Here is a 52,458-nt window from a genome sequence, read left to right as displayed (position 1 = left end):
CAATCATCGGACAATTGCGCAACGAGGCACGCGAGAAACTGACACGCGTGCGGCCCACCAGCCTGGCCCAAGCCAGCCGAATTAGTGGAATTACACCAGCCGATCTGGCGCTGGTGATGGTCCACCTGGAAGGGCGTCGTTAGCCGACCGCGCGGCGTGGCGCCGCATATCCAACGACAATCCTCGTCGCAAACGACCGGCCCTTTTGCTGGTGACTAGAAAGGTGTGACACGCGCGTGCTCGATGCTTCCGCGTCTCTGGATCGCAGGGCTATTTACCAACAGCGCGTCAGGCAGTTCGAGGCGGAAATACGCGATTGGCAAGGGCGTTCCGATCGGCTCTCGAACCTGCGCGTCGTAGCGGGTGTATTCGTTGCGGCGATGCTCCTCGGCGGTTGGTGGTGGCGCGGCGCCGGGCCGTCTTGGCCTTGGCCGCTGGCGGCCTTTGGCGGCGTTTGTGTTTTTGTCGCACTGGTGGTCCGACATCGCTGGGTACGACGCCAGCAAGCGCATGCGGGCGGCATGGTCATGTTGAACCGGCACGGATTGGCTCGCTTGGATCGTCGCTGGGATCGATTGCCGGCGGCGGAATTGCCGGCGGGCGTGGTGCTGACGGCCACGGCCCGGGATCTTGATTTGTTCGGCCCGGCCTCTTTGTTCCGTCTTTGTTGTGTGGCTACCACAAGCGCGGGACGCACTTGCCTGGCTCGTTGGCTGCTGACACCTGCCGATGCGGGGGACGTGCTGTCACGCCAGCAGAGCGTGGCGGAGTTAGCCGCGCAATTGGACCTGCGGCAGGAACTCACTTGGCGCGGTCAATCGTTGCCTGGCGGTAAGGAGTTGGCGGACGCCGAACCGCTGGTACGCTGGGCCGAAGGGCCCTCCTGGCTGGCGCAGCGACCGTGGCTCTCGTGGTACGCCCGCCTGTCCCCTTTGCTGCTCGTAGTTCTGGCCGTTTTGAATTTGTCGGGCTTTGCGGGGGGACTGTGGTGGCAAGCGCTTGTGTGCGCGCAAATGGCTATCAGTTATCTCCTGGTGGGGCGCCTTCATGAAATTTTTCGGCAGATCGACTCGGGCGAGCAGCAGCTACATCGCTTTGCTGAAATGCTGGCGCTTGTCGAATCGTGGCCCGTAACGACGCCGGCGCTGGTCAAGTTGCAGCAACAACTGTCTGTCGGCGGTCATCGGGCGCACGAGCAATTGACGCGACTGCGGCGGAGATTGGATCTGGCCGACCTGCGCTACTCGCAATTGGTCTATGGAATCGTTCAGGCCACGACGCTGTGGGACTTTCACGTCTTGGCGTCTTTGGAACGGTGGCAGCGCCATGTGGGTCCGCACCTGCGTGATTGGCTGGACGCATTGGCGCAGTTCGAGGCGCTCTGCTCGCTAGCCACTCTGGCATACGACCATCCGGCCTGGACATATCCGGTGGTTGATCCACGGGGATCGCGCTTGGTTACTGCCCGCGACCTGGCGCATCCCTTGATCTCCACGGCGAAGCGTGTGGGTAACGACGTCGAGTTGGGGCCCGACGGCACGTTCTTGCTGGTGACGGGATCCAATATGTCGGGCAAGAGCACGTTGTTGCGCGCCACGGGCGTGAATCTGGTGCTAGCGCAGGCCGGGGCGCCTGTATGCGCTGGCCGCTTGTCGTTGCCGTCTGTCGTGGTGGAAACCAGCATGCGTATCGACGACTCGCTGGCTGACGGCGTGTCGTTATTCCTGGCAGAATTGCAGCGGTTGAAATCGATCGTCGAGCGTGCCCGGCAATGCGATGCGCCAGGGTCGCCCGTGCTCGTATTCCTGTTGGACGAAATCTTGCACGGCACGAATTCGCGCGATCGCCAGATTGCAGTTCGCCGGGTGGTCGATCGATTGCTGGCGCACCATGCACTGGGGGCGGTATCGACTCACGATCTGGAGCTGGCCGCAGAGCCCCCCTTGTCGTCGGCTTGCCGGGCGGTGCATTTCCGCGAGCAATTCGCGGGCGAGGGTGCGCAGCGAAAAATGACTTTCGACTATCACTTGCGGCCCGGAATTGCCAGTACCACCAACGCTTTGGCGTTGTTGGACATGGTGGGCCTGGCCGGCGAGCCGCCGCCGGCCGGCGGCGCGCCGTCGGCCTGACGATCGCTCGTTGCCTGCGAGGGCGTCCGAGCAGGTCTTGCTGGGTCGTTTAACCCAGCCAGAAGCCACGCGACTTGCCCCAGTTGTCGAAGCCCCGCAGGACCCCTTGAGAGTGGTCTGGAATGGAGCTGGGAAGGGCTCGCAAGCCGCCTCTACACAGTTTGAGGTGAGCGACGTAAGTTGCTTTTCAGAAGAAGGTTGCGGCGACGAGATCAATATTGACTCGTTTCGGAAGATAGCTATAATCGCTGTAGATGGCAAATTCGGCAATCTCGGCAGGGCTGGATGAGGTTGTCGAATGCAAAAGGTCTGGGACGTAAAGGATTTACGAATACCGCGTGCTAAGGGCTAGCTGTCGACTAGCGTCACACGGAGGACTAGGTACTCTCGCCCCTCATAAAGCAGGTGGCTGAGAGTCCCGCTGAGACTAGCCTTACCATCGGCTAGGGAGAGGGATGGTTAGCATTTATGAAGACTGTCTTTACGACGGGTGAAGCCGCGAAGATCTGTAAGGTTAGCCAACAGACGATCATTCGCTGCTTTGATTCTGGACAGCTTAAGGGGTTTCGGGTCCCCGGTAGTCGCTTTCGCCGTATTCCGCGTAACGAGCTTTTCTCGTTCATGCGCGACAACGGCATCCCGACAGACGCTTTGGAAAGCGGCAAACGCAAGGTGTTGATCGTTGACGACGACGAAGAACTCGTCGAGTTGATCACCGACGTCTTGAACCGCGATGGACGTTTCGAGGTCCGCAGCGTGAACAACGGGTTCGATGCGGGCATGATGGTCAAGGAATATCGCCCTGACCTGATCGTGCTGGACGTCATGTTGCCGGATATCAACGGCAAGGAAGTCTGCCAGCGCGTGCGCGGCGACAGCACCATGGACGATGTGCGGATCATCTGCATCTCGGGCATGGTGGAAGAGGACAAGATCGAAGATCTCCGCGCTGCGGGGGCCAACGATTTCCTCCACAAGCCGTTCGAGGTCGATACGCTGATCGAGCACATGTGCCACCTGTTGGACATCGAGACGCTGTCGGCCGGTTGAGTCGTGTCCGTCCGCTGGGCGCAATGAATCTGTCGGCTTAGAAAACGCCGTCGGCCGGGTCAAGCTCGGTCGGCGGTTGTGGTGTGATCGGCCGAATCGTCGAGCGACGAGCGGCTTGGACCGCGTTCGGCGGGTATGGCTGCGCCTGTGCTGGTGCGCAAGTGTGTTGCCAGGCCAGTTCCTGTGCCACGCGAGTGGTGCCAGTGCCCTGCCATTGCGCGGCCCCATCTCACCAATACGCCGTCGTACGAAATGGTGGGCCCGTGATCGAGCGACTACCGCCGCTATCGATTGGCGATTGTAGTTGCCGACTACCGCTGGCCGAGCCAACGGCGGCAGCGTTGTTGCAGGTGTTGATCGAGCCGACGGACCAACACGCACACCAGCAACTGGCCGAGGCCCTGGCGCTTGATCCGGCCCTCGCTCTGTGGACCGTCTGCCAACCGTCGCGGCTTCGCGAGGGCTCGTCGCAAGCGACCACCATTAACGAACTGGCCAGCTGGCTGGCTGCGAATCTCGCCTCGCTCGTGGCGCATTGGCCCGCGGAAAATGGGCAGCCGCGCCGGGCTAAGTCTGGTGAGCCACTTGTCGCGGCGAAGCTGGCGTCACTGGCGGCTGCCGACGTCATCGCGGCCGAACAAGCCGCGGCTCGCGGGCGAGTTTACTCTGGACACAGCTATCTCGTTGCGCTGCTGCACGGCGCACCGAAGTGGCTCAGGGCGATCGGGTGCACGGCCGACTGCGTGGCGGCACTGCCAGAATGGCTCAAGCAGCAGCCTGACCCAAACGCTCGGGCGAAGTCCAAGGCTCCCTCGCGGAAAAAACCGTCGGCAAAGACAACGGCCGCTCATGCGGCCAAGATTGGTAGTCGCGCCGAAGCAGCCCGGCAGCGTTGGCTTGTGTCGCCTGGATTTGCTGCGCAGAACTTCGCCCACACGGCATCCAAGTTCGCGCGGCTGGTGGAGTTGGAAACGCAGTTCGATCGCCGGCTCGAAGAAGAGAAGCTGGAATCGTTGGCTGAGTTTGCCGCAGGCGCCGGTCATGAAATCAACAATCCGCTGGCCGTGATCTCGGGCCGGGCGCAGTTGTTTTTGCGGCACGAACAAGATCCGGAACGACGGCGCGAACTGGCGGTGATCAACACCCAGGCTCGTCGTGTGCATGAAATGATCGCCGACCTGATGCTATTTGCCCGGCCTCCGCAACCGCGGCTGGAACCATGTAACGTCGCACAAACCATCGAAACCGTCGTCGCCGAGCTTGCCACGCGGGCCGAAGCCCAGAGCGTTACGCTCGCTTTCGATTGCCCGCGCGATCTTCCCGCGCTGCACGCCGACGTCACGCAATTGCAGGTCGCACTACGGGCCATGTGCGAAAACGCATTTGATGCCCTCTCGCCCGGCGGCCGTATCGAGATCGTTTGCAGTGTGCAGCAATTCCAAGAAACCATCGCCGCACGGCACGGCTCAGAACCCTCGCCCCTCGTGGGAGAGGGCAGGGTGAGGGGCAAGCCCGCACGCGACAGACGAGGCGCCGAAGAGCACCCTGCGTCGTGCAATATGCCGCCATCACGGCACATTGCAATCAGCGTCCATGACAACGGCCCTGGCATACCATCCGATGTACGCCGCCACGCCTTCGATCCGTTCTATTCCGGCCGCGGCGCCGGCCGTGGATTGGGGAACGGGCTGTCAAAATGCTGGCGCATCGTCACCGCGCATGGCGGGCGGGTGGAGATTGACAGCACGCCCCAGGGAACGTGCGTCATGATGCTGCTGCCGGTATCGAACTCAAGCACGAACGACGAGCAAGCTTTGATATAGGTACGTCCATGCGCCGGAGCCCGTTTATTATCCAATACCTGACCGCTGCAACCTTCTTGCTCGTGGCGCCGCACACCAATTCAAATGCTGTGGACGTACAGAGCAACGTCGGGCACGAATGGCCCGAAGCCGCCTTCGCCGCCTACAAAAAGGCTATCAACGACGCCGATCGCCGAGCGCTGTTTGCTCTCTTCACCGACGAGCGCCACGAGCGCGAAGTATTGCACGTCGCGCTGCAAGCGGGCACTTCAAAAGACCAAGCGCTGCGGGCGATTGTTAAAAAGTATGACGTCCATTGGGAGGAATTCGATCGAAATTGGACCGACGACGAGAATAAGCGACTGATCAAGGAGATGCCAACGATTGCAGCGCGCGTCGCTAAAAGCGCGACGAACAAGCTTGAACTCTACGTGGCCGCCCACAACTATATCGCCAAAGCGAACAATCCGTCGGTGATCATTGTTCGCGACCTGACAAGTATCGCGAGGGAAGGGGCAACGGCGAGCGCGAAATGCACCGGCACCACTCAAGTCGTTGAAACCCAGTCCGATCCTGTTACCGGTGCAACGCGACAGATCACACGAGAGGGGTCGTTTTCAGAAGTAGTCAGTTTTCGACAAGTTCACGGCAAGTGGTACGTGGACTAGTAGATCGGACACCTCGTGCCGTCCCTCAATTGCCCCTTACTTCGGCAGTAGCGCAGCCAGCTCGGCGTGCGGTCGAGGTATAACGTCGGCCATGATCAGTTTTCCGCCCAAGCGTTCGATCGTGTCTTTGCCCACGGCAATGGCGGCTTGCACGGCCGCGACGTCGCCGCGGATGACGATCGTCACGTAGGCTGCGCCAATCTTTTCCTTGCCCACCAGTTGCACGCTGGCGGATTTCAGCATGTCGTCGGTGGCGTGTAACGCGGCCACGAGCCCTTGCGTCTCGATCAGGCCGATGGCGTCGGAACTGCTCATGTGATTCTCCAAAGGATTGCGTGAGTCGTAGGCGTCCAGCAGCGGACTGTAGGCGGGTGGTTGTTCGGCCAGCGCGCGGGTTGCCGCCAGGGGCGCCAGCATGGTCGTCCAAATGCAGGTCGAGCCCATCTGCCGGGCGAGCTCGGCCCCTTGTTCGGCCGCTTCGCGGACGTCGGCGGCGCGGCCGACCAGTTTGATGCACTGCACCGGGCTGTCGGTGCTTTCGATTCCCAGGATATGCACACCGGCCGACTTGGCGCAGCGATCCGCCACGACCAGGGCCGGGGTCAGATTGCCAACCTCGACAAGTGCGATACTCAGGCCGTCGTGGGGCGGCAACGACTTTTGTTCCAGCTTGGAAGCTGGTTCAGGGACGATTGGCTTTGCAGCAGCCGCCACCCGGCGTACGCGCGGCGGCCGGCTAGCGGCAGGCTTCTGCCCGCGCGCGGCATTGCGCGCTCGACCCGCCGCAGCAGAAGGTTTTGCTTTTTTCCGAGCCATGAAATACTGCGCGTCAATCCGAAATACCGAAGACAGATTTCACCACTGAGTACTCAGAGGATAGTGAGGAAGAAGCGGTCGCAACGAGTAAGTGGCATTCACCATTGACCGCGTGCCGCCAGTTTCCATCTCGAACTTCTACCTCTGTGACTTCGGCGTCCTCTGTGGCAAATATTTCTCAGTTCCCTGCAATTCAATTCTCTCGATCGATGGCCAAATTCGTCGAAACCACGAATGACACGAATGGGAACACGCTGGCCTTCTTCATTCGTCCAATTCGAGCGATTCGTGGTTGTTCTCTTCTCCGCTACCGATAGCCTCAATTCGCCAGGCCGCGGCGATTGAGTTCGGCCAGCACTCCCTGCACGATCTGGCTCACGGCTTTTGGATCAACGCGGCCAGTCGCCGGACAGCCGCCAATCGGCTCATTCGTAAAGCCCTCTTCAGCCAGCAGGCATTGCAACGTGTCGCGCACCGTCGATAACTCGATCTGCTGTCCTTCAGACATGGGCTGCCGTCCCACGCCTGGCTCGAAGCCGCGCAGCGACAGAGCGGCGCGAAAGCCTTCGGGGAAATCGGCCGTATACATCATGGCGTCGAACAGCCGCACAACCTTGTATTGCAGCTCGCGGGCTTCGTCCAGTCGGCCGCTGGTGGTCAGGTCGTACAACTTGCGTGTGATTTCGGGCACGACGCCGCTAGTGGCGTTGGTGCCGCCGTCGCAGCCGATTAGCAGCATCGGCATCAGCGCCGCGTCCCAGCCAGTGAGGAAGCTGAAGTCGGGCCGATTGGGACGCACCGCCGCGATCATGCGGATCATGTGCGGCAAATCGCCCGAGGAATCCTTGATCGCCACGATCTTCTCGAATTCTTCGCTCAGACGCTGCACGGTCGGCACGTCGATCGGCGAAGCGAACATCGGAATGTTGTAGAGCGTCACGTCGACCGGCGTGTGCCGGCCGATCTCGCGAAAGTAGGCATACACGGCCGGCGGGCTGAGCTTGTAGTAATAGGGCGAAACAATCGCCACCGCTCGCACGCCCAGCTCGTGATAATATTCGCAGGCGGCAATCGTCTCGCGGACGTTGGCCTCGGCGGCGCCAGCCAGGATTGGCACCCGGCCGCGCGCTTGATCCACCATGATCGCGATGATGCGACGCCGCTCTTCGACGGTGAAGCGGTTGAACTCGCCGGTCGACCCATTGGGATACAGGCCATGTACGCCGTGCTCGATCAACCAATCGGTGTAGCGGCGCAGCTCGGGCTCGTTGATGTCGCCGCGCGCATCGAGCGGCACGATATTAGGTGTAAAGATGCCACGAAGGCGATTGTCGCCGGCCATCTGTGTGGGCCTCGTCGGAAGGAACGGGAGCGGGAGGCGTTCGACGCGGGGCATCCCGAACCTCAGGGCCGCCGATAGGCTTCGTGCCAGAAAGGAGGCGACCCAACAGGACGCAACATAAAAGCTTAGCCCACCGCAGAGGATTGGGAAGGGGGCGATACAGGGGTAAATGCCGGACTTTTGCCGGCAATATCGGTGAATTGCCTGCCGTCCATTACTGGCAAGCGTGAGCTACGGGAACGTTGTCCCGGCCCCGCGGCTGTCTCCAGTCGGCGCGCCGATAACAATGGCCCGACCCATAGGCATGGCGCGCCGTGTTGCCATCGCGCGACGTCAACTGAGCTTGGGACTGGAGTCTCCGAGCGGGTCGAATTTGTATTCGCTATCGACCGGTCCTAGCTTTCGGTCGGTGTCGCTCAGTGTCATGGCGTGGAGTCGCGCACGCGTCATATAGAACTTCAGACGAATCTCCTTTCCCAAGAGCTTGCTCAAATCTGCGTTGTCGTTCCAACGGACCGGGTGGTCGAGTGCGTCTCCTTGGATGGGCCGCGCCTGGGGTTCGGCAAAGCCTGGAATCGGCTGCCAATCGCGCGTTAACGCTTCGACCTTGATCGATCCCTTCATCCAGGTGGCGGCGTTCAAGAACAACTTCGCCTGCCGCACGGTGAATGGTTTGGTCACAACGCGACACGGTCCCGAGTCCTTGTCGCTTGTTTCGAGCGAGGCAAATCGGTCGCGCTTGAACGTCGCCAGGGCCGCGCCCACTTGCAGTGTCTCGGGATCGGATCGTGCCACATCGACGCTGTGCGGAAAGTTGGCCGCGGCGTAGTAAATGTACACGGTGTCGTCGACAACGATCGGCTCGGGCTGCGAGCAGGCCATTGCCATGTAGTCGTAATACCCCAAAGCGCCCGAGGGGATGAACGGCTGGCCTCGGCAGACGCGGGTGAAGTTCAGCCCGTCGCGGCTTGTGGCGAGATGGATATCCAGCGATTGCTCGCGACGCACATAGTACACGCTCATGTAGCCGACATAAGTCTGGCCGAACTTATGGCAACCGAATTGGTAGAGTTCGGTGTCGGCCGGGTCGTCGGCGTCCATGCTGAGTATGAACCGGTGATTCTTCCAATCGCGCAGGTCATCGCTATCCGCGTAAGCATACGAGCGATAGTAGCGGTCGACGGCCGGCCGATCGCGGTCGCTTTCGTCTGCGATCATTCGCTCGGTAAACTGCGGAATCACGCGGCGATAAATTGTCCATTTCTGCTTTGCCTGGTCGTACATCAAGTGCATCAGGCAATCGTCTCCTTTACCAGAGACGTCATTCGGCGTTTGCCAGAACGGGGCGCTCGCGCACGTCCAGTGAATGCCGTCGGGCGATGTGACGATGTGCGCACCCCGCCGATGATCTTGCACGATCGCTAGCGCCACGAATTTCTCGCTCGGGCTGCGGGGGTTGGGATGCTTGTTCACTCCCCAAAAGAACGCCTTCTTACCCTGGGGCCGCATTGGCTGACTCGGTTCGACAAACGGCTTGGTCGCTTGAGCGCCGGCGGCGTCCGTCGCGGTAACCGAGTCACTGGTAAAGACGATGTTATGGTCGCGGCGGCCGGCGATCTCCATCACGCCCAGGTCGGGCTTGTTCCAGTGGACGCCGTCGGTCGAAGTGAAATAGAGCATGTAGGCCGCGTTGCCGTCGATAAAGCGTGACTCCCAATCGCTACCCGTCCGGGCCCACATCTTAAATAGCTTGTCCTCCGGGTCGTACATCGTGGTATAGGGCTGAATGACGTTGCCGTCGCACCAGCGATCGCAGCGCACCACAGGGTTCAGCACATGCTTCTTGGGCGGATGCAGCCGGCGTGACACGCCGGGTGTGACTTCGAGCATGTGGTTATCCAGAAACAGCTCTGTCGTGAAGGGTGCCGCCTGCGCGCCATTCGCGATCTTTGGGCCGCCAGCCACGGGTAAAGCTTCCTCATTACCGGAAGCCCGCCCCGCGGCAATGAGTCCGGCCCCGGCGGCGCCTGCGAGCTTGATGAAGTTCCGACGATTTGTGTCCATCTAGTTGCCTTTCTTCGACTGCCGGCAGCGCGCGAGGGCTCAGGGTGCCTTCCGCCCGCGCCCCCACACGGCGCGGCCTGGCTTGGCGCCGGTGTGTTCGCCGTCGGCGAGCACTTGCGTACCGTTGACAAAAACGTGCATCATGCCGGTCGCGTACTGGTGCGATTCGGCGTAGGTGGCGTGGTCCTGAATTTTGGCCGGATCGAAAACCGCGACGTCGGCCACATAGCCCGGCCGCAACTGCCCGCGATCGCGCAGACCCAGGTTCTCTGCCGGTAGCGCGGCGAGCTTGCGGATGGCTTCGGCGAGCGAAATCACTTTCTCGTCGCGTACGTATTTGCCCAACAGCCGCGCCACGTTGCCGTAGGTGCGCGGATGCGTGTTGGCCAGCGTGAAGGCCCCCTCGGGCGCTTCCGACGGCGCGTCCGAACCAAAGCTCACCCATGGAAGCGCGATGTTGCGCTTCACGTCTTCCTCGTTCATCATGAAATAGACCGTATCGACGCGGCTGTCGTCCTCGATCACCAGGTCCATGGCCGTTTCTTCGGGAGAGGTTTTACGGCGGTGGGCCACCTCGGCCAGGGTCTTGCCAGTGAGATTCTTCAGCGCCAGATTCTTGAAGCCGACCAACAGCACACGATCGGGCGAGCCTGCGGCCAACAACAGATTTTCCCATTTGTCGGTCGGTGTGCGCATCTCGGCGGCCACGCGGGCGCGGATTTGCGGATCGCGCATCCGCGCGATCCACTGCTGCAGACCTCCCTCTTGCACCCAGGGTGGCATGGCACCGTTCAGGCCCGTTGAGCCGGCTGTGTAGACGTACATGTCGGCCGTTATCCGCGTTCCGCCGGCGCGGGCCGCTTCGACCATCTCGACGACACGGCCGAGCTTGGGCCAATTATCGCGCCCCGCGGCCTTGAGATGATAGATCTCGGCGGGCAGGCCCGCCTCACGCGCGATGCGTATCGTTTCGTCGACCGCTTCCAATAGTTTATTGCCCTCGCTGCGCATGTGCGTGATGTACATGCCCTGGTACTTGGCGGCGACTTTGCACAGCTCGATCAACTCTTGCGTGTCGGCGTAGAAGGCGGGCGCGTAAATCAACGAAGAGCCGACGCCGAGCGCGCCTCCCTCCATCGCCTGGCGCACGAGTTGTCGCATCTGGTCGAGTTCATCGGCGGTGGGGCGGCGATCCTCGTAGCCGAGCACGTGAATGCGAACCGTGGTCGCACCCACGAACGAGGCCACGTTGCAGGAGATGCCGCGACTTACCAGGTAATCCATATATTCGGCCAGCGTAGACCAGGCCACATCGTACTTAATGTCCCCCTGACCGTCGGCCATGTCCTTGCGCATCCGCGCGTTCAGCGGGCCCATCGACCACCCCTCGCCGAAGACTTCGAGCGTCACGCCCTGGCGGATATCGCTCTGCGATCGTCCATCGTGCAACAGCGACACCGTGGCCCAAGAGAGCATGTTGATAAAGCCTGGCGCGACGGCCAGCCCGCGGACATCGACTTCGCGTGCGGCGCGCGCTCCGGCAAGATTGCCGACCGCCGCGATGCGATCGCCGCGCAGGCCGACATCGCCGACGCCGGGCGGACCTCCGCTGCCGTCGTAAATCGTGCCGCCGCGCAGAATTACGTCGTAGACGGGCGTTTGCTGGTTGACTGTGTTCTGGGCTACCTGCGATGCGCCGCGTGGCGTCTGCGCCTCGGCCACCAGCGACGGCACGCCGAAGAGCGCGACAGCGAGCCAATACAGGCCGATACGACGCATGCGAAAGTTCTCCGACAGCAGCTGAGCTCGACAACCCTACCTGGCCGCGCCACTATAACACGCCCAGAAATGGCCCGCGAACGGACCTTTCGTCCCGCCACGATTCGACACCCCCTCGGCGGCCAATTACATTCGGTGGGCTGATCCGGTCCGTATCGCACGTTTCTACACCTTGATTCGCGGAGAATGGCAATGCATCGCATGCGGCTGTTGGTGCGCTTCGCACTGGGCGTCGGTATTACCACATTGGTCCTGGCGCAAGCCGCGGCCGACGAGTTCGATGCCTTGCGCGCTAAGATTCCACAGGAACTGGCCAAGCACAGCGTTCCTTCCGTGGCTGTGGCGGTGGCGCGCGATGGACAGATCATTTGGGAGCAGGGCTTCGGTTGGGCCGATCGCGAGAATCGCGTTCCCGCCAACGAACATACGATGTATTCCTTGGCCTCGATCTCGAAGCCGATTACCGCCACTGGGCTGGCCCTTCTCGTCCAGCGCGGCAAGATCGATCTCGACAAGCCGATCAATGATTACCTTGGCGAGGCAAAGATCGTGGCGCGCGTCGGCGACGCCGCGAACGCGACGGTAAGGCGCGTCGGCAATCACTCGGCCGGTTTGCCGCTGCACTATCAATTCTTTTATGCCGACCAGCCGTTTCATCGCCCGCCCATGGACGACACGATCCGTCGCTACGCCAACCTGGTGAGCGCGCCGGGTGAACGATTTCAGTATTCGAACTTGGGTTACGGCGTGATCGATTACGTGATTGCGCGCACCTCGGGAAAGACTTATGCCGACTTCATGCGCGAGGAGGTCTTTTTGCCGCTGGGCCTACCGCACATGTCGGTCGACATTGGCCCTGGGCTGGAAAAGTACGAGGCCGTGCGCTATGGGCCCGACGGATTGCGAATTCCGTTTTACGATTTCGACCATCCTGGCGGTTCGGCCGTGTACGCCAGCGCCCATGATTTGCTACGATTCGGTCTGTTTCATAGCGGGGATCGGCAAGCGGACCAGAAAGAGATTCTTTCAGACGAATCGCGCCGCAAAATGCAGGAACCCACTTTCGAGACGGCCAAGAACCGCGGCTACGGCCTGGGTTGGTTTGTCGAAACGAGCGCCGCGGGCGAATCCACGGTCTCGCATTCCGGTGGCATGGGGGGCGTTAACACGCTGCTAACGCTCGTTCCTGCCAAACGATTGGTCGTCGTGGCTTTGGCCAATTCGAATACCGCGCTGCCGTCGCTCTTATCGAAAGAGATCATCGACATTGTCAGTCTCCCGGCTGACGCGGCGGCAAAGAAAGACGAAGGTGGATTGCTCTTTCAGGCTCCGCCCGCCGACGCTGATAGAGACCTGCAGACGCTAGCCGGCAAATGGGAAGGTCTTGTTCATACCTACGAAAGGGACCTGCCGATCACGCTGGAAGTCCAGCAAGACGGCGATGTACACGTGCAGTTTGAAGGTCAACTAGCCACGTTGTTGAATGGCGTTCGCTATCGCGATGGTTGGCTGCGTGGCCGGACGGGGGGAGATCTGCGCACGGCCGACACCGCACGAACGCCTTACGACTTGCACCTGGAAGTGCGGTTGCGCGAGGACGTGCTGGGAGGATCGCTGACCGCGATATCGCGTCCCGCATCACGTGGCGGCAACGCGCTGACGCACTGGATCGAGTTGCGCAAGAAAAAGGAGTAGCGCGGCCGAGCATTTAAAAGCCGCGCTACCCCCGGGCACTCCCCAGTGAGTTAAGCACTGGGTTGAATCACACACTTGTGAGATTTCACGTTGATCGTCTGGCAGCACCACCAGTCAGGATCCCACTAGATTCAGCCGGCGAGAGTTTTCGCATTGCGCCGGTTGCGTCGATAGACGAATGCCAGGCCGAAGGCGGCCACGGCTGCCATTGCCAATGATGTTGGCTCCGGCGTTTGCGTGATCCGGCCGTACAGTCCATGCGACTCGCCTTGCGGTCCGGATGTGAAGAAAAGGCCGTTCGTCGGCTGGCCGTTCAATCCGTTACCAAATTGCAGGCCCCACAGGCCGTCGAAAACGAGCGGATTGCCGCTGTTGTCGCTCATCGTGCCCAGCGGTGCTCCGGTCGTGGGGTCGTAGGCGTGGATCAATCCGTCGCCGAAGTTGCCGACCAGCAGGTCGTTGCTGTAGACGCCGAAGTTGGCTGGCGCCAACGTCAACCCCCACGGCGAATTGAGCGACCCCTGCGAGATCAGGTGATGCAGCATGTTGCCATTCAGGTCGTAGACATCCACGAATCCGTTGCCTGGGCCGGCCACGTCGTCGTGCGCGACTGCGTCCTGTTTTGCATAGGTCACATACAGCTGGTTGTTAATGGTTTGAATTCCAAACGGCGCAAAGCCGGCGGGAATGTTCGGATCTGTGAATGATCCTGTGGGAGTCACCTGCGCAAAAGAGCCGTTAAAAACGTCGATGCGATTGTTATGGAAATCGGTGGCATAAATGAACGGGCTACCGCCGTTGGTAGCGATGGCCAGTCCTTTGAACACCGCACCAGAGGCCGCTTGGTCTACTTCCACATGCGCCACGGTGGCGGGAGCAGGAGGAGGAACGCCAGGAGACCAGCCCGAAATCGTGCCGTCTTCGCTGGCGAAGATAAAGGCACTTGCGCCGGAGTGGCCGTTACCGTCGCTGACGACAAAGCTGCTCGAGCTGTTGAAGACGATGCCAGTGGGATCCGCGGGTCCGTCATCGCCGGGAACAGATACGACCAACGATTGAGGTGTGCCCAGGCCATCGTAGAGCGTGGCTAGCCCGGTGCCATTGTCGTTGACCCAAACGAATCCGTTGGGGTTGAAGGCGATTCCCCAGGCGTTGACCAGATTCGGATCGGTATGTAGCGCTGCAACCGAGCCGTCGGAAACCAGATTCACTGCCTGGTATCCAGGCCCGGCGGCGGAAGCCGTCAGTGCAGAGCCAAGTACAATCGCCCAAACAGCCAATCTTAAACTTGCGGGTTTCATGTGGATTCTCCCGAACATAATCAAAGGTGTTGAATGCCGAAGGTCAGTGGAAACATCGCGCGATGTGCCGCCACGGATGGTTTGGCCGGCCACGCAACCGCGGCCTACGACCGACGCCAGCCGACGACGACCCGTTCCAGGCAGTCGCGCGGAGATTGCTTGTGACAGAGACACGACTAGCCAACCGGTCGGCCAGTTGCGATCGAACGAGTCACAATCGAGATGCCCCGCGAACGATGAGCGAGCATGATACGCTGCGCGCTTCTCGGTGGGGCGATGAGGCAGTAGCTGTTCCTGAGCGTGGTAACAGAAGCCGGCGCAGTGGACCACCGCGCGGCGAGGTCTCGCTTCTTGATTTCAGCGAGACTAACGGCGTGCAGCGAGACAAAGTGCGCACGAAGCAGGGCATTACGACTGCGCACCTCGCTCGCCCGCACGCCGGAGCCACTGGTGGCAAGTGCTCGCTTGCGGGGGAAGCGAGCATTCCGACCAGAAGTACGCCGCGGGCTTGGCTCTGGATTGCCGCGACGTGGAAATTTTCCCTCGTCTGTTGGCGCCGGGAATAAGCATGCGATTGGCCATTGAGGAACCACTCTGACCGCGCGTGGAACACAAACTGTCTAGCGCGATTCCAAGCCAGCATCCTTGCTAGCGATCGAGTGGCATCTTGGCTGCAACGAGTGTGGTTTCTAACACAGCCAGGTCGTGTTCGAAGGAAAAGTCAGGCTCTTTTTCGCCGCGAATGATGCGCGCCAAATCGGCCAGGTCGGCTACATAGCGCGGGTAATCGCCAAAGCGGATTTCCTGATACCCTTGGCGATATTGGCCGCGCGCCTTGGAAAGGGTCAGCCTGACATTCGGCTCGTCGAGCGGTTGCACCTGGCAGGTCCCCTCGGTGCCACACACCACGATGTGCCGCCGGTCGCCTCCTTCGACCTCCAGCGTGCTAGACTTCACGGTGACCAAGGTTTTCGGATAGGTGAGCACCGCCAGCGTGCTATCGGCCAATCGATCGTCGATTGGTGCGACATGCTGCAAGAACGATGTGACCGCTTGCGGCCGTCCCAACAGCCCCACGACCAGGTCGATCAAATGGCTGCCGAATTCGAACATTGCGCCGCCCGCGAACTCAGCCAGCGGCCGGCGAGCGGCGGCATTGACCACTTTGCTCATCACGGCATTAACTTCAAACGGCGTGCCGAGCCAGCCGTCTGTTAGCGCTTTGCGCAATAATACGATGCCCGGGTTGTATCGATACATATAGCCCATCTGCACAACGAGATGCTTGCGGGCCGCGGTATCCAGAACGCGGCGGAAGCTCGGCAGGGATGCACCCCCCGGTTTTTCGAGATGAATGTGCTTACCGGCTTCGACAGCGCGCTGGGCCGCTGCAGTAAGATCAGGAACTGGCGTCTCGATGGTGACCGCGGCGAGCCCCGGGAAATTCAAGAGCTGCTCTTCGGTCAGAAAGGGGACGCCCTGGTACGCCGTGAGGTGACGTGCGGCCTGGGCCAGTTCGGTGTCGGGCTCGACAACGCCCACGACCTCGTAGTCGGCAGAGTCGCGTAGGACCTGCATCTTTCCCTGGGCGTGGGAATGTCCGGTGCCGATTTGTCCGATCTTGATGCGCGCCATGGTGGCAAACTCTCTCACAACGGCGTGTGCATTGCAACTTCCAGGTTGTTGGCGATCGCGATTGCCAAGATGCCTAGACCTCGATGGGTGCGGCCGGTTGTAGTCAACAAGGCATTACGGAAATGTCACGGGCGGCAAAATCCGCATCACCCGACTGCGGATTCTCCGTGCGACGGGCAACATTTTCGCTGGCCGCCAGCGCAGAATCGGGATAGGCTGAAGCTAGCGGAGCTAGAACAGCGTGCCGCGCGCGTTGGCTCGACAGGAGGGCGAAGCAACCGTGCCGAATTGGCTTCAGGGAAGCACCATGTCGGGAACGCTGATTGCCGGGGCCATCGTCCTGGGAGTCGTCATCATGGTCGTGATGGCGGTCGCGGTCGCAGTGCGGCCCGAGGACCACAGCCGCCGCAAAAACGGCGATCTGCCGCAATAGTGTCGTCGATCGGGCAGCGGCGGTGACCTATCGTTTACCGGAGGTCACCGCGAGTGCAAGAAGATCAAATCAAGTTGCTGTCGAACGCGGCCAGCGTGGCGCCAGAGGAAAATGAACTGGCCCAAAAGCTGGAACCGCTTTTGACGCAACTACGAATCACCATCAAGGTGTTCGCATTTTCTTTGTTAGTGCTTCTGAGCGTCGCCCTGTGCGCACGCTCTCCGAAAATCGCCCCACCGACGACAGAACTGACGAGCACGGTGCGTTGGGTGGCAATCTTTTCCGCGCCGCTGGCGTTTGCGCTGAGCAGAGCGTTGGCCCGCTCAGTCGTGCGGCGAGGTCGCAGCCAGCTTGTCGCGGGGGAGTTGAGCATCCCCGCCAATGCGTACGATATTTCGGCGTTGGGAGATGCCGGCAAGATGTACGACGTTTACCAAAGGCAGGCAATCCGGTCCGCGACCGTTGTTTTTGGTGCCGCCTTATTCTGCGTGGCTGCGGTTTATCTCGTCGGCAGCGTAGCCTCGTTAGGATTGAGCATCGTGCTGATGTTCTGGTTGCACGGCATGTACCCCCATGCAACGCGCGTAGCCGAGTGGATCGACAATGAATTACGGCTCGTCGACGACGAGCGAGTGATTGCGGCCCGCCGCTGGTAAGCGAATTCGTCAACGATACTAGGCGAATGTCGCGTCCTATTTGGTCAACCTCGCGCGATCCGCTCCCAATCCAGCGGCGCGTCCTTGTCGATCTCAGGCAGTTGCACCGCCATGGCCTCGGGATATTTCTGCGCGGCGCCGGTGTTGAAGATCACCACCCGTTCTTCGCTATCGATCCATTTCTCGGCGGCCAATTGTTCGACGGCGCCGATACAGGCGGCAGTTTCGGGGCAGACTGAAATTCCCTCGGTCGAGGTGCCGAGTGCCATCCAGAAGCGCAGCCGCGACTCGTCGACGGCCACGGCCCGGCCGCCGCTGGCGCGAATCGCATCAAGAATCATGAAGTCGCCCACGGCGGCCGGCACTCGAATGCCGCTGGCGATCGTTTTGGCATTTTCGAAGGGCTTGGCAAACCGCTCACCCGCCTCGAATGCCTGCACGATTGGCGCGCAGCCCGTCGACTGCACTGCCACCATGCGGGGGCGATATTCCCCTTCGATCCAGCCGAGTTCGGCCAGCTCTTCGAATGCCTTCCACATGCCGATCAGCCCGGTACCGCCCCCTGTGGGATATACGATCACATCGGGCAGTTCCCAGCCAAATTGCTCGGCGAGTTCCAGCCCCATCGTTTTTTTGCCTTCGATGCGATACGGCTCTTTGAGGGTCGACATATCGAACCAGTCGAGATGTTCTTTTCCCTCGCGCACGATGCGGCCGCAATCGTTGATTAGTCCGTTGACAAGAAACGTGCGGGCACCCGCCAGGCGACATTCGAGCTGATTGACGATGGGTGTATCGCGGGGCATGAAGACGAAGGCCTCCATGCCCGAGCGCGCGGCATAGGCGGCCATGGCCCCGCCGGCATTGCCAGCCGTGGGAATCGCCACGCGGCGGACGCCGAATTGTCCCGCCATCGTGATCGCCATCGCCAGGCCGCGGCTTTTGAAACTGCCGGTGGGGAGGCGCGATTCGTCCTTGATCCACAGGTTATCCAGCCCATAACGATGCCCCAGCCGGCGGCAGCGGAGAATCGGAGTCATTTGCTCGCCGAGCGAGACGATCGAACGATCGTCGGCCGGCGGCAGCAACTCGCGATAGCGCCACATCATAGGAGGTCGCTCGATCAGGTCGTCGCGGCTGACCGTGGCCCGCACCGCGTCGAGATCGTAGCGGACCCACAAGGGCCGGTCCTTGTGCAATGTTTGCAACTCGTTGGCAGGCAATTGCGTGCCATCGATGGCACTTTCCAGATGCGTGACGAAGCAGGGCATGAGTTTCTCGGGCAGTCGAACTAGTTTGTTGACTCTGGGGGCAGTGGTAGATAACGCCAGCTGACCCTTCGGGTTGTATCGTACGAGATTGTCCTTGCCAATCGGCACGGCCGAAACGACGTCCCGAACGTTTTAACAGTCGAGAATCTTCCGCGTGGCACCTGCCGATGGCGTCCGACTTCTGTAATTTGCGGTCACAGACCACAAGGAACCTGCCGCCGAAGTTCGATCTGCCTCGTGCCGGGAGAACGGAAACCAAGGATGCATCGGCGTGTGCCAATGGATATAATGCCCGCAGCCTGCCGGTGTGCGCAATCCCTCCCCCCGCGAGCGCAACTATGTCTGCCGCCCCGAAAATGTCTCTCGACGCCGCCGTCGCCAAGCACAATGGCGAGCATGCCCGCTCGACCTCGCTCAATCCGATGATGCCGTCGCGCGGTGATACGATCCGCGCCGGCTCGCGCCGCTGGTTCCTGCAAACCGGCACGGCGGGGTTGGCCGGGTTGTCGCTGGTGGATCTGTTTCGCCTGCGCACTGCCGCCGGGACGAGCGGTATTTCCGGCGGCAGCACCAATAGTAAAAAGTCGGTATTGTTATTCTGGCTTTCGGGCGGCCCCAGCCATATTGATATGTGGGATCCTAAGCCCACCGCGCCTCAGGAAATCCGCGGTCCGTATCAATCGATCAACACGGGCGTGCCAGGCATCGCCGTGTGCGAGCATCTGCCGCTAACCGCGCAGATCATGCCGAAGCTGTCGATCATTCGCTCGGTCGATTGTTCGGCCAGCAATCACACGCCCGTCACCATGCAGTCGGGCAACGCCCTCGCGCGCCGCACCGACGACGGCAACGACGGGCAGGGCTATCCTTCGATGGGGTCGGTCGTCGCGCGGTTGCGCGGACCCAACGCGGCGAACTTGCCGGCCTTCGTCGGATTGGCCGATACTTGGAAATCCGACGTGTGGGGCGCTGGCCACTTGGGAAACCGCTACGAGCCGGTCAATGGCAAGGAGTTGCCTGGGCGCCTGGCCATGCCCAAGGGAATCGAAGTGCCACGGGTGCGCGATCGCGATGCCTTGCGTCAGGAGTTCGATCGCTTTCGCCGTGACCTGGATCTGACGCGTGGCATGGAAGGCGCCGATCGCTTTTCACAAATGGCTGTCGATATGGTCACGAGCGAACACGTACGGCGCGCTTTCGACGTATCGCAGGAAACCGCAATGACGCGCGACGCATACGGCGCCGGTAGCCTTGGCGAAAAAGCGCTGCTCGCGCGTCGACTGGTCGAAGCCGGCGTCACATTTGTTTTGGTCAGCGGCGCTTGGGGCTACTTCGATCATCATGGCGACGAAGTCCACTGGGGCGGCATCCAAAAAGGCCTGACCCCTATCCTGCCCTCGCTGGATCGTGCGCTGTTTGCCCTGATGAAGGATTTGGAAGCGCGGGGACTGCTGGATTCGACGCTGGTCCTGGTCATGGGAGAATTTGGCCGCACACCGGTAATGACACCGACGGCCGGCCGCGGACATTGGACCAATTGCATGTCGATGATCGTGGCTGGTGGCGGGTTGCCGTGCGGCCAGGTGATTGGCAGCACGGACCGCCGGGGCTATGACATTGCCGAAACGCCGGTTCGACCGGCCGACCTGGCAGCGACGGTGTTTCATCACCTCGACATCGATCTCGCGTCGCAATGGGTCAATCCGCAAGGGCGGCCGATCCCCATCGTCACCGAAGGGGGACGATTGATTCCGGGGCTGTGCTAGACGGGCACATACCGCGGCGATCAGGCAAGCAGTTTTTCCATCCTTGCCAGTTACTGTAGTATTCGCACGCTCGCGAGATTGTTATGCCGTCCATTCATGCACGCCGCGCTCGAAGAGTTGGCGGATTGTTGTTTGTCGTAGTCGCAGTCGTGGCGATCGTGGGCGTCCGCCAAAAAGTTCTTACGGATCGCGCGGCTGAGAACGGTAACTCACACGCGAGCTCCGGCACGCGCGCCGGCGATCGGCCGACGGTCACGCCCAAGCAATCATTAGCCGCGCTCCTCGACAACAAGATGCCGGTACGCCTGCTGCGGCTGGTCGCTTACGATCCGGTCACCGAGGCACAACTTTCCATCTCGCACCTGAAATCGCTAGGCCGGCCCGGGCAGAAGTTTACATTCGTCGGCGATTATGACGAGCTGCGCGGTGCCACCGTCGTTGACACGATTTCCAGGCTCGGCGGCTCGATCAAGCCGGGTCAGCATGTGTCGGCGATTATTTTTTCCGCCGGCGAGCGTCCCCTCTACCCGGCCAACGCCCGCGGGCTGTTGCAAGTGATCCAAGTAGTTGAACAGTCGCTGGCTGCGGGGGACGGCGCGAACAACATCCTCAGTGCGGACCTGGCGAAGCGGCTCTCGCCCGAGGCACTTGCCGCGCTCGACAACCACGATGTTGCGGCGGGACATTGGGCGAATTATCGGCCGTTTTATCACGCCTATGAGCAGGCAGTCGCGCAATTGCGCGAGGACGACCCCATGGCCTTGAAGTACATCGGCAATATCGACCACGATTGGCACCCGCTTGGTTATGCGCAGGCCATAGGGAGGTTGAGCGGCACGGCGCCGGATCTGTCGGTCGAGCTTGATGGCAAGATGCTACCGGTTCTCCATTTCGGAGCCCGCGTGTTCCTGGTCGCCAACGCAGAACTCGCCGATCTGACGGGGCAATGCCTGATCGATTTCGACGATCCCACAAAGCAACGCATTCCCGAGTTGGATATGATCGCGGCGGAGGGATCGCCGTAGGGGCGCTTCAGCGTTGCATTCGTGGTTTCACTGAAGTGCTCCCTTCGTCTGGGCGGTCTACGGACATCGAATCTTTGGTTGATGCGTCGTGAAACTATTTCCCGGAGCACTAATCGTGGTTGATCCCTCACGTGCCCGTGCCAGGGTGCTACCTCTCGATGCATGATGGGGCGTCAATCTGGAGCTCTTCGAGCGCCATTTGGTTTGTGTGAGCATCGATTTTCACAGGCCGCGACCCTTGCCGAAACGGCAGGTCGGTGTTTAAGCTAGATTCTGCTGCTAGCTGGTGCGTCGACCCACGGTATGCGACCGCCACTGGCCACGATTGCTGCGCACAGGTGATTCGTGAAAATCTGGCCGTTTGGCGAGTTTGAACTTCCCTCCTTTCGGCCCCACCCATTATTGCGCAACGGGCATCTGCAGACGCTGGCCGGCGTGTTTCTTCCCGGTCCCCTGCCTGACTATAGTGCCGCCCAGCACCGGGTGACGCTGGACGACGGCGATCAGATTATTCTGCACGACGACTGTCCGGCAGATTGGCCGGCTGGCGGCCAAACGGCCCTCTTGATGCATGGCTTGGGGGGCTGCCACCAGAGCGTTTATATGCGGCGGATCGCCGACAAGTTGCGGGCCCGCAAGGTACGCGCTTTTCGCATGGATCTGCGCGGCTGCGGAGCGGGCGTCGAACTGGCGCGGCTTCCTTACCACAGCGGTCGCTCGGCGGACGCTGTGGCAGCGCTGCGTTATATCGCGAACCTTTGTCCCGGGTCGCCGGTGGCGATGATCGGGTTCTCTCTCAGCGGAAATATCGCGCTCAAGCTGGCGGGCGAGTTATCCAGCGCCACACCGGCCAATTTGCAAAGTGTGATGGCCGTCTGCCCACCGATCGACCTCTCGGCCTGCTCGCAATGGATCAGCCGCTGGCGGAATCGTGTTTACGATCGATACTTTGCCAAGCTATTGCACCGGCAACTGGACGAACGCCGGGTGCGGGCGCCGCATGCCGCGGTAGTCGATTTTATCCGCCGGCCAAAACAACTGCGCGAGATCGATGATTGGTTCACGGCGCCCGTCTGTGGGTTTGGCACGGCCGAGAACTACTATCGCGAATGTAGTTCGGCGCCGCTGCTGCCCGAGATTCGGCTGCCGACCTTGATCCTGGCCGCGGCTGACGACCCGCTGGTTCCGCTGCATTCGCTTGCGAACTTACCGCGATCACGGTCGACGACACTGCGCGTCGCCCGGCATGGCGGCCATCTGGGGTTCATCGGTGCCCGAAGTGGCGATCCCGATCGTCGCTGGCTCGATTGGCGCGTCGTCGAGTGGGTGCTGGCTCTTGCGGGCACGCACAGCACGTCGTCTGCTCGTATTGGTACGGCAGCGGCCGCGCTAAGCACCTAGCTGTAATCGGCCGGCGGTGCCCGTAATTCGGCGATTTCATTTGCTGGGCCTCTTGTGCCAGCTGCGTTGTACGAAATTCTTGCCTGCTCGCAACGCTGCCCCCATAATGGCTGCCACTTGTGGTGGACGTATCGGCGATTTTCAGGGGGCATCTGATGCTGCGGATATTTTCGGCGAGCGTGATTCTTGCGCTATTGTTGGCGCCAGTCCAGGCAGAGGACGCCGAGCAGCGGCGCTGGGTCGGTGTGCGCGTCATGCCGAAGAAGGGCTGCCAATTGATAGTAGACGGCCGCGCCGTGGACGATTCACGGCGCAACAATTTGCCGTACGTTGTGGCTGAAGCCAAGGACGATTTGCTGCTCGTCGGTGGTCGCGTGCAAGGATGGGCGAAAATCGACGACATGTTGCGAATGACCGATGCTCTGGATTACTACACCAAACTGATCAAGGCCGAGCCCGAATCAGCATGGGCGTACGAACAGCGGGGCGTCACTCTTGTGGAAGGGCAGTACTTCACGGCGGCGATTAAAGATTTCACGACTGCTCTCAAAATTGACCCCTCGAATGCGCAGGTCGCTAGTCGTCGCGGCATGGCTTGGAGCAGCCAAGGGAATCCGCAGAAGGCCATTGAGGACTTGGACGAAGCGATTCGCCTCGATCCACAATACGCGATGGCTTATGTCAACCGCGGATTACTCTGGGATCAGCGCGGCCGCGATGAGAAGGCCGTCCCCGACTACTTCAAGGCGATCCAGATAGATCCGGAATGCGCCGTGGCCTATAACAACCGTGGCCTGATCTGGAAACGCGTCGGAAAATTCGACCAGGCCCTGGCCGACTTCGACAAAGCGATTCGTGCCAATCCCAGATTTTCGATCGCATTCAGCAATCGTGGTCTGCTCCGGCACGAACGCAGGCAGTATGACGACGCCATTCTCGATTACAACGAAGCGATTCGCGTCGACCCGGAAAATGCGCTAGCGCTTCAAAACCGGGCTGTCGCTTGGCAGGCGATTGGCCAGTCCGATAAGGCAATCGATGATCTAAACGAGGTTATCCGCCTTGCCCCTCGCAAGATTTACGCCTATGTCGTGCGCGGAACGACTTGGACCCAAAAGGGAGAATACGGCAAAGCCGTGGCCGACTTTACCAAAGTCATCGGCCTTGCCCCCAAGTTTCCCGACGCCTTTATCGGGCGCGGCGAAGCCTATTTTCATCAGGGACTTACGGGCAAAGCGATCGACGACTTCGAAAAGGCGCTGGAGCTCGATTCCAAAAGCATCAACGCTCGCAAAAGCCTTGCTTGGGTCCTAATGGCAACCGCTGACGCCAAGTATCGCGATGTCGATCGCGCGGTGCGGACGGCCAACATGGCCCGCTCGCTATCCAAGGATAAAGATCCCGAGGCCCTGGCCGTACTAGCCAATGCCTGTGCCGAAAGCGGCGATTTCGCCAGCGCTGTGAAATGGATAGGTAAGGCAATCGAGCAGCAGCAGGTTCAAACGCTGCGCGCGGAATGGACAAAACGTCTGGCGTTGTACAAAGAAGGGCAACCGTTTCGCGATGTAGCGCCAGAGCAGAGTGTGGAGCGTCCGAGTTGCACGCCCTAGCAAGGCTAAGAGCGCGAGTGGTTGGTTGATGGCGTGCCGTAAGCCGCCAGGGCGTTATCGATCATAGTGATCGTCCACTCACGGGTCTCATGGTTCCAGACGCAAACGTGTTCCACCCCGGGCTGCAAAAAGTGCAGCACCAGGCTAGCTGGACTCCGGCCTAAAACCTCTTCGACCGCCAGCGCGTACAGCGACATTTGCAATTCATAGGCCTGCGCTGCTTGCGGCACCGAGTCGGCCGCGACGCGGTTGGTCTTGTAGTCGACTAGGTGCCAATCGCCGGATCGATCCTGATACAGGCAATCGATGAAACCCTGGATCATGCGCCCCTGGCGCGGCTGGCCCGGTGGCCATGCCAAGAGAAATTCCAACTCGCGATGAACGACCTGCGCCGTTCGCAGCGCTGCGGCCCGCGACGACTGCAAGAAACGTTCGATCAGCGTGATCGCTGTAGCAGGTTCCGTCGTCGTCGCGGCAAAGTGCCGGGATTGCTCGCGACGACAACGGGCCGCGACGTCGTCCTTGCCCGAGAAATCGATTTGAGCCAGCACAGCGTGTACCAAGGTTCCAAGCTCGGTTGCGTCGCTCTCCTGATCCGCCGATAAGGTTTCGGCCGCTGGTGTTTCACGTAGCAATGGATCCTGCAACGCCGCATCGTTCTTCGCGAAGTTGCCAGCCAGCCGCGAAAAGGAAAACACCCGTCGCGCCGCCAGATCGGGCGTTACCGGTTCGACGATGCGCGGCGCATGGCCACCGCCATTAACCACGCAATCGCGCGTCGCCGCGGCCACTGCCGCCAGATCGACGCGCGATGTCCCCTGTATAACGCCACTAGGGACGTCCGGTTGAGAGAGCGTGACCGTGACCTGTGGCCGTGCATAGCCCGCCGGCAGCTTGGCTTTGAATTCACCAGTGCGCAGCTCAAACCGGCTGGCCAACAGTTCCAGCCAGCCGCCCGTCGGTTTTTCGATATCTCGCAGCCCGGCCGACAGGATCAAATGATCGGCGGCCCGCGTTGTCGCGACGTATAGCAGGCGGATCTCCTCGTCGGCCTCTTCTTGCTCATCGAGCATGCGGTACAGGTCCAGTCCGCACGGGCCCGTTTCGTCTGGTCCCAAGTTGGCGCGCAGGAGTGGCCCCAACTCGCGACTGAAAGCCATCGCTCCGCGCATGCCACCGGGACTACGCGACAAGTCCGGTACGACGACCACCGGAAACTCCAGTCCCTTGGCCTGATGAATGGTCATCAGACGAACGACGGTGCTCGATTCGAGTTCGACCGGCGCTAGCGGCTCGTCCGGCTGCTGCGAAACAAATTCGGCCAGCTCGTGAATGAAATCCGCCAGCGTGAAGATGCCCGATTGGTCGAAACTGCGAGCATGGTCGACCAGCTTGCGCAGGTTGGCCAACTTGCGCTCGCCAAGAAACTCGGCCACCAGCAAAGCGTCGTAGCCCGTGCGCTCGAGCGCTTCGCGTATCAGTCGGGCGATGGGAAGCCGGTCCTTCCGCGCTCGCAAATACACCAGAGTCTCGGCGGCGAATTGCGCACGGCCGCGTTGTGCTTCGTCCAGTTGAGACGGCAATCGGGTGGCAAACAGACCAGCGGCCAATCCGTTGGCGTGCTGTGCGAGCCAGAACAAGGTTTCGTCTGCCAGCGAGAAAAAAGGGCTGCGCAGTACGCCTGTCAGGCTGACCAGGTCGTGCGGAGCTTCCAGTGTCCGCAATAGGTTCAACAGGTCGAAGACCTCTTGCTGCGCGTAGAACGCCGCCCCGCCGACCAGGTAATAGGGAATGGAATAATGTCGCAGCGCCTCTTCGTAATATTGCACATCCGATAAAGCGCGAAACAGAATCGTGACATCGCCCGCCGCGGCCGGCCGTGTCTCGTTCTTGCTTCGGTCGTGGATTAGCATGTCGCCCGCGGCAAACATGCCGGCCAGCCGTCGCGCGATCCAGTCAGCCTCTTGGCGGCGCAGCAACTCGGCCGTGGGCTTCTGCGTGTTGTCGTCCCCGAGCGTGGCCCAGAGGAACTCGATCGCTGGTTGATCTGTCAACGGTGTTCGATCGGCATGCAGGGCTTCGTAAGCGGGGCCCAAACGATCGCAGAACAGCGCGTTGACAAAGTCGAGCACGGCCGGCTGACTGCGAAAATTCTTGGTCAGGGGTAGGCGACCCTCTTGCGGGATGCGCTCGCGCAGCTGGCGAAACACGCGCGGATCGGCGCCGCGAAAGCGATAGATCGATTGCTTCGCATCGCCGACAAAGAACAGCTTGCCCTGTTCCAGCTGGTCGCCGCAGAGAACTTCCACTAATTGGACTTGCAACGGGTCGGTGTCCTGAAACTCGTCGACCAGCAATAGCACCAACCGCGACGACAGTTGCTTGCGCAGATCAGGCCCGTGGGGGCCCTGCAACAGATCGCGGGCCTGAATCAGCATATCGTTGAAGTCGAGCATGCTCATTTCGCGCTTGTGCGCCTCATAAGCCGCGATGATGGGCTCGGCCACGCGGAGCAGCGCCAAACCGGCCGCGGCACTTTCGCGCGAGGCGGCGACAGCGATGCCCAAGCGATCGACTTTCTTATCGATCCAGTCGCGCAGTGCGCTTGCCGCGTCGCGGAACTGATCATAAACCTCAAGGCTGTGCCACTGCTTGGCGCTGCCACCCCCTTGCACCTTGGCATTCTCACGAATCGCGGTCAGCAAGCCGAGGAGGTCGTCGGATTCCGCCAGGGCAGCGAAGGCAATCGTCAGCGCGCCAAATCGCTCGCACATTACCTGATTTGTAGGAGTCCAACCGGCCATGATCTTGCCGATATCTTCGACTTGCGGCAGTGCCAGGAATTCCTCGCGCACCAGCGGCAGAACCTGCTCGCGCTCGACTTTGCGCCATCGCGCGACCAGGTCGTCAGGCGTTACATCGGTCCACACGTCGAAATCGATGTCATGCCGCCGCCCGAGCAGGTGCTGAACCATCTCGCGGACGCGTGGCAGTCCGAACATGACGATCAAATTCAGCAGATCCTCGTTGCGTTCTCCGAGTTGCGCGCGCAACTGGTCGTCCATCTGCTCAGCGAACAACGTGGCCGCCTGTCCCGGCTGCAAGACCTGAAAGCGTGGATCGATACCAGCTTCGACGGCGTGCGAACGCAATAGGGATCCGCAAAACGAATGGATCGTGCTGACACGGGCTGTCTCGAGCTCGCGCAACAGCTTCAGCCAGGCGGCCGCTTCTTCTTCACCTGCAGCGTGTTGCAAACGTTCGCGACATTTGCGGCGCACCCGCTCGCGCATTTCGCGCGCCGCGCGGTCGGTAAAAGTGATGGCAATCAATCCGGCCATGGGCGCCGCTTCGTCCGCGCCGCCGGGAGCCAGGTGCGACAGATAGCGCTCGACCAGGACGTGCGTTTTGCCGCAGCCGGCGCCGGCCGACAGCGCAATCGACACATCGCGTGTCTCAACCGCGCGGCGCTGCTGTTCGGTCAGGCCTGGTCCGCTGTGAGCTGCCATGTGCTGCTCTTCTCCAGGGATCGAATGTGATTGATCCGGCAGACGGTGCGAAAATCGCAATAACTGGTGCATTGCTCGTCGCGACTGACGACCGGAAAGTTGCCCGCCTCGATGCGTTCCACCAACTCGACGACGCGGGCCGTATTCACGGTCAGCAACTGTTGCCAGTGATCCGTTTGCGCCAGCTTGTCATCGACCTGCTCTCGAATCGCCACAGCTTGCTTCGCTGGGTAGCCGCCGTCGGAAACAAACCAGTATCCAGTGGCCCAGGGAAGCCGTCCGGCGCGGGCAAACAACTGCTCGGCCGCCAGCACGTACAGAAACGTTTGCAATGCATCGCCCGACTCGATGGCCTTTTTGGCGTGGCGATTCGCGCGACCGGTCTTGTAATCGAGAACGTTGAACACCGGCGCGCCAGCGATGCGTCCCACGTCGACACGATCGATTCGTCCGCGGACCTGCACGCTGCGGTCGCCCGCGGTGAGCACGAGCGGTTTCGTGCTCGACAGCGGATCGTCGCTCGGAGAATCGTCGCCAAACGAAACCTCAAAATGGGCGGGCACAAGACATTCTTCGAAGGCGCGCCATTGATCATCGTACTTGGCATGCTGGACGAGATATTCCTCCAGCCATTGCCGGAGCAGGCGGCGATCGATCTCGGCCAGCGCCGCCTGAAAAGGCTGCATACGCCCCGCGTTGCGGACGGCCATTTCGGCCAGCAACTGCTCGGACGCCTGGCGAAATGCGACCTGGGCCTCGGGCGCGGCGGGAGAGACAGGCTTCCCTAGCGTAGCATTCAACTCGCGGTGCAGCCGCGCCAGGGCATCGTGCAACGCCGATCCGCGCGCCATCGAATCGGTCGACAGCTCCAACCCCTCAATCGGTTCGACGTGTAGTACGCGCGCCAGAAAAAACCGGTAGGGGCAGCCTCGATACTCTTCCAGACGGCTGGCGCTCCAGCGCTCGTCTAGTGGAAACTGTTTCGCCAACTGTGTACGCGCTGCATCGCTCGTGAGCATGCCCTCGAAGGGGCCAAAGCCCGCTCGCTCGGCACGACTGGCGATCGTATCCAGGCCGGCCATGATGTTTTGAAAGACAACCGAGGTTTCGGTTCGCTGAGCCAGACTGGCTAACATGCCGACCGACGCAGCGGACGTCTCGGCTGCTGCGGCGCGGGATCGGCCCTTACCTTTTTTAGCCGTGGAGCGCGCTGTCGAACTTGCGGAAGAAGACTTCCGATCCCGGCCGACCGCTTGTGCGACTGCCAGCAAGCGTTGATCCGCTGCGCCGGCAATGTCGTCCGCGCGGGGCAGGGGACTGAGGTCCTCGACGCGCAATCGTGCAACCTTGTTGCCGCAAACTTGTTCGAGCTCGGCCAGATAAGGGCTCGGTAAAAGCGGCTGACCTTTGTCGTCTAAACCGGGATAACTAAGATACAGTCGCCGCCGGGCACGGGTCACGACTTCGTAGAACAGCAGCATCTCCTCTTGGCTTGCCTCGGCATGTAGCGTCAGGTCCAATCCGGCGCCGACGAATCGCTCGTATTCCGCCTCGCTGTACAAGCGGTCGGCCCGTTCTGCCGGCGGAAACGCGCGTTCCGACATACCAGCGAAAAAGACATAGGGAATCGACAAGGCACGAGCGCTGGCGGCCGACAGCACGCGAATTCGTCCCACTTCGTCCTCAAGGCCCGGCAAACTTCCCGTATGCACCACATCGATCAGAAAATCGAGCAGTTGCCGTCCATCGAGTAACTCGGGATTCTCATCAGTACCCAAGGCGAAACGTGCCGACGCCGTTAGAGACTCGATCATCAGCTCCCAGGCAGCGCGATCGCGTACGGCTATGGGATCGATGCTGCCCGGCTTCCAAGCGCGTGTCAAACCGGTGTCGCCGGCAAGCGCTGCCAAAGCGCGTGCCCAATCCGCGTACGATGCCTGCACGGGCAAGCGGTCGAAAGCCCTTGCCATTCGTTCCACCAGCGCCAGCGTTTCGCGGGCGCTTTTCTGATCTTTAGCATTGTCTCCAGCATCACTAGCCAGGCGGCGCAAGCCGGCCAGTAGCGGCTCTCGACCACGTGCCAGTTGCAAACTGCGAATCGTGGCATCGGCTGCTACCGCGACGGCGCCTGCGCGCGACTCGGGCCATTCGGGTTGAAAATAGTTGTTCGTCAGTAGCGCCACGAGCGAGCGAAAGGGCCAATCCTCTACGTGCAATCGCAAGAGCGCCACCAGCGCCACGGCCACCGGCACTTGCCGCAGCGGACGCCCCTCGTCGATCGCATAGGGTAGTCCTAACTCGTCGAATGCTTCGCGCACTAAAGTGGCGAGCGCCCCAGGCGACCGTAATACCACAGCGATGTCCCCCGGCGGCACGCCAGCGCCATCGCGTGAATCGGGGTCACCCTCGACCAGTAATCGCTTGATGTGCCGCCCGACGAGATACAGTTCGTCGATCGCACGGGCGGCTTCGATCACCTCGATGCCGGCTGTTGTCGACGCAGGACGCACTAATCGGGGACTTTTGAAAAGCTCCGTTTCGACATGCGCCAGCGCCGGCCAGCGGGGCTCTGCCGGCCGCGGGCGCCAGTCGATTGTCACAGCACGCTGGGGTTTCCCGAATTTGGCCAGCGTGCGGCGTGGCTTGGCGAACAAGTCCGCGCGATGCGGCTCTTTCTCTAGCGGCAAAGAAACGTGCAGCGTCTCGGCGCGCTCGGCCAGAATATCGAGAATCTCGTGCTGCGTGCGGGTGAAGTCGGTAAAGCCGTCGACGACCACGCAGCGCACTTTGTCGAAGGGACGTGTTTGGCCATCGTTTAGCAATTCACGGGCGGTCCAGAAACGTCCTTCAACATCGTAAAACTGATGTTGGTTGAGGTAGTCCTGGTAGCCGCGATAGAGCGCAACCAGCTCGCGATCTTTCTGCTGCCGCCCGCGCTTGTGGCAAGCCTGCTCGAAGTCGTCAGGCCAGATCTCGTAGCGTTTCAGCTCGCTAATAAACTCGGTGGCCAGATCGACCAGGCCCGTTGTGCCGGCAATCGGCCGAAAGTGTACGAGGCGACCGTCGTGGGCCGCCGTGCGAATGAGGCGTCGCACGATCTGCCGTTTGACCAGATCGGTAATCGGCTGCACGACCCTATCGCTGGCGGCCAGCACCTGTTCGGCGAATTGCGCAAAAGTCATCACGGCCGGCCGGAAGCAGGCGCCTAACGTGTCGTCCAGCAATCGGCCGCGCACGTCGGCCGCGCTGCGATGCGTCGGCGCAATCCACAGCGTGCCGCCCAATCCGGCCGATGCGACAGCTTTCCGGTAGTGCGCGAGCAACCAGTCGGTCTTGCCGCTGTCGGCCGGCCCCGCGATGACGACCACGCTCCCTGGCATTCAGACATCCCTCCGTGTGGCACAGCGATATAGTATTGTCCCGGACGCCAAGGGACTGCACAAGGAACCTGCCGATCGGCATCTTCTCGATAGGACGTTCGCGCCGTAGAATTCTTCGGCTTGCGATGCATTTTTGTGTGCGAACCCCCCAAGACAACAGCTACCCGAGTGACTTGGCCATGAACGCTGAGAGCGAAATGCCGCTAGAGATTACCTGCCGTAGCGTGAAGGAAAAACTGGACGCGGGCGAGCCTTTTTTGTTGATCGATTGTCGCGAAGCTGACGAATATGCCGTCGCGCGCATCGAGGGAGCCCGCCTGCTGCCGATGAGCGAATTGGCGACCCGGCTGGACGAGCTCGTGTCCTACCGCGATCAGGAAGTTGTCATTCATTGCCATCATGGCGGGCGCAGCGAGCGTGTAGCAAGATGGCTGCGTGGGCAGGGCTACAACAAGGCCTGCACCATGGCCGGCGGCATCGACCGTTGGGCCGAAGAGATCGACCGCAGCGTGTCACGCTACTAATACGCGAGCGTTGGGCGCCGCGTGCTGCGATCGGCGCGAGCCATTGCGCCAAGGGACCTCGGCGGCTCATCTGCGCCGCTTGAAAGGGTCCACTTCTTGACCTATAAAGGTCTGGTTAGCCGAAGTGGCGGAATTGGCAGACGCGCAACGCTCAGGACGTTGTGGCCGTAAGGTCGTGGAGGTTCGAGTCCTCTCTTCGGCACTAACAATCCAGCCCGGCGACCGGCCTTGCAGCCGGCCGCCGGAGCGAGGATTTCTTAACCGGTCGCCCCGAAATATCGTCTCAGCCGGTATGGCCCCGGGGTATTCTCTGCGCCCGCGATTCTTTGGGCCGGCATGACACGGGCATATCGAGCACTGGTATCGATTTTTGTGTCTCTTCGCGCTTTTCGTGGCCATTCCTTGTATTCCCTCAGCCTGCCAAAGAGGTTGCCACCAAAAGCACGAAGAGGCACAAAAGTAAGATCGCCGGGAGGAGCATGCTCGGGTCTCCACGTGCGTCCGTCAGGTGTTGAGGCCTGGGATTCAAGAATTGGAAACTCGCCCTGATGTGTTGCAGCGGCCGGATGCTCGCAGCGCAAAAACAATCCGGCAGCCAGTGGCTGGCTGCCGGATTGTACACTCTGTTGGGCCGGTCGTAGTTGGCAGGTGTTCACGTCGCAGCAACACATGCAGCCGCGGCGCTTACGAATCCTGCCGATTACGAGCTCAGCTGTGTTGCGACGGCGTTAAACGTGCTGTTCGCACTGGTGCCGATCTGTTGAATGGCTGTCAAGCAGACGACCACGATCAACGCCAACATCACCGCATATTCCACTGCGGTTGGGCCATCCTCGGCAGCGAGGAAGCGTAGAATCTTCGCGGCATACGGTCTCATGGCTGTAGCCTCCACGATCTAGGGGACCGCCCCTGGCCGGATGAACATCCGACTGGAAATGACGCAGCGACGGTCGCCAAAAACTATTCGCAAAAAGCAGGCCGAGCTCGTGCCTCTAGTGGAAACACTATGTCATATTCGTCCGCTGTCAAAGAGAATCGCAAAGGTAGGTTTTAGTTTTGTGGCGACGAGGAAATTCCGCGGGCGGGCCGAGATAACATGATCGGGGGGGCTTGCCGGGTTAGCCTCGCTTGGGCCGCGGCACGCGACCGCCGGTCCCGGAGCTGCGTCCGCGTCGTTTGCCTCGTTTTTCCCGCGTGGCGTGAACCTCGACTTCGTTCCGCTTGCGGCCGATCGAGTCGCGTAACTGGCTGATCCGATCGCGGAGTGATGCGGCACGTTCGAATTCCAGCGATTCGGCCGCTGCCAGCATTTCGCCTTCCAACTCCTGAATGTATTCCTCGGTAATGTATTCGGCCTCATCGCTACGCCCGACGGCCCGGTTGGCCTCGGCATGGGCGGCTGCCTGCGATTCGATGCCGGACTTGATCGTTTTGCGAACCGTCTCGGGCGTGATGCCGTGCTCGACGTTGTACGCCTGCTGCAAGGCGCGGCGACGCATGGTCTCATCGATCGCGTTCTGCATTGATACGGTCACGCGATCGGCATACAGCATCACCTTGGCATTTACATTGCGGGCCGCGCGGCCGATGGTCTGCATTAGCGAGGTTTCGCTGCGCAGAAAACCCTCCTTGTCGGCGTCGAGAATCGCTACCATCGAGACCTCGGGCAGATCGAGCCCTTCGCGCAGCAGGTTCACGCCCACCAGTGCCTCGAAGCGCCCTTCACGCAGCTCGCGCAGATGTTCGACTCGCTCGAAGGCATCCAGCTCGCTGTGCAGCCACTTGCACTTCACGCCTTGCTCGGTGAGATAGTACGACAGGTCCTCGGCCAGTCGCTTGGTGAGCGTGGTGACCAGCACGCGCTCGCCCACGGCCGCTCGCTCGCGTATTTGCCCCAGCAAATGCGGCACCTGGCCGCGGGCAGGGCTGACTTCGATCACCGGGTCCAACAGGCCGGTCGGCCGAATCACCTGTTCGACGACTTCGCCACCGGTCTGCCCCAATTCGTACGGACCAGGCGTGGCCGAGACATAGATGACCTCGCGGACTCTCTTCTCCCATTCATCGAATCGTAGCGGACGATTATCGAGTGCGCTGGGAAGCCGGAAACCATGCTCGACTAATGTCGATTTACGGCTGAAATCGCCGGCGAACATGCCACGAATCTGCGGCACCGTGGCATGCGACTCGTCGATGAACATCATGAAGTCGTCGGGAAAATAGTTGAACAACGTATCAGGGGTTGAGCCGGCCGGACGGCCCGACAGCGGCCGGCTGTAGTTCTCGATGCCCGGACAGTAGCCCACCTCCAGCAGCATTTCGATATCGAACCGCGTCCGGGCATTTAAACGCTGTGCCTCGAGCAGCTTGCCATTATCGCGCAGCTGGGTCAGACGCTGATCGAGTTCTTCCCGTATAGCCTGCACGGCCGACTCGATTCGCTCTTCGGGCAGGACGAAGTGCTTGGCCGGATAGACGTATAGTTCTTCCTCGACCGATATGACTTCGCCGCTGGTGGGATTGATGATCGAGAGCTTCTCGATCTCGTCCCCCCAGAACTCGATGCGAAGAGCGTACTCTTCGTAAGACGGCCACAGCTCGACGCAATCACCGCGAACGCGGAATTTAGCCCGAGCGAACTCCACGTCGTTGCGCTCGTATTGCACGTCGACCAGCTTGCGCAATAGCTCGTCGCGGTCGGTCTCTTGACCGCGCCGCATGCCGATGACCATGGCCCGATAATCCTCGGGCGATCCCAAGCCATAGATGCACGAGATGCTGGCCACGATGATCACATCGCGCCGGCTGACCAGCGCGCTGGTCGAGGCCAACCGCAGCCGGTCGATCTCTTGATTGATCGAGGCGTCTTTCTCGATGTAAATATCGCGCTGCGGGATGTAGGCCTCGGGCTGATAATAATCGTAATAGCTGACGAAATAATGGACGGCGTTATAAGGGAAGAAATCTTTGAACTCGCCGTACAGCTGTGCGGCCAAGGTCTTGTTATGCGATAGCACCAACGTTGGCTTTTGGATGTTCTGGATAACGTTCGCCATGGTGAACGTCTTGCCCGAGCCGGTCACTCCCATCAGCACTTGCTGCTTGCGTTGCGCGCGCAAGCCCTCGGTCAGCGTGGCAATGGCTTGCGGCTGATCACCGGCCGGTTGAAAGGGGCTCTGCAGGCGGAATTCCACGCGGGGGTTCCTTCCGTGAACAACAAGCGGATGCACGCATGGCGAACTTGTTATTCTACCTATTCTGACTCTGCGGACGAGTGCCGCTGTGGCGCGGGTGATCGAAATCGCGCGCACGTACTGGCATCGCCGCACGCGAGTGCTGTGTACGAATCGAGGGCGCGGACGCACACATGCGGGGGACAGAACAGGAGCAGCGTGCCGTCTAGCGCTTCTTGCGGGCGATGGCGCGTTGCATGGCAGTGCCCATGTCGGCCGGGCTTTGCGCCACTTCGATGCCGGCGGCTTCCAGCGCGGCGATCTTTTCAGTGGCCGTTCCCTTGCCACCCGAGATGATCGCCCCGGCGTGTCCCATCCGCTTTCCAGGAGGCGCGGCACGGCCGGCGATGAACGCGGCCACGGGCTTGGTGACGTGCTCGCGAACGAAAGCCGCGGCCTCTTCCTCGGCCGTGCCGCCGATTTCGCCCATCATCAGGATCGCTTCGGTGGCAGGATCGGCCTCGAACAGCCGCAGCACGTCGATGAACGATGTGCCCACGATCGGATCGCCACCCAGTCCAACGCACGTCGATTGGCCCAGTCCGAGACCTGTCAATTGCCAGGCGGCTTCGTAGGTCAGCGTGCCCGATCGGCTCATCAAGCCGACAGGCCCTTTGCGATGAATGTGACCCGGCATAATGCCGATCTTGCACTCTTCGGGCGTGATCACACCGGGGCAGTTCGGACCGACGAGCTCCGACTTGCTGTGCCGCGCGACATCGTAGACACGCACCATGTCGATCACTGGTACGCCCTCGGTAATCGCGATCACGGTTTTGATGCCCGCGTCGATCGCTTCCAGGATGGCATCGGCGGTGAAGGCGGGGGGGACGAAGATCATCGTGGCATCGGCGCCGGTTTGCTGCACCGCTTCGACTACAGTGTCGAACACCGGGAGACCCAGTATCGACTCGCCCCCTTTGCCCGGCGTGACGCCCCCCACCATCTTGGTCCCGTAGTCGAGGCATCCCTTGGTGTGAAATTGCCCGACTTTACCCGTGATACCCTGACAAAGGACGCGGGTGTTCTTATTGATCAGAATACTCATGTTCGACTCGTATTACAGTGCGGGCAGAATTTCTGTTGGCATTTTGGAGCGGGAGACGGACGACGCCGATTTGATTAGGCAACAGCGGCCGCCACGACCTTTTTGGCAGCGTCGGTCAGGCCCTCGGCGCTGATGATGCTTGCGCCGCTGGTGGCGAGGATTTTGCGCCCTTCGTCGACTTCGGTCCCTTCCAGGCGCACGACGAGCGGCACGTTGAATCCCACGGTCTTGTAGGCGGCCACGACGGCGTTGGCGATGGTGGTGCAACGCATGATCCCGCCGAAGATGTTCACGAGCACGGCCTTGACGTTCTTGTCCGAAAGCAGGATGCGGAAGGCCTCGGTCACTTGATCGACATTCGCCCCACCGCCGACATCGAGAAAATTGGCCGGCGAACCGCCGTGCAGCTTGATCAGATCCATGGTGCTCATGGCCAACCCGGCGCCATTGACGAGGCAGCCGATATTGCCTTCGAGCTTGACATAGCTGAGTCCCGCGGTGGCGGCGCGAACTTCGGCCGGCTCTTCCTCGGACATGTCGCGGTATTCGGCCAGATCCTTATGGCGGAACATGGCGTTATCGTCGAAGGTCATCTTGGCGTCGAGCGCCAATAGGTCGCCGGCGCTGGTGACAACCAGTGGATTGATCTCGGCCAGGCTGCAATCACTCTGCACGAATACGCGGCAAAGCCCCTTCATGAACTTCTCTGCCGAGGCGACGCTGGCTCCCTTCAGCCCTAGCTTGGCCGCCAGCTTGCGGGCCTGGTAGCTTTCCAGACCGGCCGTGGGGCTGAAGCGTTCGTGATAGATCAGCTCGGGCGTCTTGGCCGCGACGTCTTCGATGTTCATGCCCCCTTCTTGCGAGACCATCAGCACCGGACCCGCCGCCGCGCGATCAACGACGATACCCAAGTACAACTCGCGGGCGATGTCGCAGCCTTCTTCGACCAATACCTGGCGGACGGTCTGGCCGGCCGGGCCGGTTTGGATCGTCTCCAGCGCGTGGCCAATCAGGTTGCCCGCCACGCGGGCCGCATCGTCGGCGCTGCGCACCAGTTCGACACCGTGCTGCTTGGCATTGTCTTTGATCGTTCCCTTGCCACGTCCGCCGGCATGGATTTGGGCCTTGACCACGGCCAGTGACCCGCCCAGCGTGCGAAACGCTTCGGCGGCTTCGGCTGCGGTTTTCGCCACGATGCCGCGGGGCACGGCGACGCCGGCCTTGCGGAGAATCTCTTTCGCTTGAAACTCGTGAATCTTCATCGCTCGCTCTATCGCTGAGGGAGGAAACGCCGGCCGGAACGTGGGGCGTGCGAGGCATGCAAACCGCGGATTATAGGTGCGGCCTGCGCCGATGGTCAAGGAGCGCGCGGCGCCCCGAATCAACTGCGCGCGGCAAAACCAAGATCCTGGCATGCAGCGCGCAAGTCGCGTTTTTGCTTGCGATTCATTCATTCTTAATTGACGCTATCTGCCGCGGGACGTCTGGAACTAGAGGGGTAGTCCTCGTCAGCCAGTGATGCCTTCTGCGGTGCTATACTTGGCCAATTGGCAAGCGCGATTCTTCCCCGGTAGAGCGGCGGTAAAACGGCACGATGGACCTAACCAATTCAACCGTGACACCAACCGCTAGCGACGCCGTGAAGCCGGCGCCGCGGCGGATGCGGCGCTATGCGGTGCGGTTCTCGTTGGTCCTGGGGTTGTACTTGCTGATCGCGTATTTGCTGGTGCCGCTGGCGTGGCAGCATTACGAGCATCAGCCCAACCTGGCAGATGCTCCCAAGATCACGCACACGCACACCGGCATTCCGGGCGATCCGCTGAACGTCGGTTTGGTCGGAACAAAAGAGGAAGTGGTACGAGCCGTGATCGCTGCCGGCTGGCATCCGGCCGACGCGATCACGATGCGCTCGAGCATGCATATCGCCGAGAGCGTGGTGCTGGATCGAAAATACGAGGATGCCCCGGTCAGCAGCCTGTACGTGTGGGGCCGCAAGCAGGATTTGGCTTTCGAGCAGTTGGTGGGCAAAAGTGCCAAGGAACGCCATCATGTGCGGTTCTGGCTAAGTGACCAGACGAGCGACGACGGGCGGCCGATTTGGCTGGGGGCCGGCACGTTCGATCGGAGCGTGGGAATCAGCCATCGCACGGGTCAGGTCACGCACCACATCGATCCGGACGTCGACGCCGAGCGCGATCATGTACTCGAAAGTCTCGCCAACGCCCACGAGTTGCAGCGTACGTTCCAGGTCACCGGAGTGGGACCCACCCTTAACGGGCGCAACGGCGGGGGAGACCGCTATTACACTGATGGCGAAGTCACGATCGGCGTCATTAGCCCGAGCAATGAGATCACAAACGCGGCGCCGGTGGTCGAGCCCAATCCGCCAGCCGTGGCAGCCAAGAATCGTTTCTGGACCTGGCTACGCGGCTGGTTGAAATGAGGACCGTTTTATCTCAGCGTCCGACCGTGATCACGACCACCGCGATGCAAACGACGAAGAGCCACGCGAGGAACGGCAGAAACATGCCGAATACCGCCAGAATGTTCGTGCCGCCCCGGCGCGCAAGTACCAACATTCGCTCGTCATGATCGTGGCCTTGATCCTGGGCTTTCGAGATCGCGCGTAAAGCCCGGGACAGGTACCACGCGTTGGCGTATCGACCACAAATGAAGCCAATCGCCAGCCGACCGATCGCCAGCGGAGTTCGTTGCGTTCCCAGGATGCCCATAAACACTACGATCGCGATCGATGAAATGGCCAGGTTGGCCATATACACGAGCACAGCCTGGCGATACAGCTTGCGATAAGAGAACCAGAAGGTGGGAAACAAAAATGCGGCCCAGTTGATGCGGATTTCGGACGCAGCATTGCGCAGACGCCCGTCCCATGCCTTCAGGTAGTAGTCAGCGCTGGGGCCGACGAAGGCCCGCAACTCTTCGATGACGGACGCGGGAAGGGCCACCGGCGCCTCGACAGGTAACGACTCGACCGGCAACGAAGCGGCACCAGAGCGAAACGGGTTTTCGATGTCGTTAATTTCTGCGAGATGAGCCATCTTTTTTCTCTCTACCCCGGTGGAAAATGCGAGAACCCGATCGAGCGGATGCCGTAACGAAAATATAGTTTGCAAAAGCGGAGCATCGCAGAATAACGGCGGTGCCGGATCGCGCAATTAGGCGGGCCACAAGGCCCATGGCAACGCGCGGCGTCTTCGTATCAACGACACGCGGGCCGACAGATGCGCTCCAAGGCGTTCGCGCATGTTGACCGATGCGCGCGCCAGCGATGTCTACCGTGGCGACAAACGCCGGCGGTAGTCTCGCAACCAGTCGTCCATCTGCGCGGCCAGCGAAAATTGTCCCTGGGCGCGGGCCATGTTGGCGGCTTTTTGGGCGCTGGCGATGGCATCTTCCGAGCGGCCCAACTGGGCATAGGCCGTGGCCAGGTTGGCAAAAGCCGTCGGTTCGGGCTTGAGCTGCGCGGCCGCTTCGAACTGTTCAAGCCCTGCGGCGGTTCGATCGGCGGCGAACAGGGCGATGCCCAGGTTGCTGTGTGCTTCGGCATAGTCGGGGCGCAGTTGCAGGGCTTGCTGGAAATGTTTGATTGCCTCTTCGGTCTCGCCGCGACCGCTCTGCAGCACGCCCCAGTTATTATGCGCTTCGACGAAATCGGGCCGGGCGCGGAGGGCCTCGGCGTAATGCCTGGCGGCTTCATCCGGTTGACCGCTCTTGGCCAACTCGGCACCAAGATTCAGATGCGCCTCGGCAAAATCTGGATCGAGCCGGACGGCTTCGGCGAGTGCCTTGATCGCCGGTTGAGATTCACCCAACCCTGCCAGCGCATGCCCGAGATTGGCATGCACCTCGGCCACGCGTGGCTTGCGCTCCAGGGCCTGCCGGTAGTGCGCGATGGCATCCTGCGGATGTCCCTCTTGAGCGAGCAGGTGGCCCAGATTGATGTGCGCATCCGCAAATCGTGGGTCTAGTGCCAGCGCCTTTTCGAATTCAATCGTGGCTTGTTCCGGCCGATCGAGCTTGACTAGTGCCACACCGATGTTGCTTTGGGCCTCGACGTAGTCGGGCTTGAGTTGCAAGGCACGCTCGTAGTGCGGAAGTGCCTCGTCGGGCCGATCGGCATTCACTAACTCGACGCCGAGATTATTTTGCACACGCGCATCGTCGGGCTGATAGAGGGCGGCGTCCTGCCATAATCCGACGGCGTCGTTATAAACCATGACGCGCTGCGCGCTGACCCAGCCCAGCGGTACGGCGCAGAGCACGACGACGATGGCTAGAACCGCGGCCCATTGCCAGCGAAATGCGGCATCGTCTTCCGCGGACCACAACGACTTTTGCGCTCTTTGTAATAACAGATACACACAGGCTAGCAGCCAGGCCATGATCGCGGCCAAGGGCAAATACATGCGCCGCTCGGCGGCCACTTCGGTCACGATCGGCACTACCAGCGTCGGGGAGAGAATCAATAGCACCCAGGCGCCGACAAATCCCGTCGCTGTGCGACGCCACACCAAGGCGGCCGTTGCGACGATGAATGCGCCGGCAATCACCACCCACGGCCACGCCGCCTGAACCGAATCCAGGTAGGGAAGCTCGTAGTGAATCACCAATGGCCAGGGCCAAAATATGAGCTGGAAATAGTAGCAAAGCACCCTGGTCTGCGTCAGCCACCAGGCGTAGGCCGACACACCAAGATGGAACCCGGCCGACTCGGCTCTCGGCCCGTGCAAGTTCAAGGCGACGAGCAAACACCAGCCCGCACCCAAACCAAAATAGAGCGGCCAAGAGTCTTCGAGCGCGCGTCGGAACGACCCCGCGATAAAAGTGCGCTCGAAGAGCCATATCACCAGCGGCGCAGTGACCATGACCTCTTTGCACGCCATGCCCAGCAGGCAGGCCACGGTTGCGACGGCGAGCCATACTCGTCGTTCGCCGCGACTTGGCGACTCCCAAAACCGCAATGCGGCGTATAACGTCGCCAAGTAGAAAAAGCCCAGCATTAGCTCGGTGCGCTGGGTGATATATTCGACTGCTTCGGTGACCAGGGGGTGGACGGCCCACAGCACCGCCGCGCCCAGCGCCAGTGGCTCGGCCGCGCCGGCGAATCGATCGGCAAAGAATTCCAGCCGTAGCGTTCGCCGCAGGATGGCCCACAGCAACATGGCCGATAGCGCGTGGATTACAATGTTCGCGAAGTGATACCCCGTCGGATCGAGCCCGCCGAAGTGGTAGTTGACGGCGAAGGACAGGTTTACCAAGGGGCGGCCGGCGGTGCTAATATCCCGCGGTGGGGCCAGGGGGCCGGGGCGGTCCTCGTCTCCGATAAGCGGCCAGATGTGTTCTATCGAGGCATTGTCGATGATCGATAATTTATCGTCGAAAATAAAGGGAGCCCTCACGCCCGGCACATACACGAGCGCCACCACGGCGATCAGCAGGGGGATCGCCAGCAGCGAGTACGTTACGTGGTGATGCGGCGTTTTGAGCGATACCATTTGGTAACCGACCTGCGTCCTTTGCGGTAACACATTTTAGGGAATCGTGGATCGCGATGGCTACGGCAAGGCGAACGATGCTATCCGCCGGCATTGAGACCATGCGCTCAGGCGACTCTCCCATGCGTCACGTTCTTATGGTTACGGCCCACAGATCACGACGGCGGGGCGCGTGCCTGACATGCGCCATTTTGCTTTCAATGTTCTTGGCGTGTTACGCGCACGCACGCGATCCGGGCCAGCCGGCGCAACCCGTGGTTGCCCGGAACGGCATGGTCGTTTCGGTCTCGCCGGAAGCGAGTGACGTGGGGCGGGTCGTACTCGAACGCGGTGGCAATGCGGTCGATGCGTCAGTGGCTGTGGCCTTGGCACTGGCGGTCACTTACCCCGAGGCCGGCAATATTGGGGGCGGCGGCTTCATGCTGGTTTGGCCCGGTGCGGGGGAGCAACCGGTCTGCATCGACTATCGCGAGACGGCGCCGGCTGCCGCCACGCCAGATATGTTCGTCGCTGATAGGGCCCCCTATACGCACAAGGCAGTAGGCGTGCCCGGCACGCTGCGCGGGCTCGAGTTGGCACATCGCCGCTGGGGGAAGCTTCCATGGCGAGACCTCGTGGCACCGGCCATTGCGTTGGCCGCCGATGGCTTTGCCATTGATCGCAATATCGCCGAGGAACTGACAAAGACCGCCGCCAAACCGACGACCAGCACCGAGTTTCGCCACGTGTTCAGCAAGCCCGATGGCACAGCGTGGCAAGCCGGCGACCGATTGGTGCAGGCCGAGTTGGCTGCCACGTTGCGATTGATTGCCGCCGAAGGGGCCGACGCGTTTTATCGCGGCGTCGTGGCCGATCAGATCGTGGCCGAGATGCGCGCCGGCGGCGGCTTGATCTCGGCCGCCGACCTGGCCACCTACGAGGCCAAGGCCCGCACGCCGATTCATGGCACCTATCGCGGATTCGACGTTTTCGGTCCGCCGCCGCCCAGTTCCGGCGGCATTTGCCTGGTCGAGATGCTCAATATCTTGGAAAACTTCGATCTTCCATCGCAGGACCGTTTCGCGCCACGCACCGTACATCTGATGATCGAAGCCATGCGGCGGGCGTATTGCGATCGCGCGCGGTATCTGGGGGATGCCGACTTTGTCAATATACCGACGAGGCTGACGAGCAAGGACTACGCGCGCCAGCTGGCAGCCGGTATCGACCTGAATCACGCTACTCCGAGCGCCGCGCTAGCGCCCGAATTATCGCTCACTGTCGAGGGAGAGAGTACAACCCATTTTTCGATCGTCGACGCGCAGCGGATGGCGGTTGCCAACACCTACACGCTGCAGGAGAGCTTCGGCGCGAGAATCGTCGTCCGTGGCGCGGGCTTTCTCTTGAACAACGAGATGACCGACTTCAACGCGCGGCCGGGGCACACGGATCGCCGTGGAGCGATCGGCACGCCGGCCAACGTGATCGCGCCAGGGAAGCGGATGCTCAGCTCGCAATCGCCGACGATCGTCGCGCGCGAAGGCCGGCTGCGGCTAGTAACCGGATCGCCCGGCGGTCGCACGATTCCCAACACCGTACTTTGCGTGCTATTGAATGCACTCGATTTCCAGATGGATGTGCAGGCGGCGGTCGACGCCCCGCGTCTGCACCACCAATGGCTGCCCGAGCGCGTCACGTTCGAATTGGCGGACGAGCCGAACAATCAGCCCTTGGTGCGCGAGCTTCGCGCGCTCGGGCATGTCGTTGTGGCCAAACCGCGCGAGCAGGGAGATGCGCACACGATTTACGTCCGCGGCGAAGTGCTCGAGGGCGCGGCCGACACCCGGCAGGCTGTGGGTAAGGCAGCCGGGTACTAGAGGTTGGTTCCGACTTTGTCGCGCCGTGGGAGCGGTCGCTACGTAGGTATGGTGTACGACTGAGCGCACTTTGCATGCCCACGCTCGACGCGTGGGCATGGCACCCGACTACCGGCCACATCCTCGCGCATGTGGATTCGGCTGATCGTTATGCGGATTCGAGCCAGGCCTTGGCGTCTGCGATCTTGGTGTGATCGAAATACATGATCGTGGCCGAGGTGAACGGCTTACAGAATGCCGCCATTCCTTGTTCCCATTTCGTCTCGCCGACAATTGCCAATCGTTCGATGTCGCGGAAATGCTTTACATCGAACTTGATGTCTTCCCACAAGGCCGAGACGTCCCAACCGTGGAAATCGTGCAATTCGAGTAGAATGCGGATCTTGCCGTTCGCCTTGATCAGTCGCTCGACTTCGGGCACGAATTTTTCGTAATCGGCCTTGCTGAGCTTTCCGCTGATGCGCACGACGAGAGCTTTGGCGGCCGACTCTTCACGAACTTCGACTGTCATGGCAATTTCCTCAGATCCTGGTTCAACATGCCTGAAGTTTTTGGCATTTTTCTTCATGCCGGTGCCGTCAGCGTATCACATTCCGGGCTGCCCCTGAATCGGCCGCGCGAAAAAATCCGTGAGGTCGCCTTATCCGTCCTGTGGCCGATACCATTTGCCGAGGTTCCCCCAAGTCTCGTAGAATCCGCCCATGCCCGTCGCACACATTCCGACAACGACTGATATTTCTGGCGAGTTGGTCTTTCTGGGTACCGGTACGTCCGTGGGTGTGCCGGTTGTCGGATGCGGCTGCGATACCTGTCGCAGTTCGGATCCGAGAAACAAACGCACGCGTTGCGGCCTGGCGCTCGGATTGCCCGAAGGGATATTGCTTGTCGATACGCCGACGGACCTACGGACTCAGCTGTTGCGCGAAGGACTCGGTCTGGTCCACTCGGTGCTCTATACGCACGAGCATGCGGATCACCTGTTTGGGCTGGATGACGTGCGGCTGTTTCCCTATTACTTGGGGCACAGACTGCCGCTGTATTGCGAAGAAGCGGTCGAATCGCGGATCCGCAAATCCTTCGACTACGCGTTTGCGGCCGAAGGAGCCCCGCACCCCGGCGGCATTCCGCTGCTCGAAATCCGTCGCATTACGACCGAGCCTTTTGATCTGCTGGGTGTACGAGTGGTGCCGATTCGCCTATTGCACGGCCGATTCGAGGTGCTGGGCTTCCGCTTCGGCAATGTGGCCTACTGCACCGACACGAACAAAATCCCCGAAGCCAGCTGGCCGTTGCTCGCGGGGCTCGACGTTTTGATCCTGGACTGCCTGCGCCCGAAGCCGCATGCCACCCATTTTGGCTTTGACGAGGCCGTGGCCGTGGCACAACGACTGCAACCGAAGCAAACCTACTTCACGCACCTCTCTCACGACTTGGAGCACGAGGCCACGAATGCCCTTTTGCCGTCTGGCATGCAGCTAGCCTACGATGGACTACGTATTCCGTTGACTTAGTGTCGGGCGTCGATCACCCAGTTTCAATGAAAAAATTGCGATCTTGCTGACGAAGCACGAATGAACACACCTGGCAAAGAGGAACTGCTCGCGCGGCTGCGTCCTATCGGACAGGGGCACTTGCTGCGCTTTTGGGACGACCTGAATCAAGCAGAACGCGCCGAACTCGTGCGGCAGATCGACGGAATCGATTTTGCACAAATCGCCGAACTCGTCGCGCAGGCCCGCAGCGCGGCGCGGCCAGCCTCGCAGGATCACTCCGACCGGGCCCGGCGGGCCGAGCCGCCGCCGGCCATTCGACTGGCCGACCAGACGCCGGGGCCCGAAACGACGCGCGCCATCGAGCGCGGCAAGGCGGCCCTGCGCGCAGGAAAAATTGGCGTCGTGCTCGTGGCGGGAGGGCAGGGGACCCGGCTGGGCTTCGATCACCCCAAGGGGCTGTACCCGATCGGACCCTTGTCGCAAGCCTCGCTCTTTCAGATTCATTTCGAAAAAGTGCAAGCTATCCGGCACCGCTTCGGCGTCGACGTTCCGTTGTACGTAATGACCAGTCCGGCGACCCACGAGGAAACGATCGCGGCCCTCGAAAAGCACAACCGTTTTGGGATGCCGCAAAAAGATGTCGTGGTATTTTGCCAGGGTTCGATGCCGGCAGTCGACGCACAAACCGGGCGATTGCTGCTGGCCGAGCGCGGGAGTCTCTTTGAAAGCCCCGATGGGCATGGTGGTATGTTGCGGGCACTTGACCGTGGAGGCCTGCTGGCCGACATGCATCGCCGCGGGCTGGAGCAACTCTTTTATTATCAGGTCGACAATCCACTAGTCGTCGTCTGCGACCCGCTGTTGATCGGCCACCATCTGGAGGCCAAAGCCGAGGTCTCGACACAAGTAGTAGCCAAGCAACAACCGCTTGATCGTGTCGGGAATGTGGCGACGGTCGATGGCAAGGTGCAGATCATCGAATACAGCGATCTGCCAGACGAAGTGGCCGAACTCCGCCAGCCCGACGGCTCGCTCAAGTTGTGGGCCGGCAATATCGCGGTGCATATGTTCGACGTGGCGTTTCTCGCGCGAATGAGCACCGGCGGCGGCCAGTTGCCGTTCCATTTTGCCCACAAGAAAGTGCCGTATGTCGACGAAGGCGGCCGGTCGGTGGAGCCCGACAAGCCGAACGCGATCAAGTTCGAGCAGTTCATTTTCGACCTGCTACCGGCGGCCGAGCAGTCGTTGGTCGTCGAGGTGGACGAGCAGGCTGTGTTCGCGCCGCTGAAGAACGGTCCCGGCGCGGATCGCGATTCACCGGAAACTGTGCGAGCGCAGATGATGAAGCTGCACCGCCAGTGGTTGTGCGACGCGGGGGCGACGGTCGCTGATGGCGTTAAGATCGAGATCAGTCCGCTGTTTGCCCTCGACGCGGTCGAAGCGGTAGAGAAGGTCAAACCCGGATTGACCATCACGGCGGACCGTTATTTTCAGTGATTGCGACCATGGATGTGCCCGTGAATTTGAACTGCGACTTTGGATGTCGTGGGCGGTTTTTAATTCCTCAGTGAGACAGCTCGATGTTGCACGCCCTGGTAATGGCTGGTGGGTCTGGTACACGGTTTTGGCCCGTTAGCCGTGAAGCAACGCCGAAACAGATGTTAAAGCTACTGGGTGATCGGTCGTTGTTGCAGGCGACGCTCGATCGGCTGGGAGATCTGGTGCCGCCCGAACGGCGCTTGATTGCGACCTCGGCGGTACTGGCCGACGCGGTGCGCGAGCAGTTGCCAGAATTGCCCTCAGCGGCGGTGCTGGCCGAACCCTGCAAGCGCGACACGGCGCCGTGCATCGGGCTGGCGGCCCTGCTCATAGCGCAGCACGATCCCCAGGGCACGATGCTGGTGTTGCCGGCCGATCATGTGATCCGCGACGCGGCGGCGTTTCAGAATGCGGTCAGGCAAGCGGTTGCGCTCGTCGAAAATGCGCCCAACCGGCTGGTGACGTTTGGCATTCGTCCTTCGTATCCCGCCGAAAGTTTTGGATATCTCGAGCGCGGCGCGCCGTTGGACATGGGACCGAGTGCCGCGGCAAAGAACGCTCCTTGTTCCGCCTATCGTGTGTCGCGCTTTCGCGAGAAGCCTCAGGCCGACGTGGCTCGGCAATATGTCGATTCGGGTAACTTCTATTGGAACTCGGGCATTTTCGTGTGGCGCGCGGCGACCATTGTCGATGCGCTCGCGCAGCATCAGCCCGAGATGATGGCGCACTTGCGGACGATCGCAGCGGCTTTTGGCACGCCGAAGTTCACGGAAATCTTCGCGCGCGACTTTGCGGCGATTCGAGGGATTTCCATCGACTTCGCCGTTATGGAGCACGCTGACGATGTGGTGTTGATCGAAGCTCCGTTTGATTGGGACGACTTGGGGAGTTGGCAAGCCCTGTCGCGCCAGCGCGGCCAGGATCCACAGGGCAACACGGTCGTCGGCCGGCATCTGGGCCTGAATACCAAGGGGTCGATCGTCTATGGCGGCGGTCCTAACGACCACTTGATCGTGACCGTGGGGGTCGAGGATTTGATCATCGTTCACACACCCGACGCCACATTGGTGGCCAACCGCCGCGATGAGGAATCCCTGCGCCAGGTGGTCAAGGAATTGGCCCAACGCGGCTGGAACGTACACCTATAATTGGGCTGTGCCGCTACGATCGCGCAGCTATCTAACTCTCCATTTCTGTGACAGCAACCAGACCATCATCCGACGCCGTGCCGGGCCGCGTTGCCGGCATCGATTACGGTACTGTGCGCCTAGGGATTGCGATTTCCGATGCCCGGCGGACGCTGGCCAGTCCCTTCGATAACTACACCCGGCGCAGTCCGCAGGCCGATGCAGAGTATCTGCGTCGACTGCTAACCGAAGAGCGTGTTACGCTTGTCGTGGTAGGGTTGCCGATACACGTCGACGGGCGCGAAAGTCAGAAATCGCGCGAGGCGAGGAAATTTGGCCAGTGGCTCTCGGAGATCACGGGCTTGCCCGTTGAGTTTTTTGACGAGCGCTTTACCACCGCCGAAGCCCAACAGTTCTTGGGCGCGGCCGAAATGACAAAGAAACAGCGCAAGGCACGGCTCGACAAACTTGCCGCGCAGATTCTGCTTGCAGGCTATCTCGAATCTGGCGGCGCAACAACGACGCCAACTGGATTGGATGATTGAAGAAGATTATGGCTGACAACCACCAAGAACAGCATCGGGATACGTTGCGGCCGCTACCGCCGCGCGCCCACGCGGGACCGAAGCTGGTCGTAGGCTGTGGCTATTTAGGGCGGCGTGTCGCCGAGCGGTGGCGAGCGGCGAGTCACGAGGTCTACGCGATCACACGTTCGCGCAAGCATGGGGAGGAATTCGCGCAGGCCGGCATTCGGCCGATCGTGGCCGACGTCATGCGATTGGAAACGCTAACGAGCGTGCCCGCGGCGGCCACAGTACTGTACGCTGTCGGCTACGATCGCACGCAATCCCGCGGCATCGAAGAGGTCTACCTGCGTGGGCTGGTCAATGTCTTGAATGCACTGCCGTCAGGCACCGGACGGGTGATCTATGTAAGTTCGACGGGCGTCTACGGCGACCGGGGGGGCGAGTGGATCGACGAGCATACACCGTGCTTTCCGGATCGTACGGGGGGCAAGGCATGCCTGGCTGCTGAGGAGGCATTGCTCGCGCATCCACGCGGTGCCGATTCGATCATTCTGCGAATGGCAGGTATTTACGGTCCTGGTCGGATTCCCAGCCGGGACGCGCTCGAGGCGGGCCGGACGATCGCCGCGCCGGCAAAGGGGTGGCTCAATCTGATTCACGTCGACGATGCGGCCAGCGTCGTCCTCGCCGCTGAGCAAGCCCTACATGGACACCGTTACTACCTGGTTTCGGACGGCTGCCCCATCAACCGCCGCGAGTACTATGCCGAGCTAGCGCGGTTACTCGACGCGCCAAAGCCCCGCTTCCTGTCTCCGGACGCGACGCTTCCCTCGGCAGTACGGGCCACAAGCGACAAACGGGTCAGCAATGCCCGGCTGGTTCGCGAGTTGCGCGTGCAGCTGGCCTATCCCTCTTATCGCGAGGGGCTGGCCGCGATCATCAACGGCGGTTGAGCGAATTCGGCACAAAAGCGGGCCGGCCGCATGACATTTCCCGTGGAATTCCCGCGCACTACTGCGGGCCGCACGGCGAGTGTCCTGGAGCTTTTCGGCCAGCTTGCTAAAATCGGGTGCGATTGCCTTAGGCCTACCTGCCGGCTGTGCCTGGCGACCAAAGGAACCAAGCGATGTTAGAACGGAAGCCCGTTTTTCCCCATGTCATCGAGATGAACTACCAGGCCGGTGCGCGCCTGGGGTGCAACGTTTATCTGGTCTACGACGAGGGCGAGTGGCTGCTGATCGATGTCGGTTTCGACGAAACGGTCGACGAGATCGTGGAAATCATCCGCCAGCTCGATTTCCCGTTGTCGAACTGCAAAACCGTTATTGCTACCCACGCCGACGTGGATCACATCCAGGGACTGGCCAAGGTCAAGCAGTTGCTGAAAACGACCGTCACCGGCCACCATTTGGCCGCGGACGCGTTGGCGACGGGCGACCCGATCAAGACGTTCGCCCGCATCGACGCCCAGGACATCCATCTCGAGATGCCGCCGGTGAAGCTGGACGCACTCGTTGACGATGGCGATGTTATCCCAGTCGGCAAGCTCAAGCTTGAGGTCTGGCATACCCCGGGGCATACCGACAGCCAGCTTTCGTTCCGGCTGGGAAATCTGCTCTTCAGCGGCGACAACATTTATCGCGACGGCTGCGTGGGGGCCATCGATGCGCATCACGGCAGCGACATTCCGGCATTCCTCCAGTCGCTAAAACGCATTCGTGCGAGCGACGTCGAATGGCTGTTGCCCAGCCACGGCCCGATCTTCCGCAAGAACAATGCTCAGCTCGATCAAACGATCGCCCGGCTGGAGGGTTACTTGCATATGGCCGACTTTGGCACGTGTGCCGTCGATTGGCCGTTGATGGACGAATGGGACCAGGAATTGGCCGAGGGGCGCATGCCCCAGGAAGAGTCGGCCCCGGAATCGGCCGCACGGCGGTAAATAGCATCGCCTCGCCAGCGCCGCCGGCAATGCCTGCGCCGCGGGTCCAACAGTCTGCCTTTTATCTAAGCCACTTTGCGGCGGGTAGCTTGGACCTCTCATAAGGCTGGGCAAAGTGCACGTTCGATCCGAATACAGTGGGTGATCGCCCGCGATGGACAAGCGTGCGCAGCTGCGGACAGTGCGGTGAAAGTGTGTCGCCGGCGCGACCGACGTCACGTTGCGAGTGCCCTGCGCGCCCGCAAAGTTTGCCGAGCTTTTCCGGCTTCGCTGTAAATCGATGACCTTACCGGCTTTAGCGAATATTCCCTCAATGCGGCCTGTAATGGCAGCCGATTGTCACTCATACAAACCCAGGCACATGTGCCGGCAACACAAAGGCTCCGCTTACGAGCCAGCCGGCATTCGTCGTGGGTGAGGGGGGATTCACGATGATTCGTCGCTGTTTGCTAGCGGTGCTCTGCGCGCTGGCACTGTGCTGCGCCCTGGCCACCTCGGCCGACGCCCAGGAGCAGGCGTACGGCCGGCAGTGGGCCCGCAGCTACAACACCCAGGATTGGGACCGCTTCTACCACTACCCGTATGTGTGGTACCCGCAGAACTTCTGGAGCGCGGACTATTACCGCAGCTCGGAGAGCCTGTACTACCGCTATCCGCCAGAGATGCGGGTGCCGGTGTACAACAAGCGCTGGCACAACGAATTCCCCATGACCCGCAAATATCATTGGGGTCATCACTTCATCCTGGATCAGTTCTAGGAAACGCAGAGCGATGAATGCGGGACGATGAATGGTGCTCGGCGGAACAGGGCCCAGGCCGCCGAGCCGCTGACTGGATCAGCCATCATTTATCATTTTGCATTCATCGTTTCTGAGAGGAACCGATACAGCACCTCGCTGGCTTGCGAGAGTTCGTCCAGCGACAGCCATTCGTCGGCCGTGTGGGCCTGGGCGATCGAGCCAGGCCCGAAGACCACGCTCGGCACGCCCGCCGCAGCGATCGTGGCCGCATCCGTGCCGAAGGGGACGCCAATCTCGGCCGCCTGACCATGTACGGTGCGGGCGGCCGCGACCAACTGGCTGGCCAGTTGTTTGTTGGGTCCGTCGTTCAAAGAGCGTCCTTCGAGGTACGGTCTTTCGTGCTCGACAAATGTTCCTAGCTCGGTCCGATGCGCGACGTAATCGATCACCTGCCGATAGGCCGCTTCGCCGTCCTCGCCAGGGATGATGCGGCGATCGATTTCGATCGTGGCCCGCGCCGGCACGGTGTTTACGCTCAGACCGCCGCCGATTACGCCCACGCTCAGGCTGGCACGCCCGCACAGCGGGTGCGCCGGGAGCGAGGCGGGCACATCGCGGGCGTAGCTTTCTAGCGCGGCCACGACGCGGGCCATTTTGTAAATTGCGTTGTCGCCCAGCTGCGGTTGCGAGCTGTGCGCCGCGCGGCCATGCGTGTGGCATCGCCAGCGCACCGCTCCCTTGTGCGCGACGACGACGTCCAGATTCGTGGGCTCGGCAATCACCGCGGCATCGGGCACGCGCGGGATGATCGAGTCTGCGCTGGACGAAGTCCACAGCCGGGTTAGCGCCGAAGCGCCGCTGTAACCGTGCTCTTCGTTCACCGTACAGGCCATGATGACAGTCGGCCGTCGGCGTGGGGCATCGCTCATCAGTCGTGCCAGGGCGCCGAGCATGGCAGTCATACCCCCCTTGATGTCACACGAGCCGCGGCCGTAAAGCCGGCCGTCGCGGACTGTGGGCCGCCAAGGGTCGATTGTCATGCCGTCGACAGGCACGGTGTCCTGGTGGGCTTCGAAAAGAATGACTTTTCCGCCAGCGGCCGGCGCAGGATCTCCGTCGAAGCGCGCGATAATGTTGTCGCGCTTGGTATCGACTGTCTGCCGTTGCCATGGAAGCGACCACCGCTCGAACAATTGCTGCAGCCAGTCGGTTACGCGGTACTCGAAATACTCCGGACCGGAAACGGCGCGCCCCATGGGATTCACGCTGGGAATCGCGACCAACTGACTTAGCGTGTCGACCAGATCAAGTGCCATGACAGAGAACTGCGCGCGGTAGGCCGCCGGGCGTTGCGCCTCGGCATGCGGAGTGGTGGGAATGTGCCCGCGAAACGAACTGTCCGCCAGCGTCGGCTATTCTACTGCTGTCAAACGGCAAGCGTCAGCCGGAAGTGCCAAGAAACGTCCATAACGGCAAGGATTTTGCTTTTGCTTGCCACGTCCATGTGCAGCCCGCCCTGGCAGTACCGAACTTGCATCGTATGCGGGGCGTGAGTACGATTTGGTCAGCTTTGGTCCTCTG

At 61.2% G+C, this 52,458-nt stretch carries 39 protein-coding genes and 1 tRNA gene; 23 read left to right on the top strand and 17 right to left on the bottom strand.

The annotated features are described in order from the left end of the window. The 5 genes from VGG64_20150 to VGG64_20130 form a co-directional block, all read left to right on the top strand. The coding region (locus tag VGG64_20150; protein ID HEY1601925.1) for a tRNA uridine-5-carboxymethylaminomethyl(34) synthesis enzyme MnmG at window positions 1-143 on the top strand (143 nt) is incomplete at its 5' end. 93 nt (window positions 144-236) lie between these two features. Next, window positions 237-2,129, top strand: coding sequence for a hypothetical protein (locus VGG64_20145; GenBank protein ID HEY1601924.1), 1,893 nt, complete (start codon window positions 237-239; stop codon window positions 2,127-2,129). A gap of 468 nt (window positions 2,130-2,597) precedes the next feature. After that, window positions 2,598-3,179, top strand: a complete 582-nt coding sequence (locus VGG64_20140) for a response regulator (protein ID HEY1601923.1) — start codon at window positions 2,598-2,600, stop codon at window positions 3,177-3,179. Between the two features lie 263 nt (window positions 3,180-3,442). Beyond that, a complete protein-coding gene (locus VGG64_20135) occupies window positions 3,443-5,002 on the top strand; it encodes an ATP-binding protein (GenBank protein ID HEY1601922.1) in 1,560 nt (519 codons plus the stop codon). Then, window positions 4,939-5,649, top strand: coding sequence for a hypothetical protein (locus VGG64_20130; GenBank protein ID HEY1601921.1), 711 nt, complete (start codon window positions 4,939-4,941; stop codon window positions 5,647-5,649). Before VGG64_20135 ends, VGG64_20130 begins: the two co-directional genes overlap by 64 nt. Before the next feature lie 36 nt (window positions 5,650-5,685). Here the strand turns inward: VGG64_20130 and VGG64_20125 are convergent, their stop codons facing one another. The 4 genes from VGG64_20125 to VGG64_20110 all read right to left on the bottom strand — a co-directional run bounded on the left by VGG64_20125 (window position 5,686) and on the right by VGG64_20110 (window position 11,650). Then, window positions 5,686-6,303, bottom strand: coding sequence for a BMC domain-containing protein (locus tag VGG64_20125; GenBank protein HEY1601920.1), 618 nt, complete (start codon window positions 6,301-6,303; stop codon window positions 5,686-5,688). A gap of 481 nt (window positions 6,304-6,784) precedes the next feature. Next, complete coding sequence (locus VGG64_20120; GenBank protein HEY1601919.1) at window positions 6,785-7,807, bottom strand: dihydrodipicolinate synthase family protein; 1,023 nt, start codon at window positions 7,805-7,807, stop codon at window positions 6,785-6,787. 333 nt (window positions 7,808-8,140) lie between these two features. Beyond that, entirely contained in the window at window positions 8,141-9,871 is a 1,731-nt protein-coding gene (locus tag VGG64_20115) for a twin-arginine translocation signal domain-containing protein (GenBank protein ID HEY1601918.1), read from the bottom strand. 39 nt (window positions 9,872-9,910) lie between these two features. Then, the gene (locus tag VGG64_20110) at window positions 9,911-11,650 is read right to left on the bottom strand and encodes a D-aminoacylase (protein HEY1601917.1); all 1,740 of its coding nucleotides are present in this window, start codon (window positions 11,648-11,650) and stop codon (window positions 9,911-9,913) included. A 192-nt stretch (window positions 11,651-11,842) separates the two neighbouring features. Here VGG64_20110 and VGG64_20105 point away from each other — a divergent pair, with 192 nt between their 5' ends. Further along, complete coding sequence (locus VGG64_20105; protein HEY1601916.1) at window positions 11,843-13,345, top strand: serine hydrolase domain-containing protein; 1,503 nt, start codon at window positions 11,843-11,845, stop codon at window positions 13,343-13,345. Window positions 13,346-13,476: 131 nt separating this feature from the next. On the opposite strand, the gene VGG64_20100 is transcribed toward VGG64_20105, so the two are convergent. Next, entirely contained in the window at window positions 13,477-14,646 is a 1,170-nt protein-coding gene (locus VGG64_20100) for a TIGR03118 family protein (GenBank protein HEY1601915.1), read from the bottom strand. 648 nt (window positions 14,647-15,294) lie between these two features. Further along, window positions 15,295-16,281: a Gfo/Idh/MocA family oxidoreductase gene (locus VGG64_20095; protein HEY1601914.1), complete on the bottom strand. Its 987-nt coding sequence runs from the start codon at window positions 16,279-16,281 to the stop codon at window positions 15,295-15,297. 280 nt (window positions 16,282-16,561) lie between these two features. Here VGG64_20095 and VGG64_20090 point away from each other — a divergent pair, with 280 nt between their 5' ends. Next, entirely contained in the window at window positions 16,562-16,714 is a 153-nt protein-coding gene (locus VGG64_20090) for a hypothetical protein (GenBank protein ID HEY1601913.1), read from the top strand. Between the two features lie 53 nt (window positions 16,715-16,767). Then, the gene (locus VGG64_20085; protein HEY1601912.1) at window positions 16,768-17,370 is read left to right on the top strand and encodes a hypothetical protein; all 603 of its coding nucleotides are present in this window, start codon (window positions 16,768-16,770) and stop codon (window positions 17,368-17,370) included. A gap of 44 nt (window positions 17,371-17,414) precedes the next feature. On the opposite strand, the gene VGG64_20080 is transcribed toward VGG64_20085, so the two are convergent. After that, window positions 17,415-18,641 (bottom strand): threonine synthase, encoded by a 1,227-nt coding sequence (locus VGG64_20080; GenBank protein HEY1601911.1) that lies wholly within the window; start codon window positions 18,639-18,641, stop codon window positions 17,415-17,417. 338 nt (window positions 18,642-18,979) lie between these two features. Here VGG64_20080 and VGG64_20075 point away from each other — a divergent pair, with 338 nt between their 5' ends. From VGG64_20075 to VGG64_20060, 4 genes are all read left to right on the top strand, one after another. Then, window positions 18,980-20,407, top strand: a complete 1,428-nt coding sequence (locus VGG64_20075; protein ID HEY1601910.1) for a DUF1501 domain-containing protein — start codon at window positions 18,980-18,982, stop codon at window positions 20,405-20,407. Between the two features lie 83 nt (window positions 20,408-20,490). Further along, window positions 20,491-21,432, top strand: a complete 942-nt coding sequence (locus VGG64_20070) for a hypothetical protein (protein ID HEY1601909.1) — start codon at window positions 20,491-20,493, stop codon at window positions 21,430-21,432. 345 nt (window positions 21,433-21,777) lie between these two features. After that, window positions 21,778-22,833, top strand: coding sequence for an alpha/beta fold hydrolase (locus tag VGG64_20065; protein HEY1601908.1), 1,056 nt, complete (start codon window positions 21,778-21,780; stop codon window positions 22,831-22,833). Between the two features lie 155 nt (window positions 22,834-22,988). Next, window positions 22,989-24,443: a tetratricopeptide repeat protein gene (locus tag VGG64_20060; GenBank protein ID HEY1601907.1), complete on the top strand. Its 1,455-nt coding sequence runs from the start codon at window positions 22,989-22,991 to the stop codon at window positions 24,441-24,443. 5 nt (window positions 24,444-24,448) lie between these two features. On the opposite strand, the gene VGG64_20055 is transcribed toward VGG64_20060, so the two are convergent. After that, window positions 24,449-27,952, bottom strand: coding sequence for a UvrD-helicase domain-containing protein (locus VGG64_20055; GenBank protein HEY1601906.1), 3,504 nt, complete (start codon window positions 27,950-27,952; stop codon window positions 24,449-24,451). Continuing rightward, window positions 27,925-31,332, bottom strand: coding sequence for a PD-(D/E)XK nuclease family protein (locus tag VGG64_20050; protein ID HEY1601905.1), 3,408 nt, complete (start codon window positions 31,330-31,332; stop codon window positions 27,925-27,927). Before VGG64_20050 ends, VGG64_20055 begins: the two co-directional genes overlap by 28 nt. Window positions 31,333-31,511: 179 nt before the next feature. On the opposite strand from VGG64_20050, the gene VGG64_20045 reads away from it, so the two are divergent. Both VGG64_20045 and VGG64_20040 read left to right on the top strand, forming a co-directional pair. Next, a complete protein-coding gene (locus VGG64_20045; protein HEY1601904.1) occupies window positions 31,512-31,856 on the top strand; it encodes a rhodanese-like domain-containing protein in 345 nt (114 codons plus the stop codon). Between the two features lie 118 nt (window positions 31,857-31,974). Continuing rightward, window positions 31,975-32,058 (top strand) — tRNA-Leu (locus VGG64_20040). A gap of 498 nt (window positions 32,059-32,556) precedes the next feature. Here VGG64_20040 and VGG64_20035 read toward each other — a convergent pair. From VGG64_20035 to sucC, 4 genes are all read right to left on the bottom strand, one after another. Further along, a complete protein-coding gene (locus tag VGG64_20035; protein ID HEY1601903.1) occupies window positions 32,557-32,733 on the bottom strand; it encodes a Flp family type IVb pilin in 177 nt (58 codons plus the stop codon). A 241-nt stretch (window positions 32,734-32,974) separates the two neighbouring features. Further along, a complete protein-coding gene (uvrB, locus tag VGG64_20030; GenBank protein HEY1601902.1) occupies window positions 32,975-35,050 on the bottom strand; it encodes an excinuclease ABC subunit UvrB in 2,076 nt (691 codons plus the stop codon). A gap of 205 nt (window positions 35,051-35,255) precedes the next feature. After that, the gene (sucD, locus tag VGG64_20025; GenBank protein ID HEY1601901.1) at window positions 35,256-36,137 is read right to left on the bottom strand and encodes a succinate--CoA ligase subunit alpha; all 882 of its coding nucleotides are present in this window, start codon (window positions 36,135-36,137) and stop codon (window positions 35,256-35,258) included. A gap of 74 nt (window positions 36,138-36,211) precedes the next feature. After that, window positions 36,212-37,399 carry an ADP-forming succinate--CoA ligase subunit beta gene (sucC, locus tag VGG64_20020; GenBank protein ID HEY1601900.1) on the bottom strand — a complete coding sequence of 396 codons (1,188 nt, stop codon included), beginning with the start codon at window positions 37,397-37,399 and terminating at the stop codon, window positions 36,212-36,214. 353 nt (window positions 37,400-37,752) lie between these two features. Between sucC and VGG64_20015 the strand changes: the two genes are divergently transcribed. Next, window positions 37,753-38,580, top strand: coding sequence for an LssY C-terminal domain-containing protein (locus VGG64_20015; GenBank protein ID HEY1601899.1), 828 nt, complete (start codon window positions 37,753-37,755; stop codon window positions 38,578-38,580). Window positions 38,581-38,593: 13 nt separating this feature from the next. Here the strand turns inward: VGG64_20015 and VGG64_20010 are convergent, their stop codons facing one another. Both VGG64_20010 and VGG64_20005 read right to left on the bottom strand, forming a co-directional pair. Beyond that, on the bottom strand, window positions 38,594-39,196 hold the full coding sequence (locus VGG64_20010; protein HEY1601898.1) for a DUF2628 domain-containing protein: 603 nt from the start codon (window positions 39,194-39,196) through the stop codon (window positions 38,594-38,596). A 234-nt stretch (window positions 39,197-39,430) separates the two neighbouring features. Continuing rightward, complete coding sequence (locus VGG64_20005; GenBank protein HEY1601897.1) at window positions 39,431-41,653, bottom strand: tetratricopeptide repeat protein; 2,223 nt, start codon at window positions 41,651-41,653, stop codon at window positions 39,431-39,433. Between the two features lie 272 nt (window positions 41,654-41,925). Here VGG64_20005 and ggt point away from each other — a divergent pair, with 272 nt between their 5' ends. After that, window positions 41,926-43,509 carry a gamma-glutamyltransferase gene (gene ggt / locus VGG64_20000; GenBank protein ID HEY1601896.1) on the top strand — a complete coding sequence of 528 codons (1,584 nt, stop codon included), beginning with the start codon at window positions 41,926-41,928 and terminating at the stop codon, window positions 43,507-43,509. A 148-nt stretch (window positions 43,510-43,657) separates the two neighbouring features. On the opposite strand, the gene VGG64_19995 is transcribed toward ggt, so the two are convergent. Then, window positions 43,658-44,020: an STAS/SEC14 domain-containing protein gene (locus VGG64_19995; GenBank protein ID HEY1601895.1), complete on the bottom strand. Its 363-nt coding sequence runs from the start codon at window positions 44,018-44,020 to the stop codon at window positions 43,658-43,660. 190 nt (window positions 44,021-44,210) lie between these two features. Between VGG64_19995 and VGG64_19990 the strand changes: the two genes are divergently transcribed. From VGG64_19990 to VGG64_19960, 7 genes are all read left to right on the top strand, one after another. Further along, complete coding sequence (locus VGG64_19990) at window positions 44,211-45,020, top strand: MBL fold metallo-hydrolase (GenBank protein ID HEY1601894.1); 810 nt, start codon at window positions 44,211-44,213, stop codon at window positions 45,018-45,020. A gap of 60 nt (window positions 45,021-45,080) precedes the next feature. Beyond that, window positions 45,081-46,499: a UDPGP type 1 family protein gene (locus VGG64_19985; protein HEY1601893.1), complete on the top strand. Its 1,419-nt coding sequence runs from the start codon at window positions 45,081-45,083 to the stop codon at window positions 46,497-46,499. Window positions 46,500-46,582: 83 nt separating this feature from the next. Further along, complete coding sequence (locus VGG64_19980; protein ID HEY1601892.1) at window positions 46,583-47,689, top strand: mannose-1-phosphate guanylyltransferase; 1,107 nt, start codon at window positions 46,583-46,585, stop codon at window positions 47,687-47,689. 47 nt (window positions 47,690-47,736) lie between these two features. Next, entirely contained in the window at window positions 47,737-48,213 is a 477-nt protein-coding gene (ruvX, locus tag VGG64_19975) for a Holliday junction resolvase RuvX (GenBank protein HEY1601891.1), read from the top strand. Window positions 48,214-48,221: 8 nt separating this feature from the next. Beyond that, complete coding sequence (locus VGG64_19970) at window positions 48,222-49,148, top strand: SDR family oxidoreductase (protein HEY1601890.1); 927 nt, start codon at window positions 48,222-48,224, stop codon at window positions 49,146-49,148. 173 nt (window positions 49,149-49,321) lie between these two features. Then, entirely contained in the window at window positions 49,322-50,137 is an 816-nt protein-coding gene (locus VGG64_19965; GenBank protein HEY1601889.1) for an MBL fold metallo-hydrolase, read from the top strand. Window positions 50,138-50,568: 431 nt separating this feature from the next. Beyond that, window positions 50,569-50,895 (top strand): calmodulin-binding protein, encoded by a 327-nt coding sequence (locus VGG64_19960; GenBank protein ID HEY1601888.1) that lies wholly within the window; start codon window positions 50,569-50,571, stop codon window positions 50,893-50,895. Window positions 50,896-50,987: 92 nt separating this feature from the next. Here VGG64_19960 and VGG64_19955 read toward each other — a convergent pair whose 3' ends face one another. Next, window positions 50,988-52,193, bottom strand: coding sequence for a M20 family metallopeptidase (locus VGG64_19955; GenBank protein HEY1601887.1), 1,206 nt, complete (start codon window positions 52,191-52,193; stop codon window positions 50,988-50,990). Window positions 52,194-52,458: the final 265 nt, after the last annotated feature.

The sequence above is a fragment of the Pirellulales bacterium genome (assembly GCA_036490175.1).
Taxonomy (GTDB): Bacteria; Planctomycetota; Planctomycetia; order Pirellulales; family JACPPG01; genus JACPPG01.
The sequence above is the reverse complement of the archived record's forward strand: the minus strand, read 5'-3'. Positions and strand labels throughout refer to the sequence as shown.

What these genes read in the sequence shown, in the direction of transcription:
- VGG64_20140 (HEY1601923.1), top strand. Translation starts at nt 2,598, where the DNA reads ATGAAGACTGTCTTTACGACGGGTGAAGCCGCGAAGATCTGTAAGGTT.
- VGG64_20120 (HEY1601919.1), bottom strand. Translation starts at nt 7,807, where the DNA reads ATGGCCGGCGACAATCGCCTTCGTGGCATCTTTACACCTAATATCGTG.
- VGG64_20115 (HEY1601918.1), bottom strand. Translation starts at nt 9,871, where the DNA reads ATGGACACAAATCGTCGGAACTTCATCAAGCTCGCAGGCGCCGCCGGG.
- VGG64_20110 (HEY1601917.1), bottom strand. Translation starts at nt 11,650, where the DNA reads ATGCGTCGTATCGGCCTGTATTGGCTCGCTGTCGCGCTCTTCGGCGTG.
- VGG64_20105 (HEY1601916.1), top strand. Translation starts at nt 11,843, where the DNA reads ATGCATCGCATGCGGCTGTTGGTGCGCTTCGCACTGGGCGTCGGTATT.
- VGG64_20100 (HEY1601915.1), bottom strand. Translation starts at nt 14,646, where the DNA reads ATGAAACCCGCAAGTTTAAGATTGGCTGTTTGGGCGATTGTACTTGGC.
- VGG64_20095 (HEY1601914.1), bottom strand. Translation starts at nt 16,281, where the DNA reads ATGGCGCGCATCAAGATCGGACAAATCGGCACCGGACATTCCCACGCC.
- VGG64_20080 (HEY1601911.1), bottom strand. Translation starts at nt 18,641, where the DNA reads ATGCCCTGCTTCGTCACGCATCTGGAAAGTGCCATCGATGGCACGCAA.
- VGG64_20075 (HEY1601910.1), top strand. Translation starts at nt 18,980, where the DNA reads ATGTCTGCCGCCCCGAAAATGTCTCTCGACGCCGCCGTCGCCAAGCAC.
- VGG64_20070 (HEY1601909.1), top strand. Translation starts at nt 20,491, where the DNA reads ATGCCGTCCATTCATGCACGCCGCGCTCGAAGAGTTGGCGGATTGTTG.
- VGG64_20060 (HEY1601907.1), top strand. Translation starts at nt 22,989, where the DNA reads ATGCTGCGGATATTTTCGGCGAGCGTGATTCTTGCGCTATTGTTGGCG.
- VGG64_20055 (HEY1601906.1), bottom strand. Translation starts at nt 27,952, where the DNA reads ATGGCAGCTCACAGCGGACCAGGCCTGACCGAACAGCAGCGCCGCGCG.
- VGG64_20050 (HEY1601905.1), bottom strand. Translation starts at nt 31,332, where the DNA reads ATGCCAGGGAGCGTGGTCGTCATCGCGGGGCCGGCCGACAGCGGCAAG.
- VGG64_20045 (HEY1601904.1), top strand. Translation starts at nt 31,512, where the DNA reads ATGAACGCTGAGAGCGAAATGCCGCTAGAGATTACCTGCCGTAGCGTG.
- VGG64_20035 (HEY1601903.1), bottom strand. Translation starts at nt 32,733, where the DNA reads ATGAGACCGTATGCCGCGAAGATTCTACGCTTCCTCGCTGCCGAGGAT.
- sucD (HEY1601901.1), bottom strand. Translation starts at nt 36,137, where the DNA reads ATGAGTATTCTGATCAATAAGAACACCCGCGTCCTTTGTCAGGGTATC.
- sucC (HEY1601900.1), bottom strand. Translation starts at nt 37,399, where the DNA reads ATGAAGATTCACGAGTTTCAAGCGAAAGAGATTCTCCGCAAGGCCGGC.
- VGG64_20010 (HEY1601898.1), bottom strand. Translation starts at nt 39,196, where the DNA reads ATGGCTCATCTCGCAGAAATTAACGACATCGAAAACCCGTTTCGCTCT.
- VGG64_20005 (HEY1601897.1), bottom strand. Translation starts at nt 41,653, where the DNA reads ATGGTATCGCTCAAAACGCCGCATCACCACGTAACGTACTCGCTGCTG.
- ggt (HEY1601896.1), top strand. Translation starts at nt 41,926, where the DNA reads ATGGTCGTTTCGGTCTCGCCGGAAGCGAGTGACGTGGGGCGGGTCGTA.
- VGG64_19995 (HEY1601895.1), bottom strand. Translation starts at nt 44,020, where the DNA reads ATGACAGTCGAAGTTCGTGAAGAGTCGGCCGCCAAAGCTCTCGTCGTG.
- VGG64_19990 (HEY1601894.1), top strand. Translation starts at nt 44,211, where the DNA reads ATGCCCGTCGCACACATTCCGACAACGACTGATATTTCTGGCGAGTTG.
- VGG64_19985 (HEY1601893.1), top strand. Translation starts at nt 45,081, where the DNA reads ATGAACACACCTGGCAAAGAGGAACTGCTCGCGCGGCTGCGTCCTATC.
- VGG64_19980 (HEY1601892.1), top strand. Translation starts at nt 46,583, where the DNA reads ATGTTGCACGCCCTGGTAATGGCTGGTGGGTCTGGTACACGGTTTTGG.
- VGG64_19970 (HEY1601890.1), top strand. Translation starts at nt 48,222, where the DNA reads ATGGCTGACAACCACCAAGAACAGCATCGGGATACGTTGCGGCCGCTA.
- VGG64_19965 (HEY1601889.1), top strand. Translation starts at nt 49,322, where the DNA reads ATGTTAGAACGGAAGCCCGTTTTTCCCCATGTCATCGAGATGAACTAC.
- VGG64_19960 (HEY1601888.1), top strand. Translation starts at nt 50,569, where the DNA reads ATGATTCGTCGCTGTTTGCTAGCGGTGCTCTGCGCGCTGGCACTGTGC.
- VGG64_19955 (HEY1601887.1), bottom strand. Translation starts at nt 52,193, where the DNA reads ATGGCACTTGATCTGGTCGACACGCTAAGTCAGTTGGTCGCGATTCCC.